Source organism: Mesorhizobium sp. M0830 (assembly GCF_040319965.1).
Lineage (GTDB): Bacteria > Pseudomonadota > Alphaproteobacteria > Rhizobiales > Rhizobiaceae > Mesorhizobium.
The window spans coordinates 1-42,293 of the sequence record NZ_JAMYOR010000061.1 but is presented as its reverse complement, the minus strand read 5'-3'; the positions used below and the strand labels follow the sequence as shown (position 1 = coordinate 42,293).

The following is a 42,293-nucleotide window of genomic DNA, read 5'->3' as shown; positions in this document are numbered from 1 at the left end:
AACCCAAAACCCGCCTACCCCCATGCCTCTCCGTGCCGTGGGCTGGGTTTTGTTTATATGACACCGGTGGCGTGCTAAGCCCGACGGAGTGGGGGTCGACCTTTTCATCGAAGCAATGCTTCCACTTGAGTTTTCTTGTTCGGGGTTGTGCTGTCGGCGCGCGTTTGGCGAATGGCTTCCCCCACTCCGTCTCGGCTTCGCCGAGCCACCTCTCCCCCCTCCGGAGGGAGAGGAAGGGAGAAGCGCCGGCGTATTTACTTGATCGTCTTCCCATCCGCGCCAAACCGATAGGTCTTGGCCGGATCCGGCGTCGCGTAGAGCGTCGCGCCTGGCTCTGCATCATAGACGCCGAAAATGCGCACGGTGATCAGCCCGGCCTTCTCGCAGTCGAGATAGAGATTGGTGTCGGCGCCGAGATGCTCGGCATGGACGACCGTTCCCTTCCATGCACCCACCTTCGGATCGACGGTCAGGTGTTCCGGCCGCACGCCAATGGTCTTGGCGGTTTCTCCGAGCCTCGCGCCGTCGACGAAGTTCATCTTCGGCGAACCTATGAAGCCGGCGACGAACTCATTCGCCGGCGAATTGTAGAGCTCCATCGGGCCGCCGATCTGCTCGATGCGACCCGCGTTGAGCACGACGATCTTGTCGGCCAGCGTCATCGCCTCGACCTGGTCGTGGGTGACGTAGATCATCGTCGCCTTCAACCGGCGGTGCAGCTGCGCGATCTCCAGCCGCGTGTTGACGCGCAGCGCGGCATCGAGGTTAGACAGAGGCTCGTCGAACAGGAACAGCTTCGGCTCGCGCACCACGGCGCGACCGATGGCGACGCGCTGGCGCTGACCACCGGAGAGTTCCGCCGGCCGCCTCTCGAGATAGGGCTCCAGCGACAGCATCGACGAGGCGATGCCGATACGCCGATCGATCTCGGCCGCCGGCGTCCCGGCCTGCTTGAGGCCGAGGCCCATATTGTTCTTCACCGTCAGATGCGGGTAGAGCGCATAGGTCTGGAACACCATGGCAATGCCGCGCTTGGCCGGCGGCGTGACGGAGACATCCGCGCCGTCGATGACCACGCGGCCGGAGGTCGAATCCTCCAGTCCGGCGATGACCCTGAGCAAGGTCGACTTGCCGCAGCCGGACGGGCCGACGAAGACGACGAATTCGCCGTCATTCACTTCAAGGTCGATGCCCTTCAGCACCTCGACCGGCCCGAAGGCCTTCTTCACGTTCTCGATGTTCAGCGAGCCCACGGCGATCCTCCGGATTGGAATGTGGGCGCGAATGCAACCCCTGACGGCAATTCTGCGGTCACAATCGCACCGCCTTTCCGCTGCGCACGCTCTCGTCGGCGGCAAGGCAGACGGCGAGCGACTTGACCGCGTCGTCCATATGTTTGGTCAGATCCAGGTCCTCGCGGATCGCCTTCAGCACGAAGGCCTGTTCAAGGTCGCAGAGGTCTTGGTGGCCGGGTTCGCCTGCCATCGACACCATTTCGTCCGGCCTGGCGAATTTGCCGTCCGGTCCGGTCGCGGCGCTGTGCAGGCGGATGGTCGATGTCTTGGTGTGGGTGTCGATATCATCCGACTTCACACCTTCCTTCATCACGATCGACACGCAGCCATTGGGAGAGATGACGTCCTTCACGAAGAAGGCCGTTTCCGAAATCATCGGACCCCAACCGGCCTCGTACCAGCCGACCGAGCCATCATCGAACAGCACCTGCAAATGGCCGTAATTGTACATGGAGGGCGCGACCTCCTCGGTCAGCCGCACGCCCATGCCGCGCACCTCGACAGGCTTCGCGTCGGTGATCTGCAGCATGACGTCCAGATAGTGGACGCCGCAGTCGACGATCGGCGAGGTCGTCTGCATCAACTGCTTGTGCGTCTCCCAGGTGGACCCCGAGGATTGCTGGTTGAGGTTCATGCGGAAGACGTAGGGGCCGCCGAGCTTCCGCGCCTCGGCGATCAGCCTGATCCAGGAGGGATGGTGACGTAGGATATAGCCGATCACCAATTTCTTGCCATTGGCCTTGGCCGCCGCGACGACGCGCTCGGCATCGGCCACGGTCGTCGCCAGCGGCTTTTCGACGAAGACATGGCAACCGGCCTCCAACGCCCTCACCGCATAGTCGGCATGGCTGTCGGAATAGGTGGCTATGCAGGCGACATCGGGCTTTTCGTCACGCAGGGCATCATCGAAGGAACGCCTGATGCCGTAGCCGGACAGCCCGTCCGGCAGCGGCACATCGGAGCGGTTGATGAGTGCTGCGATCTGAAAGCCCGGATTGGTGTGGTACGCCAGCGCATGGCTGCGGCCCATATTGCCGAGACCGGCGACAACAACGCGCAGGGTTTCAGCCATTGCAATCTGCCTTTTCTTGCATGCGGGCTTTGAGAGCCACCATCACATGTGGCTCGCATTCATCTGCGACCTGCAGAGAAGTCAGTTCGTTTTCGCAACGCGCCAATAGCCCAAAGCCGTAAGTCTCTATGCCGCCCTTGATAAGCGGCAGCCTATGATCGTCGGGCAGTGGGTACTCAAGATTGAGCGCCTGGGTGAACGCCTTCGACTGGTTGTCTTCCATCTGGGAATCAACGCGCCAACGGACGTGACAGTTGTATTCCTTCGGCCGGCGTTCCGGCCCGAGTCGCTTAAACCAGACAGCGGAATTGACATAGAATTGCGGCCCCCAGGACGACTTCTGAAGGTTCAGCAAGCAGATCGTCTCCGGCCACTCCCTGTAGAAATTCGTGGCGCGGACGCCCCGAAAGCCATAGCGGCTCGCTGTCTCGGCAAGGCTCTGGACGATAATGTCTCGACCCTCGCTCACTTGACGGCTCCAGACGTGATGCCGCGGATCAGCTGCCGCGAGAAGATGACGTAGAGGATCAGCACCGGCATGATCGCCAGCGACAGTGCGGCCAGGATGGCGTTCCAGTTGGTGACGAACTGGCCAAGGAACAATTGCGCGCCGAGCGTCACCGTCTTGGTCTCTTCGGACGGCGCCAGGATCAGCGGGAACCACAGGTCGTTCCAGATCGGGATCATGGTGAAGACGGCGACAGTCGCCATCGATGGCCTGACCAGCGGCAGCACCAGGCGGAAGAAGATGGTGTATTCGGACAGGCCGTCAATGCGGCCGGCATTCTTCAGATCGTCGGACACCTGCTTCATGAATTCCGACAGGATGAAGATGGCGAGCGGCAGGCCTTGAGCGGTGTAGACCAGGATCAGCGCCGTCAGCGTGTTGACCAGCCCGCTTGCCACCATCAATTGCAGGATGGCGACGGTGCCGAGGCGGATCGGGATCATGATGCCGAGAGCCAGATAGAGCCCCATCAGCGAATTGCCGCGAAAGCGGTATTCCGACAGCGCAAACGCCGCCATGGCGCCGAACAGCAGCACGAAAAACAACGACGCGACGGTGACGACGAGGCTGTTCTGGAAATAGTGGATGAAGTCGCCCTGGCCGATCACGGTCGTGTAGCCGATCAGGTCGAATGTCCCGGGCGTCGGCGGCGTCAGCGGCGCGCCGAAGATGCCAGCGCGAGATTTAAACGAATTCATGATGACGAGGATCACCGGAAACAGCGCGATCACCGTGTAGGTCAGCAGGATCGCGTGGGCTCCGATGGTGCGGGGCATGGAACGAGTGGCGGTGCTCATCTGAGCGTCTCCTGACGGGCTGCAATTTTTAAGAGCGGCGCCCAGGCACCCCCCTCTGCCCTGCCGGACATCTCCCCCGCAAGGGGGGAGATCAGATGTCGCCGCTGCTTTCGCCAATCGCCAACGGTGCAAGAAGAACGGCAAGGGCGATGCTGCCAATCTCCCCCCTTGCGGGGGAGATGGCCGGCAGGACAGAGGGGGGTGTTCAAGCTCGACATCTCGCCCCCTCAGAACTGGTAGCGACGCAGGCGCGTCTGCACGAGGAAGAGGTAGACGCAGACGCCGCCGAGGATGATCAGGAACATCATCGTGGCGATCGCAGCGCCCATGTTGGGGTCGCCGACCTGCAGCTGGAAGCCGAAGAAGGCGCGATAGAGGAAGGTGCCGAGAATGTCGGTCGAATAGTTCGGCCCGGCGAGCGCCCCTTGCGCGGTGTAGATCAGGTCGAAGGCGTTGAAATTGCCGACGAAGGTGAGGATCGAAATGATGCCGATCGACGGCAGGATCAGCGGCAGCTTGATCTTCCAGAATTGCGACAGGCCGGTGATGCCGTCGCATTCGGCGGCTTCGATCACCTCTTCGGGGATCGACAGCAGGGCGGCGTAGATCAGCATCATCGGGATGCCGACGAACTGCCAGACCGAGATCAGGCTGAGCGCGGTCAGCGCATAGTGCTCCTTGCCCAGCCATGGCGTGAACAGGCTTTTGAGGCCGACAAAGTCCATCAGATGTGGCGCCACGCCCCATAGCGGAGACAGGATCAGCTTCCAGGCGAAGCCGACGATAACGAAGGACAGAATGGTCGGCACGAAGATCGCCGTGCGGTAGAAGGCCGCGAATCTCAGTCTCGGGCTGGACAGCATGGCGGCCAGCATGACGCCGATCGGGTTCTGCACGAGCATGTGGATGATGAAGAACCAGGTATTGTTCCTGAGCGCGTTCCAGAAACCCACCGACCAGTTGGGATCGCCAAACAGGGTGCGGAAGTTCTGTAGCCAGACGAAAACCTGGTGCTGCTCGATGTTGCGGAACAGCGACAGCTGCAGCGTGCCGGCGAGCGGCAGGATCATGATCGCCGTGTAAACGAGCACCGCCGGCGCCAGGAAGATGCCGATGTGCCAGCGGAACGGTCGTTTCGGTCTGATGTCTGCGGCCATGAGTTCGGTCCCCGCCGATCAGGTTGGCAAATGCCGCCAAAGGCGCGGCGCCTCTCTCCCCCTCGAGGGGAGGGTGCCTCGCGAAGCGAGGCGGGTGGGGTCGGTCAAGGCAGTGCGCCATCGACATTTGACCGTGCTTTCAAGCAACGATCAAGTCGCGGCTGCCTCCACCGACCCCCTCTGTCGCCTTCGGCGACATCTCCCCCCTCGAGGGGGGAGATAAGCAGCGCTCAGCCTGAGCTCTTACTTGGCCGGCTTGTACCAGCTGTCGAGACCGGCCTGCAGCTTCTTGGCCGCAGCTTCCGGCGTATCGGTGCCGTTGATAACGTTGGCCGATTCAACCCAGGTCTCGTTTTCGAGGTTCGGCGTGCCGCGCGACAGGATCTGGTAGGTCGAGCGGATCGTCGACTTGCACTTGCCGCGCCAGGAGACGAATTCCTGCGCCAGCGGGTCTGCCATCTTCACCGGAGCGGAGTTCAGGCTGAAGAAGCCTGGCAGCGCGTTGGCGTAGATGGTGGCGAAGTCCGGCGAAGCGACCCAGGACAGGAATGTCTTGGCCGCATCGGCGTTCTTCGAAGCTGCGTTCAGGCCCATGCCGATGTCGGTATGGTCAGAGATGTAGCAGGTGTCGCCGGCCTTCTCGACCGGAGGCGGGAAGGCGCCCATCTTGAACTGGGCCTGCGTGTTGAACAGGCCGATTTCCCACGAGCCGGCCGGGTAGATGGCGGCGCGGCCGAGCGTGAAAAGGTTCTGGCTGTCCGGGTAGGTCTGCGCTTCAAACCCATCGCCGAGATAAGGCTTCCACTTGGCCAATTCCTCAAACGGCGCGACCCAGTCCTTGTCGGTCAACTTCTGATCGCCCTTGATCAGCGCTGCGCGGCCGTCCTCGCCCTTCCAGTAGTTGGGGCCGATGTTCTGGTAGCCCATGGTCGCGGCTTCCCAGAGATCCTTGGTGCCCATCGCCATCGGGATGTAGGTGCCGTCGGCCTTGATCTTGTCGAGCGCGGCGAAGAACTCGGCGCGGGTCTCCGGCACCTTGATGCCGAGCTTGTCGAAAGCATCCTTGTTGTAGATGAAGCCGTGGATGACCGAGGCCATCGGCACGCAGAAGCTCACCTTGCCGTCGTCTGTCTGCCAGGCGGATTTGGCCACAGGAGAGAAGTTTTCCATGCCCGGCAGCGCCGAGAGATCGGCAAGGTTGCCCTTCTTGAACAGTTCAAGCGACTTGTCGAACGGGCGGCAGGTGATCAGGTCGCCCGCCGAGCCGGCGGCGAGCTTGGCGCCGAGTGCGGCGTCATATTCGGTCGGCGCCGACGGTGCGAACACCACTTTGATGCCCGGGTTCTTGGCTTCGAAAGCCGGGATCAGCTTGTCCTTCCAGATGGCGAGGTCGTCGCCGCGCCAGCTTTCGATGTTGAGCGTTACGTCGCCGGCATAAGCGACCCCGGCCGAGCCGAGAATGCTGGTGCCCAGAAGCAGTGCCGTCAGTAGTTTCCTTGTCATGCTCAGTCTCCCTGTTGACCTTTTTCAGGTTCGGTTTTGATGAGAACAGAGGCTTTTGACCCCTTGCTCCCCTCTATAGCAGAAAGGGCCGGCCGCAGCTTCTGGCCAGCCTTTTCCAGTATCTTCAACGCCGCGTCGGCGCTGTCGGCGCCGGCGGCAAGCAGAATGGCGGTCTTGACCGCGCCGCCGCTCTTCTCGAGCAGACGGGCCGCTTCGTCCGTGCCGCGTCCGCTGACGGCGGCGACGATGCGTGCCGCGCGGTCGCGCAGCTTGATGTTGTCGGCCTTCAAATTGACCATGTAACCATCATGGACATGGCCGAGATGGACCGCTGTCAGCGTCGACAGCATGTTGAGCGCGATCTTCTGGGCCGTGCCGGCGCCCATGCGCGTCGAGCCGGCGATCAGCTCCGGCGGGGTTTCGAGCAGGATAGCGATTTCGGCCTGTCGCAGCAGGGCCGAGTCCCGGTTGTTGGCTATAGCGATTGTGGCCGCGCCCCGCAGCCGGGCGTCCTCGATGGCCCGCACTGCATAAGGTGTGGTGCCGCTGGCGGAGATGGCGATCAGGCAGTCGCCCTCGCCGATGCCGGCCTTGGCGACCGCTGCCGCAGCCTCCTCGGTGTCGTCTTCCGGTCCGCCGGCCAGCGTCCGAAAGGCCTCGTCACCGCCGGCGATCAGGATAGCGATGCGGTCGCGATGGATGCCGAAGGTGCCTGGCAACTCCAGCGCATCGGCCAGCGCCATCAGGCCCGAACTGCCGGCCGCCGCATAGGCAAGCTTGCCGCCGCCGTTCAGCCTGCCGGCAACGATTTCGGCCGCCCTGGCAATCGAAGGAATGGCATGGCGCACCACTTTCGCGGCTTCAATCTGCGCATTGGCCAAATAGGAAAGGATGGCGTCCGGAGCCTGGATATCCAGCCCCTCGGCATTTTTGTGAAGCGCTTCGGTGCGCGTTTCGGCCATCCCGGTTCCTCCAATACCAGAACAATACCAAAAAAATACCACTTGTCCACACGCATTAACGAACTCATGGGTCGGAAATCAGTGAAGTGACGGAATACCGTGGTTTTTCAATAAAATACGGCTTAATTTTTTTGACTCGGAAATTAACACTTGGCTATTGGTATTTTATTGGTATTATCCGCCGGGAGGAGAAATCGTGTGAATTTCGTGCTCGGAATCGATGGCGGCGGCACCAGCTGCCGGGCAGCCCTGGCGACAGCGGACGGTGCCGTCATTGGCCGCGCCAAAAGCGGCGCTGCCAACATCCGCACCGATCTGACCGGCGCCCGGTCGAACATCGTCGAAGCGGCGCGGCAGGCGTTCATCGACGCCGGGCAGGACCCGGACCTGATCCCGCAGACACCGGCAATTCTTGGCCTCGCCGGCGCCAATGTCGGCACCTACCGGCAGCAGCTCGAAGCGATCCTGCCGTTCAGCATCAGCCGCGTCGAGACCGACGCCGAGATCGCGCTCGAAGGCGCTGTCGGCTCCGGTGACGGCGCCATGGCGATCCTCGGCACCGGCACCGCCTATATGGCGCGCAAGAACGGCAAGTCGCGCGCCATCGGCGGCTGGGGTTTCCAGGTCGGCGACCAAGGCAGCGGCGCCCGCATCGGCCGGGACCTGCTCGAGCAGACGCTGCTTGCTTATGATGGCGTTCGCGAGGATTCGCCATTGACGCAGAGCATGCTGGCCGTTTTCCGCAACAATCCGGAGGACGTGGTCGAATTCACCACCAATGCCAAGCCCGGCGATTTCGGCGGCTTCGCACCCAAGGTGTTCGAGCATGCCGAGAAGGGCGACAGCATCGCCAACTGGATCCTCGACAGGGCAGTCGCCGATGTCGAGGCCTCGCTCGGCGCGCTTGACCTTTCGGACGACGCGCCGCTGTGCCTGCTTGGCGGGCTGGCTCCGCTCTACGCGCCGCGCCTGTCGGCCCGCTACCGCGCGCTGCTGAAGCCGCCGCTCGACGACGCGCTGGGCGGCGCGGTGCAGATGGCAGTTCGTATGTTCGCCAGGCCAGCGGAGGCGGCCCGATGAGCGAGGCCGCCGACCAGATATTCGCCATGCTGAAGCATCAGGCGCAGAGCGGCGCGCCGCTCTATCTGCAGCTTCGCAAGAGCATCGAGGATGCGGTCAATCGCGGCCTGATCGGGCCGGGCGACGCGCTGCCGTCCGAGCGCGACATCGCCACCAAGGCCGACATTTCGCGCGTCACCGTGCGCAAGGCGGTGCAGGACCTGGTCAAGGGCGGCATCCTGGTCCAGCGCCATGGTTCCGGCACGTTCGTGGCGCCGCGCATGGAGCGCGTCGAGCAGTCGCTGTCGCGGCTGACCTCGTTTACAGAGGACATGGCGCGGCGCGGCATGGCGGTGCGTTCGGCCTGGCTCGACCGCGGTCTTTACGCGCCCTCGCCCGACGAGATGATGGTGCTCGGCCTGTCGTCGAACGAACTGGTGGCGCGGGTGGCGCGCCTGCGCATTGCCAACGACACGCCGCTGGCGATCGAACGCGCCTCGCTGTCGGCCAGCGTGCTGCCGGATCCGGCTGATATTGGCTCCTCGCTCTATGCGGCGCTGGAGTTGACCGGCAACCGGCCGGTGCGGGCGGTGCAGCGCATCTCCGCCGCCAATCTCGGCGACAGCGACGCACGCCTGCTCGAAGTACCGCCAGGCATCGCCGGCCTGCACATCGAGCGCATTTCCTATCTGGCGAGCGGCAAGGTGATCGAATTCACCCGCTCTATCTATAGGGGCGACGCCTATGATTTCGTCGCCGAACTGCGGCTGACGGGGCCGAGTGAAGAGGGCCGATCATGAGTACAAAGCCAACCAAGTCGACGAAGCCGACCTATATGCGGCGCGAGATCGAGGAGATCCCGCAAGCCGTCGCCCGCCTGCTCGAGGGCTCCGGCGCGGTACTGACCGAGGCCGGGCGCGGCATCCGCGAACGCGACCCGCAGTTTGTCGTCACGGTGGCGCGCGGCTCGTCCGACCATGCCGCCACCTTCATGAAGTATGCCGTCGAGCTGACCGCGGGCCTCGCAGTGGCATCGGTCGGACCGTCCATCGCCTCGATCTATGGGCGCAAGCTCAGGCTTGCCGGCTCGGCCTGCCTGGCGATCTCGCAGTCGGGCAAGAGCCCCGACATCGTGGCCATGGCCGAAACCGCGCGGGCCGGCGGCGCACTGACCATCGCCATCACCAACACCGCCGATTCGCCGCTGGCGCGTGCTTCGGATTACGCCATCGATATCCTGGCCGGCCCCGAGCGCAGCGTGGCGGCCACCAAGACCTTCATCAATTCCGCTGTGGCCGGTCTCGCTTTGATGGCGCATGCCACCGGCGACGATGCGCTGCTGGCAGCGCTTGCCCGCTTGCCGGAGCACTTCCGCAAAGCCATCGCCTGCAACTGGATGAGCGTGCTCGCCGAAACCATCGAGAAGCAGAAATCGCTGTTCATCCTCGGCCGCGGACCATCGGCGGCGATGGCAAACGAGGCGGCACTGAAATTCAAGGAGACCTGCGGCATGCATGCCGAGGCCTATAGCGCCGCCGAAGTCATGCATGGCCCGCTGGCGCTGATCGGCCCCGATTTTCCGGTGCTGGCGCTGGCCGCGCGCGACGCGTCCGAACCGTCCGTCGCCGAGGCCGCCGACGGCTTGGCGGCCAAGGGTGCGCCGGTGTTCGTCACCTCTGCGCTTGCCCAGCGTGCCGTGCGCCTGCCGCATGTCGCCACCGGCAATCCCCTGACCGACCCGCTGACGCTGATCGTTTCCTTCTACATGTTCGTCGAGGCGCTTGCCCGCCATCGCGGCCTCGACCCGGACACGCCGCGCAATCTTCGCAAGGTGACGGAGACGGTATGAGCGATCGCTTTGCCCTGACCGGTGCCCGGATTTTCGACGGCGACGATTGGCATGACGGCCACGCGCTGCTCGTGCGCGACGGGTTGGTCGAGGCTATTTTGCCCACCGGGGCCATTGCCGCAGATGTCCGCGTCGTCGCGACCGGCGGTGGCGTGCTGGCGCCGGGTTTCGTCGATGTACAGGTCAATGGCGGCGGCGGCGTCATGCTCAACGACCATCCCGATGTCGCGTCGCTCGAAACCATCTGCAGGGCACATGCGCCGTTCGGCACGACGGCGCTGCTGCCTACGTTGATCACCGATACACCCGACATCACCGCCGCCGCGATTGCCGCCGGCGCGGCAGCGACGCTGCAGAAGGTTCCGGGTTTTCTCGGCCTGCATCTCGAAGGGCCGCATCTGTCGATCGCCCGCAAGGGTGCGCATGACCCGGCGCTGATCCGGCCGATGACGGACGACGACCAGGCAAGGCTGATCGCGGCGCGGCAAAAGCTGCCGGTGCTGCTCACCACCATAGCACCCGAATCCGTCGAGCCGGCGCGCGTCGCGGCACTCGCCAAGGCCGGAATCATCGTCAGCCTTGGCCATTCCGACACCGGCTACGCGGTGGCCAGCACCTTTGCCAAGGCCGGCGCCTCGATGGTCACCCATCTGTTCAACGCGATGAGCCAGATCGGCAACCGCGAGCCCGGGCTGGCAGGCGCGGCCATAGACATCGGCACATTGTCGGCCGGTCTCATCGCCGACGGCATCCATGTCGATCCCGCCACCATCAAGATCGCGCTGCGTGCGAAGCAAGGTCCCGGCAGGATCGTGCTGGTCAGCGACGCCATGGCGACAATCGGCACCGACATGACCTCGTTCACGCTCAACGGCCGCACCATCTACCGCAGGGATGGCAGCCTGCGGCTTGCCGACGGAACGCTGGCGGGTGCCGATCTCGACATGATCTCGGCCGTTCGCTACGTCCACCGGATCGTCGGGCTGGACCTGTCGGAAGCCTTGCGCATGGCCTCGCTCTATCCGGCGCAGGCGATCGGCCAGTCGCACCGGCTCGGCCGCTTCGCCAACGGCACGGCGGCGGATATCGTTTCGCTGTCGGACGAACTCGACATGAAGGGTGTCTGGATCGGTGGCGACAGGGTTTTTGGGGTTGGCGCCCCGGGCTGACCGACCGGCCGCGCAGCTCCAATTTCAGGCTGTGTAGAGATCCTTATATGTCTCGCGCAAAAGATTCTTCTGCACCTTGCCCATGGTGTTGCGCGGCAGTTCGTCGACGAAGATGACCCGCTTGGGGAGCTTGTATTTCGCCACGCGTTCGCCGATGGCGCCGAGAATTTCAGCTCCGGTGATCCGCGATGCCGGCGCCCGCACGACGACAGCGGTGACGCCCTCGCCGAAATCCGGATGGGCAACGCCGATGACGGCGCTTTCGCTGACCCCGTCAAGCGCGTCGATCTCGCTTTCGAGTTCCTTCGGATAAATGTTGTAGCCGCCGGAAATAACCAGGTCCTTGCCGCGGCCGACGATATGGACGTAGCCGTCGGCATCGATGAGGCCGAGATCGCCAGTGATGAAGAAGCCGTCGGCGCGGAATTCCGCTTTGGTCTTCTCCGGCATGCGCCAATAGCCGCCGAAGACATTCGGGCCCTTCACCTCGATCATGCCCACCTCGCCTTGCGCAAGTGCTGCGCCGCTGTCGGGATCGGTGATGCGAAGCGTAACGCCGGGCAAGGGGAAACCGACCGTGCCGGCGCGCCGTTCGCCCTGATAGGGGTTCGAGGTGTTCATGTTGGTCTCGGTCATGCCGTAGCGCTCGAGAATCGCGTGGCCGGTGCGCTCGCGCCAGGCCCTGTGCGTCTCCGCCAGCAGCGGCGCCGAACCGGAAATGAACACACGGATGTTTTTCGCCGCCTCGCGGTCCAGTCCATCCTGCTGCAGCAGGCGCACATAGAAGGTCGGCACGCCCATCAGGACCGTGGCGCGGGGCAGCAGCGAGACGATGCGGGCCGGATCGAACTTCTGCTCGAACAGCATCGAAGCGCCGGCCATCAGGATGACATTGGTGGCGACGAACAGGCCATGCGTATGGAAGATCGGCAACGCGTGGATCAGCACGTCCTCTCCGGTGAAGCGCCAGTGCTCGACCAGCACGCGCGCGTTGGAGGCGAGGTTCTCGTGGCTGAGCATGGCGCCTTTCGAGCGGCCGGTCGTTCCCGACGTGTAGAGGATCGCCGCGAGATCGTCCGGCCCGCGAGCCACGTCATGAAAATCCATCGGCAGCCGCGAGGCCTGATCGGTGAGCGTTCCCTGGCCATCGCGGCCGAGCGTGACTGTGGCAGCGCCTGTTTTTTCCGCCAACGCTGCGATGTCGGCTGCCCTCGCGGGATCGCAGACGACCAGCCGTGGCTCGGCATCGCTGAAGAAATACTCCAGCTCAGTCAACGTGTAGGCGGTATTGAGTGGCAGGAAGACGGCGCCGGCACGCAGGCAGGCGAGATAGAGCAGAACCGCTTCGGGGCTCTTCTCGACCTGAACGGCGACCCGGTCGCCCGGTTCGACATCCAACTGCAAGAGCGCATGCGCGAGCTGGGCCGAGCCCTCCAGCATATAGCCATAGCTGAGCGAGCGGCCGTCATCGGTTTCCATCAGCAGGCGCCCAGGCGCCGGCATCCGGGACCGGAACGCATCGAACAGATGATTGCTCATGAAGACTTCCCTGGGGCGGCGGAACGGCGGGCCTTGCACACGCGCTTGGAACGGCATGCCTTGGCGGCGAAGAGTTCGCGGTTCTTGGCTCCGCCGTCAAGACCGCGGACAGGGATTCGCGCCGGCCGTGCCATGCCGCTGGATGGCAACAATGATCGTAAGGACCCGCGGGGAAAACGACCGCTATCGCCGGTCGTGTCCGGCCTTGCCGGCGATCGCCTTTGCGGCTTCGTCCTGCTCGAAGCGTTTCATGCACAAGGCGGCGGTCAGTTGGTAGTGGTTGATCAGCGCCTCGACCGCGCCGTCGGCATTGCCATCCAGCGCATGTTCGGCGATCAGGCGATGCTCGCCGAAAAGGTCGCGCTGGACACCTTCGCCGTCATGAACCATTTGCCGATAGCGATAGGCGTGATCGGAAAGTTGATCGCAGAACCCCACCAGCCATTGCGACCGGCAGGCCGAGATCAGCACCCTATGGAAGATGCGGTGCAGCCGCTCCCAATCCGGATCGAGCGAGACGGGATTCTGCGGCGAAAAACGTGACGCGCGGCCCAGGCGATGCAGCGCCAGGACGAGCTGTTCTTCCCATTCGGCGGTTCTGTGGGCGATGGATTCGCGAAGCGCCCGCTCCTCGAGCCAGCAGCGGGTGCGCGTCAGCTCCTCGAGCTCCGACGCGCTAATCGGCATGATGAAGAAGCCGCGCTGGTCGTGGCGGCCGAGAAGCCCTTCCGAAGCAAGGCGATTGAGGGCTTCGCGGACAGGAGAGGCGCCAGCCCCATATTTGGAGACCACCCACTCGACCCGCAGCTTGCTCTCGGCTTCAAGAACACCCCCGAGAAGGTCGTCGCGCAATTGCTGGTAGACCGCGCTGGCAAGGGTGCTTTTGGGTCCTGCAGCGTCGTCGTTCAGATTGGCGGCTCCGTATGTCAAAGCGACTCCTTGTTCCCAATTTTGTTTTGGGCAATTCGAGTCCGAAAGCATTCCCCTTTCGTACATGTACCATACAGTACCTGCTGTTGTGCGCTCAAGCAGAAGGCCACGCTATTGTACTTAAGCACAAAGGAATATACGGCTTTCCAGAGCTCGATGCTGTAATTTCGCGCATCCCTACAACCTGCGGAAACTTGACATGTTTTCTATGCACGCAGGAGAATCTGTTCGTCCTGTTCTTTTGTATGTGCGTGGGACCAACTGTTCTGTTTGGCGGCGAACACCGAATCAGACCGCCTCCGCTTCCAGATCCGATGCCGCGGCACCATCGCTCACAAGCCGGCGCCCGGCACCGGGCCCTTGGCCGGCATATCGGATTGATCGGAGACGGATACGTCGCGAATTAGCCGGCTGCGTTGTCGGCTGCCGTCCTGATCGCCTGGATGTTCTGCCGGTAGGCTTCGACACTGCCGCCCTTGAAGATGGCGGCGCCCGCCACCAGAATGTCGGCGCCGGCGGCCGTGACCAGCGGCGCGGTTTCGGCCGAGACGCCGCCGTCGATCTCGATGCGGATCGGCCGGCTGCCGATCAGCGCCTTGATCCGCTTCACCTTGTCTACGATTGCCGGAATGAAGGCCTGGCCGCCGAAGCCCGGATTGACGGTCATGACCAGGATCAGATCGAGCCGGTCGAGCACGTATTCGACCGTGCTTTCCGGCGTCGCCGGATTGAGCGACACACCAGCCTTCTTGCCAAGGTTCCTGATGGTCTGCAGCGAGCGGTCGAGATGTGGTCCGGCCTCGGCATGCACCGTCAAGCCGTCGCAGCCTGCCTCGGCAAAAGCAGCCAGGTAGGGGTCGGCCGGGGCAATCATCAGATGGCAGTCGAAGAAGGCCTTGGTGCGGTCGCGGATCGCCTTGATCACCGGCGGGCCAAAGGTGATGTTGGGGACGAAATGCCCGTCCATCACATCGAGATGAATCCAGTCGGCGCCGGCCGCCACCACCGCTTCAACCTCATCACCGAGTTTGGAAAAATCCGACGCCAGCACCGAAGGTGCGATCAGGGTCTTTTTGCTCACAGGTGCCGCCTTTCCGAGCGCCCTTTTCGTCCGGCCACTCTATCGACTGCCTAATGCGCCACGGGTGACTTGTCGAGTGCGCAGGCGCGGTCGCTGCACGGGCTGGCGTGGCGTTGCGGCGTCTCCGATCGTGTTGCAGCCAATTTACGCTTGCCCCGAGCATTGACGAAAAACCCGCCGGATTGCTCCGGCGGGTTCTGGTCTGGCGTCGAGCAGCCGGTTATTGCTGCTGGAGTTTCAGCATTCTGTTTGGAGCCGGATCCTGCTGCTGTTCGGCCTGTGGCATGCGCCTTGGCAGTAGCTGCAGCAGCAGGCCCGGGTTGAGCTCCAGCGACGGTTGCCCGCGGACTGGGCGGCAGTTCGGATACCGCCCGATCGTGCCGTCCGGGCAGTGCCGCCTGATGATCGGCTGGCACTGGCCATCGATCATCTGCGAGCCCGGTGCGCATTCCACCTCCTGGTTAGGCTTGCGGCACGCACCGTTGATCACTTCGGTTCCACGCGGACAGACACACTCGCCGCGCTTGTTGTGGACCTGGCCGCGTATGTCGCACTGCTGCAGATCAGGCTGCTTGCGCCGGCAGGCATTGCCCTGCACTTCGGTACCCCTCGGGCAGACGCAATCGCCGTTGGCGTCGTGGACCTGGCCACGGATCGTGCACTGCTCAGGCTTCGGCCGGATGGGACGGCAGGCGTTGTCCCTGACTTCCGTACCCTTGGGGCAGACGCAATCGCCATCGGCATTGTGGACCTGGCCACGGATCGTGCACTGCTCGGGCTTCGGCCGGATCGGACGGCAGGCGTTGTCCCTGACTTCCGTACCCTTGGGGCAGACGCAATCGCCATCGGCATTGTGGACCTGGCCACGGATCGTGCACTGCTCGGGCTTCGGCCGGATCGGACGGCAGGCGTTGTCCCTGACTTCCGTACCCTTGGGGCAGACGCAATCGCCATCGGCATTGTGGACCTGGCCACGGATCACGCACTGCTCGGGCTTGTCGGTCCTGACGCATTTGCCGTTCTCAAGCCCGGTTCCGCGTGGACAGACGCAGCGTCCGTCCTCGGTGCGGATCTGGCCTTCGAGCAGCACGCAGCGCTTCGGCTCCGGCTTCGGCACGATACCGCCACCCGGCGAACACTGGCCGTTGCGGAACGTCGTACCGGGCGGGCAGACGCACCGGCCGGCGCCGTTCAGGACGAAGCCTGCCGAGCATTCCTTCTTCGTCTCGTGGCTGATGGAGAAGGGATGGCAGGCATAGGCTTTGCCGCGATCGCCCTGGATGTTGGTCTGATCGCCGGAAAGCACGTCGCCACCGCCCTGCACCCGTGTGTCGGGAGACAGGACGCCAACGCAGTTCTGGCCGCTGACGTTGCCCTGCAGATTGGCCAGGCGGCCGTCGTCGGGAATGACCACGGTGACATGGTGCATTTGGCTTTCGCCTGCGCCGAGCGTCAGGTTGGCAATGCAGGACAGCGGCAAGCTTGTCGGTTCCGGCGAGCAGCCGAAGGGCGGATCGATCGAAGTGATCTCAACCCCTTCCAGCCTGCCGAGACCCTCCACGCCGATCGCATCACCGATGCGGACCGGCCCGGAGAAGGGGCTTGTGCCGTCGTTCGTGATGGTGATCTCGAACGAGCAGGGTTGGCCGAGCTTGCATTCGCGGTCGCCGGTCTTTTCGACGCGGATGGTCGAAGAGCCGCCGCCCTTGGCGCAGGCCTGGCCGATCGGATAGACGATGTCGTCGCCCGGCGCCGGACCATACGAGCCGCGCGCGCAGTTCTCGAACGCGCCGTTCGCCGAAACCGTCACGTCGAAGTGGCGGCTGGTTCCAGGTGTCATCACGGCACCGGGGATCTGGCACGACAGCGCATTGGCCGGAACCGGTCCGCAGGCCCATTCCGCGCCGTCAGGAGTGACGGACTGGATCTGGACGGGCGCGGTGCCAGCCACCAGTGTGGCGGCATCGTTGACCCGCACCGGGCCGGTGGGGGCAGCGGTGCCAACGCTGATGACAGTGATGCGGCAAGAGACGACCGCGGCACCGGCGAGCGAGCCGTTGCACACCTTGGTGATGCGCAGGGCCGGCTTGCCGCCATTGGGATGACCGAAGCGTTCCTTGGCGCAAGCCTTGTTGTTGGTGAGGTCGACCTCACCGGGGATGGCCTTCACCACCGCGCAGTTCTCGACCGTGTCCGACTGGTAGCCGGCGGGCATGACCGCCTTGACGACAATCGGTGTCGAGGCGCCCGGAGGCAGCGAGATCCCCGCATTGTCACAGCGGAACTGGCCGGGGCCATTTGGTCCGCATGTCCAGGGTGGGCTCGGGCCGAAGGTCGAGGAGGACGGTGCACCGGCCGGATAGCTGTCGATCACCGTCAGCGGCCCGTTATAGGTCGATGTGCCGTTGTTGATGATGTCGATCACGAAGTAGCAGATGCCGTCGGCCGTGCAGACCGGGATGCGGGCGCGCTTCTTCAGGATCAGGTCGACCTTCTTTTCGACCGGCGGCCGGCAGTCGCGGTCACGATCGCCACGCCGGCAGATCGGGATCGAGGCACAGCCGCGATCGTTCGACTGGCTGCCGAAAAGCGGCTTGCCGCTGGCCCCATAATTATAGGTGGCGCAGTTGCGCAAGGCGCCGCCTTGCCAGCCCCCGGCCGGCTTGAAGCCGAGCTTGAGGTCGACCGAGGCTCCCGGATTGAGCGTGGTCACCGGATAGGTGCACGTCATCGGGGTGGTGCCGGGCACGCAGACCCAGGGCGGATTGGGGCCTGAATCGAGCGTCGAGCCGGCCGGCAGCGTCACTTCGTCGAGCACGATCTTGCCGTGGTAGGCACCGGTGCCGACATTGGTGACCCTGATGGTGAAGTCGCAGCCGCCGCCCATCGTGCAACGCGACACGTCGGCGCGTTTCTCGACCTTGAGATCCGGTTCCTTGTCCTTGGGCGGGCATCTCTGGTCACGCGGGATGACGATGTCGATCGTCTGCGTGCAGCACAGGCCCCAGCCTTCCTTCGGACCGGCATAGGTTTCGATGCCGGTGACGACGAGGTGGATGACGTCACCGGGCGATGCGCCGACGATCTTCCAGTTGAGCACACCGCCGCCCGCCGGCACCGGCTGCGTGTCGGGGATGATGGTGATGCCGGGCGTGGTCGTCGACACCTGCACCCATTTGCCGCCCATCTCCGGGCCGACCGGCATGTGGTAGATGAAGGCGCCGCCGCCGGGCACGCAGTCGACCGTGCCGCGCTCCACCTTGAAGCACTCCTTGCCGGGAGGCGGTGGTGGCGGATTGCACTTGCTGACATCGATCTTGATCGAGGTCTTTTCGCCGGTCTTGAAGTCGCCGTCGTCGGGCTTGCCCGGATCCTGCGACGGGATAATGGTCCCGGTGCCTGGTCCGGCGGTCAACTTGATCATGCCCTGGTTGTCGACGATCGTCGGCGCGGGAAATGCCGCATGATTGATCTTGGCCGTGATCTTGAAGTTGATGATGCGCTCATTGGGAGCCCCGATGCCATCGAGATCGGAAGTGGAGATACGGAAATCGGAAACAACAGCCGTATCGTTCGGATTTGCCGACGTGCTGATCGTCGCCCCCGGCAGCGGTCCGCCGGACGAATCCGTGCCGTCGCCGGACACATCGACGTTGACGATCTCAAGGCCGTGCGGAAGCTGGTCCTTGAAATCGACCCGGACCTTCTTCAGCCTGGCTTCCAGGCTCGGGTCGGCAAGGCCCTGCGGATCACCGCGCAGGCCGAAGCTCAGCGAATAGACGACATAGTCGCAGCCTCGTTGAGTGCCTTTCTTGGTGAAGAAGGGTACGACCCGGTCGGGCCTCGGATTGATGACGCGCGAACTGTCGAGATCGAGCTTCAGCTCCGGGGTGATCGGGGCGGCGTCTTCCGCAAAGCCTTGCACCGGGGTCAGCATGGCGACCGCGATACCGGCCGCCATCAGCCAGTGCGCGCCGCGCCTGGCGTATGACAGGGGTTTCATGATCGTCTCCATGACGGTTGTTTGAGTGCCGGTTAATTGGCTGCTCTGGGCGAACGGGGAGAGTGCGAGATTTTTCATCTTCCCCTCCTTAACGTTCGCAGCTGACGGCTGGGGTTCTGAGCGGCAAAGTCATCTTGCAGCAAGGGTAGTAGCCACCCTTGTCCTTATCGGACTTCCTGTAGAAGCAGAGCCCGACATCGACTGTGTCGCCCGGATAGTGGCCGGTGATGTCGATCGTGTAGGGCTTGCCGGGCGCATGCGACTGCCGGGTGGTTACCCCGACCCCTGGCGTCCTGGACTGGGCCTTGATCGAATCGCCGCCGAAGCCGGCATGATCATGGAGATAGAGATCGGCCTCGAGACCGGAGGGCGTGCAGTAGTACTGGACGTCGTCGACATCGAGACATGGAGGCAGATTGCCGGGCGGTGGGAAGTCCGGCGGATAGAAGGGCGGCAGATAACCGCCCGGGATTTCCTCATAATAGCCGGCACGGCCTTCGCAGGGATGCCAAACGGCGACGTCGCCGACATGGCCCTCGACCTCCGGGTCATCGAAATAGCTGTCGAAGTCGACGAACCAGGAGCCGAAGGGCGGCACGTTGGCCGGCTTGACCAGCTCCTTGGGCGTGATCTGCACGCCATGCACGGCGAACGGCCCGCCGGCGGCGAGCTGCTCGGCGAGAGCCGGATTGTCGCGCAATTTGTCGCCGGTGTTGACCAGCGTTTGCGTGCAGACCGAGGTGTCGAGATTGCCGTCGGCGTCATAGCCATATTGCAGGTCGAGACCGCCGGCCGACTGCCTGTTGCCCTGCGGGAAACCGACCGCGTATTCCTGCGGCGTTTCGACCCAGACCGATTCCGTTTCCGGATCATCCGGGTTCTCTCTGAAGTAGCGAATGACCTCGCCCTTGCCGGAATCGGCGAACTGGCTGTAGTCGTAGCGGTTCTCGACCGGGCCGCGCTGGGCCAGGTACATGAAGCCGCTGTTGTCGAAGGCGATGTCGGTGACGGCGTAGTCCTTGTCGGCCTTGACCGTCAGTTCCCAGCGCGGATCGCCAGCAAAAGTGCCGTCGCGGGCAATGCCCACCGACCAGATTTCCGACTTTTCGCCGACCGAATAGTAGAGCCGGCCGCCATGAGAGGAAACGGCCCAGATGCGGCGCTCGTCCTGCGTGTAGCCCCAGCTGTCGGGATCTTCGCTGTCAAAGGCCGCGCCCTGTATGTCCAATACCGAGCCATCGTCGGCGACCGGAGCCAGCCCATGCGTCGGACGCCCGGCAACGCCATGGTCAAAGCTGTCGATCAGCGTGCCGGCGGCATCGATGCGGTGGATCAATCCGGTATCGAGATCGGAAGCGAAGAACTGGCGATGGCTGGGATCGAAGGTAAGATTGCCGATGCCGGGACCGCTGTTGGTGTCGATGTCGGCAAACTTGGAGACCTGGCCGGTGATGCCGTCGATCTTCCAGATGGTGCCCGGCCCGCCGGCGTTTTCGGTGCCGAACTGGCCATCCATGAAGGTGGCGCCGGCCGCGCCGCGGCGCTGCCTCTCCGGCCTGCCATCATCGTCGGTATCGGGCGTGACGATGCGGATGCCGTGCAGCGAGGTGGCGGCGGCATAGAGGTTTGGAATGCCTGATGGAACGCCGTCGCGCACGCCGTCGTCATAGGTGACGCCGAACACCTGGCCGATCTGCTCTGCCGTCACCTCGAAAGGCGGCGGCGTGTTGACGAGCTGGCCGGCGGCTGGCCCGCCCAGATGCGAGACGTCGAACACGCGCAAGGTGGCGCGCGTGGCGTCGATGAAGGTTTCGTCGACCGGATCGACGCCGGGAGGCAGGCCCTCGTCGAGATTGGGAATGATGGTGCCGGAAAATCCGGTCACTGCCATGGAACCGGGATAGATGATCTGGGTTTCCTGCGCCTGGGCGGCGCCCAGCCACAGACCGGCGCTGAGCGCCAGCGTCAGCAATCCGCCGCTTGCGTGCGCGATACTGCGCAAATGTCCATCGAGAGACGACACGAGCGAGCCGCGGATGCGAGACATGACATTCCCCCCGTAGTCGACGGGAGAAATGTCCGGTTGGGCCGCGCAAATCAGGGCAAGGCGCGGCGGTCCGGCTCGTTTTTCCCTGATCGAATTGTCTGCTTTCCTCATTGTCACGATACGCCTGCTCTTACGCAGGGTCAACGGAACCAGCGGAGAACCCAGCGCATCGACCCCATCCCGAAGGCGGTGGTCGCGCCGAGCTCCTGTTGTTCCCGGAGACCGTGGTGCCTCTGGGTTATTGGTCATGGGGCTTCCTTTCCGGGCCGCACCATGCGGCACCTGGAGATCAGTCGCAGGCGGAAGTGGAAAGGTTCATGGAAGCGTTGCGCAGAATGCTTGCGCGCGCTGCAGCCTGTTCTTATATACGCGCCAAGCCGTTCGGTGCCGGAATGCCGGTTGCCGGAACGGAATTTCTTGTGAACAGGGGCTTTCGTCGGAATGCCTGTACGGGTCCTGAGAGCCTGCTTAGCGGAGAGACTAGAAAAATGGCAAAAGTAATCGGTATCGATCTTGGCACCACCAATTCCTGTATCGCCATCATGGATGGCAAAGAGCCTAAGGTAATCGAGAATGCGGAAGGGGCGCGCACGACGCCTTCCATCGTCGCCATCAGCGGCGACGACGAACGTCTCGTCGGCCAGCCGGCCAAGCGCCAGGCGGTCACCAATCCTGAAAACACCATCTTCGCGGTCAAGCGCCTGATCGGTCGCCGCTATGACGATCCGGTGACGGAAAAGGACAAGAAGCTTGTCCCTTACAAGATCATCAAGGGCGACAATGGCGATGCCTGGGTCGAGGCCGGCGGCAAGAAGCAGTCGCCCTCGCAGATTTCGGCCATGATCCTGCAGAAGATGAAGGAAACGGCGGAAGCCTATCTCGGCGAGAAGGTCGAGAAGGCGGTCATCACCGTTCCAGCCTATTTCAACGACGCCCAGCGCCAGGCAACCAAGGACGCCGGCAAGATCGCCGGCCTCGAAGTGCTGCGCATCATCAATGAGCCGACGGCTGCGGCACTTGCCTATGGCCTCGACAAGAAGGAAGGCAAGACCATTGCCGTCTATGACCTTGGCGGCGGCACGTTCGACATTTCGGTGCTCGAAATCGGTGACGGCGTGTTCGAGGTCAAGTCGACCAATGGCGACACCTTCCTGGGCGGCGAGGATTTCGACATGCGCCTGGTCGAGTACCTGGCGACTGAGTTCAAGAAGGAACAGGGCATCGACCTGAAAAACGACAAGCTCGCCCTGCAGCGCCTCAAGGAGGCGGCTGAAAAGGCCAAGATCGAGCTGTCGTCGACAACGCAGACCGAAATCAACCTGCCCTTCATCACCGCCGACGCGACCGGGCCGAAGCACCTGACGCTGAAGCTGACGCGCGCCAAGTTCGAGCAGCTGGTCGATGACCTGGTCCAGCGCACGATTGCCCCGTGCAAGGCAGCGCTCAAGGATGCCGGTCTGAAGGCCGGCGAGATCGACGAGGTCGTTCTGGTCGGCGGCATGACCCGCATGCCCAAGATCCAGGAGATCGTGAAGCAGTTCTTCGGCAAGGAGCCGCACAAGGGCGTCAACCCGGATGAGGTCGTCGCTCTGGGCGCCGCCATCCAGGCAGGCGTGCTGCAGGGCGACGTCAAGGACGTGCTTTTGCTTGACGTGACGCCGCTGTCGCTCGGCATCGAGACGCTGGGTGGCGTGTTCACCCGTCTGATCGAGCGCAACACGACGATCCCGACCAAGAAGAGCCAGGTGTTCTCGACGGCCGAGGACAGTCAATCGGCCGTGACCATCCGCGTCTTCCAGGGTGAGCGCGAAATGGCCGCCGACAACAAGGCGCTCGGCCAGTTCGACCTGGTCGGCATCCCGCCGGCGCCGCGCGGCGTGCCGCAGATCGAGGTCACTTTCGACATCGACGCCAACGGCATCGTCAACGTCTCGGCCAAGGACAAGGGCACCGGCAAGGAGCACCAGATCCGCATCCAGGCATCGGGTGGTCTTTCGGACGCAGACATCGAGAAGATGGTCAAGGACGCCGAGGCCAACGCCGAGACCGACAAGAAGCGGCGTGCTCTGGTCGAAGCCCGCAACCAGGCCGAAGCGCTGCTGCATTCGTCCGAGAAGTCGCTGAAGGAATATGGCGACAAGGTCTCGGAAGCCGACCGCACGGCGATCTCCGACGCCATCGCGGCGCTGAAGACCGCCACGGAGGGCGACGACGCGGCCGATATCGAAGCCAAGTCGCAGGCGCTTGCCGAGGCTTCGATGAAGCTTGGCCAGGCCATGTACGAGGCGTCGCAGAAGGAAGCGGCGGAAGCCGACGCCAAGGCGGACGCCGCCAAGGACAGTGACGTGGTCGATGCCGATTTCGAGGAAATCGACGAGGACGACGACAAGAAGAAGTCCGCCTGAGCCGTTTGACGGCAAAATAGAGCGAAAAGCCCGGCGCAAAGCCGGGCTTTTTTGCAACCTTTGCACAAAAACAGCGGGTCCCGCCGAAAAAAAGCGGCCAAACCCGCGTCGACACTGGCATCGCGGTTCCATCGCACCTAAATCGAAGCGTCAGTGCCGGCAAGAGACGCAACAATGCTTGAAGACGTTGAGCATCCGGACAGCGGGAAAAAATGAAAGCTGATTTCTACGAAACGCTGGGCGTCCAGAAAGGCGCCGACGAGAAGGAGCTCAAGAGCGCTTTCCGCAAGCTCGCCATGCAGTTCCATCCCGACCGCAACCCCGGCGATCATTCCTGCGAGCACAAGTTCAAGGAAATCAACGAAGCCTACGAGACGCTGAAGGACCCGCAGAAGCGGGCGGCCTATGACCGCTTCGGCCATGCGGCCTTCGAGCAGGGCGGCATGAATGGCGGCGCGCAAGGCTTCGGCGCCGGCGGCTTCGCCGACATTTTCGAGGATATTTTTGGCGACATGATGGGCGGGCGCCAGCGTCGCTCGTCGGGCGGGCGCGAGCGCGGCGCCGACCTGCGCTACAACATGGAAATCTCGCTGGAAGAGGCTTTCGCCGGCAAGACCGCCCAGATCCGCGTGCCGGCTTCGATCTCCTGCTCGGAATGCTCTGGCAGCGGCGCCAAGCCCGGCACCCAGCCCGTCACCTGCTCGATGTGCAACGGCCACGGCAAGGTGCGCGCCACGCAAGGCTTCTTTTCGATCGAGCGCACCTGCCCGCAATGCCAGGGGCGCGGCCAGACGATCAAGGACCCATGCCCGAAATGCGCCGGGCAGGGCCGGGTCACCGAGGAGCGTTCGCTATCGGTCAACATCCCGGCCGGCATCGAGGACGGCACCCGCATCCGGCTTGCCAATGAAGGCGAGGCAGGCCTGCGCGGCGGGCCGTCGGGCGACCTCTATATCTTCCTGGCGGTCAAGCCGCACGAGTTCTTCCAGCGCGACGGCGCCGATCTTTATTGCAAGGTGCCGATCTCGATGACGACGGCCGCCCTTGGCGGTTCGTTCGAGGTGACGACGCTGGATGGCACGCAGACCAAGGTGAAGGTGCCGGAAGGCACCCAGAACGGACGCCAGTTCCGCCTCAAGGGCAAGGGCATGCCGGTGCTGCGCCAGCCCAATGTCGGCGACCTCTACATCCAGACCGCGGTCGAGACGCCGCAGAACCTGACCCGCCGCCAGCGCGAGCTGCTGGAGGAGTTCGAGCAGCTCTCCTCGCAGGACAATTCGCCCCAATCGAGCGGCTTTTTCGCCCGTATGAAGGATTTCTTCGAATCCTTTGGCGAGCATTGATGCAAATCGCCCAGCGGCGGAAGCCGGTTTGGGCCGCGAAAATCCGTGACCCGCGCGTTGTTTTGAGACGCGACGAAAATTATCTTATCCACGACATGCGCCTGACCGCGCCTTGCCTTGCGCCGCTCAAGTGTTAAGTACCTTGAAGGGGAGCGCTGAGGAGAGCTTGCATGACACGTCCCGGACTGCGCAAGGCGCTTGCCGAAAAGTTCGACGACGAGCTCAAATTCTTCAAGGGCTGGATCGATAAGCCGAAGACGGTCGGCTCGATCGTGCCGACCAGTTCGATCACCGCCCGCAAGATGGCCTCGATCGTCAATCCGAAATCCGGCCTTCCGGTACTGGAAGTCGGTCCCGGCACCGGCGTCATCACCCGGGCTATCTTGGCCCAGGGCGTGCGGCCCGAAAATCTCTACGCGGTCGAATATTCCACCGATTTCGTGCGCCATTTGCGGCGGCTCTATCCCGGCGTCAACGTCATCGAGGGCGATGCCTTCAACCTCAACGCCACGCTTGGCGAGAAAAGCGGAATGATCTTTGATTCCGTCGTTTCCGGTGTGCCGTTGCTCAACTTTCCGGTCGCCCAGCGCATCGCCTATATCGAGAGCCTGCTCGACCGCATCCCGGCCGGACGGCCGATCGTGCAGCTGACCTATGGCCCGATGTCGCCGATCCCGCCCGGCCGTGGCGACTACAGCGTCGAGCATTTCCATTTCGTCATCCGCAACATCCCGCCGACGCAGCTGTGGATCTACCGGCGCGGAGCCCATTAGGGTTCAGTTCGTCCGCCGCTGAGAGAGAACAAGATGTGGGTGATCTGGAATGGCGCAACGGTGACATGGGAGTTGGAGTGGTTCGACAAGAAAGATGAAAAGCTGGCAGGCCGCATCTTCCTGAACGACTTCAGTGAAGAAGACATGCGTCCGGTTCTGCTTGTTGATGATCCGTCTCTTTGCGGAGGCTACTACCCGATAGATGAGGCCCGCTCCGCACGATTGCGCGAGCTGTCCGATGTCATGATTGATGTTGGCAGGTATGACTATTTTCTAGGAGCGGTCGACACCGGGTTGACCGAACCAGACCGGTCCATCAATCCGAACGATTTCCCACAGAGTGAAGTTTGGTATCCGGCTCCACGATCTCTCCCGGATGCGTTCAAGGGGGCAGAGGAAGTCGCCCCCAAACGCAAAGTCGAATGAAGGGCCGATTGACCCGCCAGTTTCGATTTTGGGGCCGATGCGTTGATTTGAGCCGTCCTTGGCTGTACCTGTCCGGGAACAAGGGTGGCCAATGGCAGTGATCCCGAAAATCCTCGTCTTCGCCGGCTCGGTGCGCAGCGGCGCTTATAGCGGCAGGACAGCCGACGTGGCGCAAAAGGAACTCGCCATGCAAGGCGCCGAGGTGACCCGCATCTCGCTCGCAGACTATCCCCTGCCGATCCTCGACGAGGATCTGGAAAAGGAAAAGGGCGTTCCCGAAAACGCTGGCAAACTCGGCCGTCTCATCTTTTCCCATGACGGTCTGCTGATCGCCACGCCGGAATACAACGGCTCAATCCCGCCGCTGCTCAAGAACACGATCGACTGGGTGAGCAGGGTGCGCAGGGACGGTGGCCGGCCGGTGAGGCCGCTGGCCGGCAAAGTTGCCGGCCTCTGCTCGTCCTCCAAAGGACACTTTGCCGGCATCCGCTGCATCAACCATCTGCGCGCCGTGCTGGTGCGTTGCCAGATGGAGGTGGTGACGCCGGAATGCTCGGTGCCCGAGGGCGGCAGCGCCTTCGACGAGGATGGCCATTTCCGTGACGAAAGACTGCATAAATCGATGGAGCATCTATGCCGCACGCTGATCGAAACCTCGCGCATGCTGTCCACCCGGATCGAGGCATGATCGCCACGACGATGCAGGACCGGCTGATCGTCGGTCTCGATGTCCCCACCGTGAAGGAAGCCGAGCAGGCGGTACGCGAACTCGACGGTGTCGTCTCGTTCTACAAGATCGGCTACCAGCTCGCCTTCGCCGGCGGGCTCGACTTCGCCAGGGAGCTGGCCAGCGGCGGAACCAGGGTCTTCCTCGATATGAAGCTGCTCGACATCGACCACACGGTGGCCAAGGGCGTCGAGAACATCGTTAAGATGGGCATGACCATGCTGACCATCCATGCCTATCCCAAGGCGATGGGGGCGGCGGTGGAAGCAGCGCGCGACAGCGACCTTTGCCTGCTTGCCGTCAGCGTGCTGACCTCGATGGACGAGCAGGACATGATCGACGCGGGCTATGAATACGACCCGCATACGCTGGTGCTGCGGCGCTCGGAACAGGCGCTGCATGCCGGCATGGGCGGCATCGTCTGCTCGGCGGCGGAGGCCGAGGCGGTGCGCCGCATCGTCGGGCCCGACATGGCGGTGGTGACGCCCGGCATCCGGCCCGCGGGCAGCGACCATGGCGACCAGAAGCGCGTGGTGACACCGGGACAGGCAATCCGCAACGGCGCCAGCCACCTCGTCGTCGGCCGGCCAATCGTCGCGGCAAGCGACCGGCGCGCAGCGGCCGAAGCTATCCTTGACGAAATGCGCTCGGCATAGTCCAAAAGAACGACTTCGGAGACAACAAATGCCCAAGGGATATTGGATCGCCCGCGTCGATGTGCGCGACGCCGAAGGCTACAAGGACTATGTCGCCGCCGCCAAGCCTGCCTTCGAGCGCTTCGGCGCGAAATTCCTGGCGCGGGGCGGCCAGCACGAAAAGGCCGAAGGGCCGGGCCGCGCGCGCAACGTCATCATCGAGTTCGAATCGCTCGCCGCCGCACATGATTGCTACCACTCGCCGGAATACCAGCGCGCCGTCGCCATCCGCCAAAAGGTCGCCGACGGCGAAATCGTGCTGGTCGAGGGCGCCTAAAATCCGCCTGGAGCAGTTTTGACGAATCGCGGGTGTGACGGACTGCATACCTTGGCGACTGGCGCAAACGCTCAACGCCTTGGTCATCCACGGGCGAAGCAAGGAGCGTAGCGACGCAGCGCAGACCCGAGGATGACGAAGTTGGGAGGCTTCGGCCAATCTCGAATGCTTATGATGGTCCACCAACGAACGATGAAATCTCGGCCGTCGATAGGCATCCTGTCAAATCCCCGCTGCAGCGCTAATAGCAGGACTTCTGCAGGTTCACGTCCGCAGTTTGGCGCCGCTAAGCAGGGCTCCGACATCAGTACATGGCCGGTGCGGCCCATCGCGCAATCAACGTCCGAGTCCGAATAGCCGCATCCAATCTTGCGAGCCCGGATAATTGCCAGTTGACATGCAGGTATTCACCTGCATATTGCTGTCTCACCACAGAGTGAGGTCGATGGACGCCGACAAGGTTTTCAAAGCGCTGGGCGACCCGACCCGCAGGAGGCTGCTTGACCTTCTGTGCGAGCAGAATGGGCAGACGCTCGGTCAGCTTTGCGAACACCTGGACATGGCACGGCAATCCGCCACCCAGCACCTCGACCTGCTGGAGGCGGCCAATCTGGTGAGCACGGTCAAGCGCGGCCGCGAAAAGCTGCATTTCATCAACCCGGTGCCGCTGCACGAAGTCTATGAGCGCTGGGTGCGGAAATTCGAACGGCAGCGGCTCAGCCTGCTGCACGACCTGAAACAAGAACTCGAAGGAGACGACCAATGACGAGAGAGACGACCAGCTTTGTCTATGTGACCTACATCCGTTCGACACCGCAGAAGGTGTTCGACGCCATAATCAAGCCCGAGATCGCAAGGCGCTACTGGGGCCACGAGAATGTCTCCGACTGGAAGGCCGGTTCAAAATGGGAACATATCCGCGCCAATGACGAACGGACCCTCGAACTCGTCGGCAAGGTCGTCGAAATCTCGCCGCCGACCCGTCTCGTCATCACCTGGGCGAACGCATCGCAGGCCGACGATCCGTCGAATTACAGCCGGGTGACGTTCGGTATCGAGGAATACGACACCATGGTGCGGCTGACCGTCACCCATGACGAACTCGAAGCCGGCAGCGGCATGGCGAAAGGCATCAGCCAAGGGTGGCCGGCTGTGCTGTCCAGCCTGAAATCCTTCCTCGAAACCGGCAGCGGCATCGACATTTCCGCCAAGCCGAAATCGGCCTGATGCCGTTCGATATTACGCAGAACCAAAGCCAGTGGAGAAAGACAATGGCCAAGCGCTATACCGGCGGCTGTGCATGCGGCGCGATCCGCTATGAAACCAGCGGCGAGCCGATCTTCCAGAATCACTGCCAGTGCATCGATTGCCAGAAGCGCAGCGGCACCGGCCACGGCTCCTATCTGACCTTCGGCCGGCGCGCCGATATGGCAATCACCGGCGAAGCGAGCACTTGGCGGGTGGCGGCCGCCAGCGGCAATGAAAAGATCCACGCCTTCTGCCCAACCTGCGGGACGCCGGTCTACCTGACATTCGTCGCCATGCCGGAGCTTATAGCGATCAGCGCCACCAGCCTTGACGACCCTGGCCAGTTCGATCCGCAGGTGGTCACCTACACGATCCGCGGCCATGACTGGGACAGGATGGATCCGTCTTTGCAAACGTTCGAGCGAATGCCGTAGGGGTTCAGGCTGAGTATCCGAACGACCGAATTCCAAGATTCGACCCGAACTAGGCGATCAGCCGGCTTGCCGCGGTTTCGGCCATGGCGTCGACGAGTTCGAGGTCCCATTGCTGGCGGCAATAGGCGCGGAAATCGAAGCAAGGCAGGCCGGGGCAGACCTCGAACTCGATGACGTGGACGGTGTCGTCGGCCTCGACCCTGAGATCGATGGAAAACACGTCGCGCAGGCCGACCCCGCTTATCAACCGCTCGGCGATCGCGCGGATCCTGGCGTCGGCGACCGGCTGGGTGTCGGCAACCGCAATGAGTTCCGGTTCGGCATAATGTCCCGCCGCTTTCGCCGCCTCGCCGGTGTCGCCGTAAAGCGCCAGACTGTCGGCCATCGTCTGGAAATCGGCGCCCGAATCGACAAAGGCGACGCCAAGCGCTTCGACGCCGGCGCCCGCCACCAGGCCGAGGAAACTGGCGCGCACATTGCGGCCGGCGACATAGGGCTGGACCACGACGTCATCGCGATAGGCGGCGAACACACGCCGGCTGAGCTCCAGTGCGTGGCCGAGGTCGCTGCAGCGCGAATCCGGCCAGATGCCGATCTTGGCGCCGAGCCGGTTGGGCTTGACGAACCAGCCGGCGGCAGACGCCGGCGGCTCGACCAGCCATCTGCCGTTCCGTGCAAGCCCGGCCTGCGGCGCCGGCAGGCCGAGCGCGCCAAGCACGGCGCCGGAGCGGAACTTGTCCTGGCAAAGTGCGAACAGCGCGTCGTCAGCGCCGATCGTCTTGAACCCGCCAAGTCTCGCCAGAGCGGGTGCGGCGCCGCCCCGGAAATAGGCGATGCCATCGGTCAGCGTCCAGACCAGCGTCGTGCCAGGATCCTCGCCGGCGAGCACGCCTGCGGCCTCATCGAGCGCCACCGGCGCGAACGACAGGCCGCGTGCCTGGCAGGCGCGGCCGAGTGCTTCGAATTCAGGGGCGAGATCGGTCGACTGCGCCAGATAGGACGCGATTTCGGTGGCACGCTCCGGTGCGTGACCGTCGGCGACCAGACGATCGAAGCAGGCCTTTTCCGACTCATGGACGAGGATCAGTCTTGGCTTGCGGCTCGGCATGAGATCAACGCTTCCCGGCGGTGCGATCGCCTACCATCGCACGGTGAAGGCAATCGGCTCTCGCGAAACCGACACGGCGCGGGCGCCTGCACGACAGCACACGGGCCGACCGCAGAATGCCAGTTCAGGCGATCACCACGCGCGGCTCGAAGCGGCCGTTGACGGGGATGTCGAGCAGGAAGGTCATGCCTGCCTGCGGATCGAGCTGGCGCTGCTTATCGTCCTTACCCTTCCAGGCGGAAGTCACCGCCAGCCGGTCGGCGTTCTTGCCGACGAAGGCCGGGCAGGATGGCTGCGTCACCGGCATCGGGATTTCGCGCAGCAGCGCGCCTTCAGGCGAATAGGCCTTGACCACCTTGCCGCCCCAGACGGCGTTCCAAAGCACGCCGTCGCGGTCGACCACCGAGCCGTCGACATAACCCTTGGAGGAGCGATGATCGACGAAGATTTTCGGCTCGCCGGCGGGCAGGCCGGTGGTTGGGTCGCAGGCGACGCGCATCAGCAGGCCGGTCGCGGTGTCGGTGTAGTAGGCAAGCGCGCCATCTTCGGAAAAGCAGATCGAATTGGAGACGGTGATGTCGGAAAACAGCTTGCGCAGCTCACCCTTGAAAAACCAGTAGATCGAGCCAGCGCCCTTGCTCTCGTCCTTGGCCATCGTGCCGACCCAGAAGGCGCCGCAGGGATGGACACGCGAATCGTTGGAGCGCGTGAGCGGATTGTCGGCCTCGACCGCTGTGTGCAGCGTCAGCGCGCCTGTCCCCACGTCGCGAACAAAAAGGCCGGTCTCGGTGGCGATCAGCTGGCGCTTGTCATCAATGACGGCGATTGCGCTCGCCATCTGGCCAAGCTCGTGGATCTTGAGCGCGCCGGAGGCGACGCCTTGCTCCAGCAAAAGGCCGTTGACGATGTCGAACCAGAACAGCGCATCGGTGGCGGGATCATAGCTCGGCCCTTCGCCGAGCTGGCAGATATGATTGGACAAAACCGAAACCTCGGCCATCACGCGTCTCCGCCGAATGCTGCATCCCAGGCCGTCACCGCCGCCTGAGCCCGCGCGGCCACGTCGTCGACACTCATGCCCGGCTTGTACAGGCTGGAGCCCAACCCGAAGGCCGTCACGCCCGCCGCCTTGTAGCCGGCAAAATCTTTCTCAGAGACGCCGCCAACTGCGCCGACCACCGTTTGCGCAGGCAACACCGCGCGCATCGCCGAAATACCGGCAGCACCCAGCACGCTCGCGGGGAAGAACTTCAGCGCCGAAGCACCGAGCCGGATCGCCTGGAAGGCTTCGGTCGGCGTGAACACGCCGGGCATGGTGACCATGCCGTAGCTCATGGCGCGCGCCATCACCTCGGCATCGATGTTGGGGCTGACTAGCAGCCTCCCACCAGCCTTGTGCAAGCTGTCGACATCGGCTGGCGTCAGCACCGTGCCGGCGCCGACCAGGGCCGTTTTCGGAAGCGCTTCGACGATCCCGGCGATCGAGGAAAACGGCTCCGGTGAATTGAGCGGTACTTCGATCGCCTCGATGCCGGCGTCGAACAATGCCTGGCCGATGGCGATCGCCTCAGTCGGTTTCAGCCCACGCAGGATGGCGACCAAGCCGCGCTTGAGCTTGGGAAAAGGTGCGGTCTGGCTCATGAGGCTGCTCCAATTCTGGCGATCATGCCGTTTTCGCGCGCCGCCTCGACGAGACCGGTACGCACCGCTTCGTCGGCATCGACGACCCGGACTGCAAGCCCGGCGAGGCCGAGCGCCTCACTGTAAAGCGCGGCAAGCGCGCCGGATGCCACCAGCACGACGGGCTCCGCGCCGGCACCGTGACGACGGCTGGCCGAGGCGATCTCGCCACCGATCAACAGCCCGGACAGGCAGGCTGCGGCATCGTCGGCTTTCAGGTCCTGAAGCAGGCCGGCGGCGCGGATGGAAAACAGCCTCGAGGTGACATCGCCGCCTTCGGCCAATGCGGTTTCGCACCAGCGGCGGAAGAACGGATTGTCTGCCGTGACGGGCTTCGGATGTTCGCCAAGCGAATGGCGCAGGATCGAGTGCGCGGCAAGCACGGAAAACAGTTCGCCGGTCGGCCAGGTGCCAAAACCGGTGACAGCGCCGTCCTCGACCAGCACCCATTTCGAATGGGTTCCGGGCATACAGACCAGTTGGCGCCCCTTGGCCGGCAGGCCGGCACCGGCAAGCTGCGTTTCCTCGCCGCGCATGACGTCGGGTGCATCGGCCAGACGCTGGGCAAGGCCCGGAACGATGCGGATGTCGCGGCTTTGGTCAGGTACGCTGGCGGCACCTGCAAGGATGGCATCGAGCGGCGCCGGCACCGTCACATACGATGCTTCCAGCCAGCCCTGGCGGGAGCCGGCCATCCCGCAGATGATCACGGGCAGGGGTTCCGATGCTCCCATCGCCGCCAGATGCCCTTCAAGGATGGTCGAAAAGCCCTTTTGCTGGGCGGTGATCAGGCCATCGTCGCCGCGGCGTTCGGCAAGCACCTTGCCTTGCCCGTCGATCAGCCAGACCCGCATGCGGGTCGTGCCCCAGTCGACGGCAGCTACCGCCGGTGCGTTGCTGGCTGGGCTCACAGGAAACCTCCATCGACGATCAGCATCTGCGCGGTCAGCATGCGCGACGCGTCCGAGGCCAGGAACAGCACCGTGCCGACGATGTCGTCCGGCTGCATCACCTGCTTGATGCACTGCTTGGCGACATGGGCGGCGAGCGCCTGTTCGGTTACCCAGAGCTCCTTCTGCCGCTCGGTGATCACCCAGCCCGGCGCAATGGCGTTGACGCGGATGCCGTCGACGCCGAGCTTGCCGGCCAAGCCCTTGGTGAGGCCGAGAATGCCGGCCTTGGCGGCCGTGTAGGACGGCATGTCGGGATGGTTGATCAGATAGGATGTCGAGGTGAAGTTGATGATCGAGCCGCCGCCGGCACGCTTCATGCCCGGCGCCACCGCTTGCGCGGTGAAGAAATGCGGCCGCAGATTGATCGCCTGGTTGTTGTCCCAGAAATCGACCGTCACGTCCTCGACGGCGTGGCGTTCGTCCCATGCGGCATTGTTGACCAGTACGGTGACGTCGCCATGCGCCTCTGCCGCCCTGGTAGCCGACGCCCGCAGGGCCTCGACGTCGCGCAGATCGGTCTTGAGATACAGCGGCCGCCGGCCGGACTCTTTCTCGATGCGGTCGGCAAGGAGCGTGCTTGGACCATCGGCGATATCGATGAAGGCGACATTGGCGCCCTGGCGTACAAACCCCTCGGTCAGTGCCGCGCCAATTCCCGAGCCGCCGCCGGTGATCAGCACCGAAGCGCCTTCCAGGTCGGCAAAATTCGCCGATGGCATCATATCTTTTCTCTCCGAGCGCATGACCCCGAAAATCAGATCGATTTTCGGAAAGGGATCATGCGCAAATACAAAATGCTACGCGTCCTGAAGGACGCGCGGCGCTGAAGCCAGACCGGCGCGCATCCTAGCCACGCAAGTTGCGCGGGCAAGGGCGAACGGTCGGATTTTTGGGCTAATGTCAGACAAAACGACAATGCGCCGCACCGGATTGCGGATGGCTTGGAGATTGCCGGTCAGATCGCCTTGGCGCGCAGAGCGCCGCGGAAGGAATCGCGGAGATAGCCGAGCGTGGCGTCGGCATCGACCGGCTTGCCGAAAAGATAGCCCTGGCCGCCGGCGCAGCCGAACTGGACCAGGCGATCGGCCTGCGCTTCCTGCTCGATGCCTTCGGCGACGACGTCCATGCCGAGCCCCTCGCACATGGCGAGGATGGCGCGGATGATGTGTTCGGACGGGCGATCGTCGAGAATGGACGAGACGAAGGCGCGGTCGATCTTGAGCTTGTCGAAATGGAATTCGCGCAAGCGGCCGAGCGAGGACTGGCCGGTGCCGAAATCGTCGAGCGAGACGCGGATACCGACGCGGCGCAGGTCCTCGACGATCTGCGCGGCCGAGGCAGGATCGTTCATCAGGCCGGTCTCGGTGATCTCGATTTCCAGCCGGCGCGGATCGAAGCCGGTTCTCTCGAGGATCGCCAATATATGCAGGCCGGTGTTCTGGTCGACGAGCTGCGAGGGCGACAGGTTGAACGACAGGAACAGGTCCTTCGGCCAGCTCCGGGCCGCCTCGGTCGCCTTGCGCAGCACCAGCTGCGACAGCGGGCCGATGATGCCGCGCTCCTCGGCGATGGGGATGAAGACGGTTGGCGGCACGGAGCCCAGGTCGCGATCGGTCCAGCGCGCCAGCGTCTCGAAGCCGATGGTGCGGCGCGTGTTGAGATCGACGATGGGCTGGAAATGCGGTTCCACCTCGCCGGCCGAGACAGCGCGGCGCAGCGCCTGTTCGATACGGGTGACGCGCTTGGCCGCTTCTTCCATCTCGCGGGTGTAGACGACGACGCGGCCGCGTCCGGATCGCTTGGCGTGGTAGAGCGCCGTCTCCGCCTTGTTGATGAGGATCTCGGTGGTCTCGTCGCCCGAAGAAAACAGCGAGCAGCCGACCGAGGCCGAGAGCCTGGCGGTGCGCTCGCCGACATCGTAGGGCGCCGACAGTATCTCGATCAGCATGCGCGACTTTTCAGCCGCCGCCTCCTCGCTGAACACCATCGGATAGAGAAAGGCGAATTCGTCGGCGCCGATGCGGCAGACCGTGGAGTAGCCGTCCATCGAGGCGCGCAGCCGCATCGCGACCTGGATCAGGATGTCGTCACCGGCCTTGTGGCCGAACAGGTCGTTGATCGGCTTGAAGCCGTCGAGATCGAGAATGCCGACGGTAAAGGGCGCGGGATCGTCGGCACGGTCGCTTATCAGGCGATCGACCTTGTCGAAGAAGCGGCGATGGTTGCCAAGCCCGGTCAACGGATCTGTGAACGCCAGATCCGTGCTCTCCCTGTTTGCCTGACCGGTGCCAAACGAAGTTTGCATCGGTGTCCCTGTTTTGTGTCGTCGGAATTTATTGCGAGACTGGCAGCAAACCCTTTAGGAAACGTATCGCCAAATGGATTTTTCACGGGTAAAGCGCATCACCTTCGGGAAGGCCGACGTGGGGCGTGTCAAGCCGTTGTTTTCACGCGCACATCTCCCGTCGTTTGCCGCCACCGGATGACCCGGCGCCTCGCCTTGTCTGCACATGGCCGGCAAGATCAATGCCGGCCTGGCTTTGCGACTTGCTTATGCCAATCCTGGAATGTCGCGATTGGCAGACGGACAGTGAGCCTGTACAGGCAAGACAGTCGTCCCATCCGAGTCCACCGGAGACCGCCATGAAGCTGAAAATCGCAGTCCAGATGGACCACATCTCCACCGTGTCGATCGCCGGCGACACCTCGTTCGCGCTGTCGCTGGAAGCGCAGCGGCGCGGCCACCAGCTGTTCCACTACACGCCCGACCGGCTGTCGCTGCGCGACGGCAAGGTGTTTGCCCGCATCGAGGAAATGCAGGTGCGCGACGAGAAGGGCAGCCACTACTCGCTGGGCGAGAGGGTGCGCACCGATTTGTCGGAGATGGACGTGGTCCTGCTCAGGCAGGATCCGCCCTTCGACATGAACTACATCACCACCACGCATATCCTCGAGCGAATCCATCCGAAGACGTTGGTGGTCAACGACCCGGCCTGGGTGCGCAACAGCCCGGAAAAGATCTTCGTCACCGAATTTCCCGACCTGATGCCGGACACGCTGATCACCAAGGACCCGCTGGAGGTGGCCGCCTTCCGCAAGGAGTTCGGCGACATCATCATCAAGCCGCTCTACGGCAATGGCGGCGCCGGCATCTTCCATCTGCACGAGGCCGACCGCAACCTTGCCTCGCTGCTCGAAATGTTCGGCCAGATGTTCCGCGAGCCCTATATCGTGCAGCGCTACCTGAAGGACGTGCGCAAGGGCGACAAGCGCATCATCCTGGTCGACGGCGAACCGGTCGGTGCCATCAACCGGGTGCCGGCCGAACACGATTCCCGCTCCAACATGCATGTCGGCGGCCGCGCCGAAAAGACCGAGCTGACGGAACGCGAGCGCGAGATCTGCGCCCGCATCGGGCCATCGCTGAAAGAGCGCGGCTTCATCCTCGTCGGCATCGATGTCATCGGCGACTACATGACCGAGATCAACGTGACCTCGCCGACCGGCGTGCGCGAAGTGCAGCGCTTCGGCGGCGCCGACATCGCCAGCCTGTTCTGGGACGCGATCGAGGACAAGCGGAAGTAACCGTCTTCATTTCGTCTTAACTTGGTATTGCAACCGAGCTCTGTCCGGCTGCAACCTACGCGCTCATGCGTTCCTGTAATGTTCTTGATTTGGCCGGGGAATTGTGATTGTCTCGCCAAAGGGGCTCCAACGCCCTAATGGCGCGGGCTCGGGCAAGCCCACATTCGGGGTGGGCAAATGGTGGCGCGGGTTCGCACGGTCGCTTTCCAGGGCATCGAGGCCGTGCCGGTCGACGTGCAGGTGATGATCGCGCCTGGCAAGGTCAACATGCATATCGTCGGCCTTGGCGACAAGGCGGTGGCCGAAAGTCGAGAGCGGGTGCAGGCGGCGCTTCATGCCTCGGGCCTGTCGATGCCGTCGAAGAAAGTCACGGTCAATCTGGCACCCGCCGACCTGCCGAAGGAAGGCAGCCATTACGATCTGCCGATCGCGCTTGGCCTGATGGCGGCATTGGGCGCCATTCCGGGCGACATGCTGGCCGGCTATGTCGTGCTTGGCGAATTGTCGCTTGATGGCACGATTGCCGCAGTCGCCGGTGCCTTGCCAGCGGCCATCGCCGCCAATGCAGAGGGCAAGGGCCTCATCTGCCCGTTTGCCTGCGGGCCGGAAGCGGCCTGGGCGGGCAAGGAAATCGACATTCTGGCGCCGCGCAGCCTGATCGCCATCGCCAATCATTTTCGCGGCACGCAGGTGCTGTCGCGGCCGGAAGCCGGCATGCATGCCGCGGCGCGCGACCTGCCCGACCTTGCCGACATCAAGGGCCAGGAGACCGCCAAGCGGGCGCTGGAAGTGGCGGCCGCCGGTGGTCATAACCTTTTGATGATCGGCCCGCCCGGGTCGGGAAAATCGATGCTGGCGCAGCGGCTGCCGTCGATCCTGCCGCCGCTGGCGCCGAAGGAATTGCTTGAGGTCTCGATGATCGCCTCGGTGGCGGGCGAACTCGGTGAAGGCAAATTAACCGACCGGCGGCCATTCCGCGCCCCGCACCATTCGGCTTCGATGGCGGCGATGGTTGGCGGTGGCGTACGTGCACGGCCGGGCGAAGTGTCGCTTGCCCATCACGGTGTGCTGTTTCTCGACGAGTTTCCCGAATTCACGCCGCAGACGCTCGATGCGTTGCGCCAGCCGCTCGAGACCGGCGACTGCATGATCGCGCGCGCCAATCATCGCGTGACTTATCCAGCGCGCATCCAACTGGTCGCGGCGATGAACCCTTGCCGCTGCGGCATGGCCGGCGAGCCGGGCTATCGCTGCCTGCGCGGCGAGCGTTGCCGCACCGACTACCAGGCGCGCATCTCGGGCCCGCTGCTCGACCGCATCGATCTCAGGATCGAGGTGCCGGCAGTGTCGGCCAGCGATCTGATCCGGCCCGACCGGGCGGAGAAAAGCGCCGAGGTGGCGCTGCGCGTGGCGCGCGCCCGCACCATCCAGCGCGAGCGCTTCGAACGGCTCGGCGCCACCCGCGCCACCACCAACGCGCATTGCTCGCCCTCGGTCATCGAGGAGATCGCCATGCCTGACGCCGCCGGCCTTTCTCTGCTCAAGGACGCCAGCGAGAAGCTCGCCTTTTCCGCCCGCGCCTATCACCGGGTGCTGAAGGTGGCGCGCACGCTGGCCGATCTCGACGCCAGCGAAACCGTCGGCCGCATCCACCTGGCGGAGGCAATTTCCTACCGCATGAGTTCGGAGCGCATGGCGCAGGCGGCTTGACGGGCAGGTGAGGCACCGCTTTCCCAGAGAACGTGGCAGATCCTATAGGGACCATCTTGCGCGCTGTGAGCGCGCCGGAACCCAGCCATGAGCACTCGCATCGAAGATATGAGAAACCTTGGACCAGCTACAGCGCGGATGCTGGCGGAAATCGATGTTCTCTGTGAGGAGGATTTGCGCGGTCTGGGCGCGATTGAGGCTTATCACCGTCTGAAATTCCGGTTCGGACAGCATATAACGATCAACGCGCTCTATGCGATGGAGGCGGCGATCCGCGGTTGTGACTGGCGGGCGCTCGACAGTGGAACCAAGGAGCATCTGCGTCGGCAGGCTCGCTATGCGATCGCGCGGCAAGCCGACCCTGCCGAATGAGCATTCACATCAACGGTGACGTTGGGTCTGCCGGCGTCGCACGGGCGTCGGACACTTCCGGTGCTCGCCTGAATATCAAGTGAACCAGCAGGCCGACGTATCCCACCTGAAGTATGACCATTGCTAGAATGGCCCAACCGAACGCCACCCAGACCGATCCGGCTTCAATGTAGGCCCAGATCGCCACCATGATCGTGGTGGCGGACATGCCCACCAGGAACTGCGGAAAATACATCGTTTTGCCACCCGCTCGACCAGCCGCTAGTTAAGTTTTCACTAATTTAGCGAAATTGCAAGCTTACAGGACCAAGGTGCGCGCCTCGTCACGATGGCCGATGCCTCGCCGGCTTCCGCGATCACGCCATAACGGGCCCCTTACAAATCGGCCATGTCTGCAGTGCGGCGGACCTGATTGTCCGCTTGGCCGGCGTCCGCATCACCCAACGGCCCCCACCGGACGGGCGTCGGCCATTTTTCTCGCCGCTTCACCGGAAGGATGGCCGTTATCGGCGCCCGACTAAGGTCTGGGCTGTTGCATTGGATGTTCCTTAGCTTAGACAATGCGAATATGATTGGGGTTGGGGGTGTCCGCAATGTTCATCGACTACTACGAAATCCTGGAAGTTAGCCCGAACGCCAATTCGGAAACGCTGGAGCGAATATTTCGCTATTTTGCGATGCGGTATCATCCAGACAATCAACAGACTGGCGATGAAACCCGCTTCAGCGAAATCGTAGAGGCGCACAATACGCTCAAGGATCCGGTAAAGCGCGCTCAATACGACATCGCGTACAGGGATAATGCCAGCCTTCGCCGTGAATTGACCGAGGAAGCAAGCAGCACCAAAGGCATTGAGCGGGATGTCGTGATCCAGGCCAAACTGCTCTCGCTGCTTTACGCGAAGCGCCGGCACGACGTCACCAATCCTGGGATCGGAGATGTAGAACTCGAACGCCTGTCAGGCTGCCCGCGAGAACACCTGGAATTTCATCTCTGGTACCTGAAAGCAAAAGGCTGGATAGCAAGAGTGGAAAATGGAACGATCGCGATTACGGTAGAAGGCGTTGATCGCGCCAACTCCGAACACCGTCGCGATCCCGTCGTTCGGCTCCTGGACCACAGAGCCTCCTGAGGCCTTATCGCTGGCCGGAAACCCAGGTCGAAGATCAACCGCCCGATTCAGGGCAGCGGCCTGCCGCTTGTGCCTGTTCAGCCCTGCTTCGCCTTCAGCTCCAGCCGGCGCGCGTGCAGAACCGGTTCGGTGTAGCCATTGGGCTGGACGCGGCCTTTGAAGACCAGATCGCAGGCGGCCTGGAAGGCGATCGAGGTGTCGAAGTCGGCGGCCATCGGATGGTAGAGCGGGTCGCCTTCGTTCTGGCGATCGACGATCGCAGCCATGCGCTTCATCGTCGCCATCACCTGGTCCTGTGTGCACACACGGTGATGCAGCCAGTTGGCAATGTGCTGTGACGAAATACGCAGCGTGGCACGGTCTTCCATCAGGCCGACATCGTTGATGTCAGGCACTTTCGAACAGCCGACGCCCTGGTCGATCCAGCGCACGACGTAGCCGAGAATGCCTTGCGCGTTGTTGTCGAGCTCCTTCTGGATGTCTTCGGAAGACCAGTTCGGCCGCACCGCGACCGGCACCGACAGGATATCGTCGAGCTTGGCCTTGGGCCGGGTCTTGAGTGCTGCCTGCACGGCATGGACATCGACCTTGTGGTAGTGCGTGGCATGCAGCGTCGCCGCCGTCGGCGACGGCACCCAGGCGGTGTTGGCGCCGGCCTTGGGGTGGGCGATCTTCTCGGCCAGCATAGCAGCCATCAAATCAGGCATCGCCCACATGCCCTTGCCGATCTGTGCATGGCCGGCCAACCCGCATTCGAGGCCGGTGTCGACATTCCAGGCCTCGTAGGCGGAAATCCACGCGGCCTGCTTCATGTCGCCCTTGCGGATCATCGGACCGGCTTCCATCGAGGTGTGGATCTCGTCGCCGGTGCGGTCGAGGAAGCCGGTGTTGATGAATACCACACGCTCTTTCGCGGCACGGATCGCTTCCTTGAGGTTGACGGTCGTGCGCCGCTCCTCGTCCATGATGCCCATCTTGATGGTGTTCTTGGTCATGCCGAGCAGGGCTTCGACACGGTCGAATATCTCGACGGCGAAGGCGATTTCCTCCGGCCCGTGCATCTTGGGCTTCACCACATACATAGAGCCGGCGCGGGAATTGGCGCGGCGGCCATTGGGTCCGACATCGTGCAGCGCGATCAGCGCCGTCAGCGCCGCATCCATGATGCCTTCCGGCACCTCGTTGCCGTCGCGGTCCGTTATCGCCCGATTGGTCATCAGGTGGCCGACATTCCTGACCAGCATCAGCGAGCGGCCGGGCACTGTCAGCGTGCCGCCGGTGGGCGCGGTGTAGGAGCGGTCGGGATTGAGCCTGCGGACAAAACTCTTGCCGCCCTTGGTGATCTCTTCCGCCAGATCGCCCTTCATCAGTCCGAGCCAGTTGCGGTAGACGACGACCTTGTCCTGCGCATCCACCGCCGCGACCGAATCCTCGCAATCCTGGATGGTGGTCAGCGCCGATTCCAGGATGACATCGGCGATCCCCGCCGGATCGGTGCGGCCGATCTGGTTGTTGCGGTCGATCACGATCTCGATGTGCAGGCCGTTCCTGACCAGCAGCACGGCATCTGGATTGGCGGCATCGCCGCGATAGCCGACGAATTGTTTCGGGTTGGCCAGCGTGGTCGAGCCGGCACCGGCGCCGAGCTTCAGCGCGCCATTGGCCACCGACAGGCCATTCACGCCTGCCCACTTGCCCGAGGTGAGCGGGGCAGCCTCGTCGAGAAAGCTCTTTGTCCAGGCGACGACCTTGGCGCCGCGCGCCGGGTTGAATTTGCCGCCCTTCTCGGCGCCGCTCGTCTCTGGGATCGCGTCGGTGCCATAGAGCGCGTCGTAGAGCGATCCCCAGCGCGCATTGGCGGCGTTCAGCGCATAACGCGCATTCATCACCGGCACCACCAGCTGCGGGCCGGCAACGACGGCGATTTCCGGGTCGACATTGCCAGTCGACACGCTGAAGGCTGGACCTTCGGGGAGGAGATAGCCGACCTCCCTGAGGAAGGTTTTGTAGGCCTCCATGTCGACGGGCGCGCCGTTGTCGCGATACCAGCCGTCGAGCTTTTCCTGCATGGCGTCACGTTTTTCGAGCAGCGCCCGGTTCTTCGGCGCCAGATCGTGGACGATGGCTGAAAACCCGTTCCAGAACGCCTCCGCTTCGATACCGGTGCCGGGCAGCGCTTCCCTGGCTACGAACTCATGAAGCTCGCGGGCGATCCGCAATCCGGCGATCTCGATGCGATCGGTCATCAGGCTACTCCAGATGAAAGGCTTTGCGGGCCTTTGGCATGCCAGGTTTACCGGGTCAATTCAGCTTAGGGTGAAGGTGGCGTATTTAGCGGCCGGTGACGCTGCCAATCTCCCCCCACGAGGCAGGACTGTCCGGGGAAAGTTATTCATATATGAAGGCCATCTGATTGAGGGAGGATCGGTCTCTTGGTCGGCTCGGATTGACCG

Annotated in this window: 38 protein-coding genes; 18 read left to right on the top strand and 20 right to left on the bottom strand. The window is 63.4% G+C overall.

All coding sequences use genetic code 11. From position 1 onward, the window contains the following. Positions 1-254: 254 nt before the first annotated feature. The 7 genes from NKI20_RS27330 to NKI20_RS27300 form a co-directional block, all read right to left on the bottom strand. Positions 255-1,253 carry an ABC transporter ATP-binding protein gene (locus NKI20_RS27330; protein WP_352836260.1) on the bottom strand — a complete coding sequence of 333 codons (999 nt, stop codon included), beginning with the start codon at positions 1,251-1,253 and terminating at the stop codon, positions 255-257. Between the two features lie 58 nt (positions 1,254-1,311). Beyond that, complete coding sequence (locus NKI20_RS27325; RefSeq protein WP_352836257.1) at positions 1,312-2,367, bottom strand: Gfo/Idh/MocA family protein; 1,056 nt, start codon at positions 2,365-2,367, stop codon at positions 1,312-1,314. Continuing rightward, complete coding sequence (locus NKI20_RS27320) at positions 2,360-2,836, bottom strand: DUF4304 domain-containing protein (protein ID WP_352836254.1); 477 nt, start codon at positions 2,834-2,836, stop codon at positions 2,360-2,362. The genes NKI20_RS27325 and NKI20_RS27320 overlap by 8 nt, the downstream gene beginning before the upstream one ends. Further along, the gene (locus NKI20_RS27315) at positions 2,833-3,672 is read right to left on the bottom strand and encodes a carbohydrate ABC transporter permease (protein ID WP_023761319.1); all 840 of its coding nucleotides are present in this window, start codon (positions 3,670-3,672) and stop codon (positions 2,833-2,835) included. Before NKI20_RS27315 ends, NKI20_RS27320 begins: the two co-directional genes overlap by 4 nt. A gap of 227 nt (positions 3,673-3,899) precedes the next feature. Next, complete coding sequence (locus NKI20_RS27310) at positions 3,900-4,829, bottom strand: carbohydrate ABC transporter permease (RefSeq protein ID WP_352836250.1); 930 nt, start codon at positions 4,827-4,829, stop codon at positions 3,900-3,902. A gap of 243 nt (positions 4,830-5,072) precedes the next feature. Continuing rightward, positions 5,073-6,332, bottom strand: coding sequence for an ABC transporter substrate-binding protein (locus tag NKI20_RS27305; RefSeq protein ID WP_023762459.1), 1,260 nt, complete (start codon positions 6,330-6,332; stop codon positions 5,073-5,075). A gap of 2 nt (positions 6,333-6,334) precedes the next feature. Then, complete coding sequence (locus NKI20_RS27300) at positions 6,335-7,294, bottom strand: N-acetylmuramic acid 6-phosphate etherase (RefSeq protein WP_352836246.1); 960 nt, start codon at positions 7,292-7,294, stop codon at positions 6,335-6,337. 198 nt (positions 7,295-7,492) lie between these two features. Here NKI20_RS27300 and NKI20_RS27295 point away from each other — a divergent pair, with 198 nt between their 5' ends. Genes NKI20_RS27295 through nagA form a run of 4 tightly spaced genes read left to right on the top strand, consistent with a single transcriptional unit; the run spans position 7,493 to position 11,371 of the window. Further along, complete coding sequence (locus NKI20_RS27295) at positions 7,493-8,374, top strand: glucosamine kinase nucleotide-binding domain-containing protein (RefSeq protein WP_352836243.1); 882 nt, start codon at positions 7,493-7,495, stop codon at positions 8,372-8,374. Next, positions 8,371-9,153: a GntR family transcriptional regulator gene (locus tag NKI20_RS27290; RefSeq protein WP_023762462.1), complete on the top strand. Its 783-nt coding sequence runs from the start codon at positions 8,371-8,373 to the stop codon at positions 9,151-9,153. Before NKI20_RS27295 ends, NKI20_RS27290 begins: the two co-directional genes overlap by 4 nt. Next, positions 9,150-10,202, top strand: coding sequence for an SIS domain-containing protein (locus NKI20_RS27285; RefSeq protein WP_352836240.1), 1,053 nt, complete (start codon positions 9,150-9,152; stop codon positions 10,200-10,202). Before NKI20_RS27290 ends, NKI20_RS27285 begins: the two co-directional genes overlap by 4 nt. Then, a complete protein-coding gene (gene nagA, locus NKI20_RS27280) occupies positions 10,199-11,371 on the top strand; it encodes an N-acetylglucosamine-6-phosphate deacetylase (RefSeq protein ID WP_352734956.1) in 1,173 nt (390 codons plus the stop codon). Before NKI20_RS27285 ends, nagA begins: the two co-directional genes overlap by 4 nt. A 24-nt stretch (positions 11,372-11,395) precedes the next feature. Here nagA and NKI20_RS27275 read toward each other — a convergent pair whose 3' ends face one another. The 5 genes from NKI20_RS27275 to NKI20_RS27255 form a co-directional block, all read right to left on the bottom strand. After that, the gene (locus NKI20_RS27275; RefSeq protein ID WP_352836237.1) at positions 11,396-12,910 is read right to left on the bottom strand and encodes a malonate--CoA ligase; all 1,515 of its coding nucleotides are present in this window, start codon (positions 12,908-12,910) and stop codon (positions 11,396-11,398) included. Positions 12,911-13,093: 183 nt separating this feature from the next. Next, positions 13,094-13,840: a GntR family transcriptional regulator gene (locus NKI20_RS27270; RefSeq protein WP_352836235.1), complete on the bottom strand. Its 747-nt coding sequence runs from the start codon at positions 13,838-13,840 to the stop codon at positions 13,094-13,096. A gap of 403 nt (positions 13,841-14,243) precedes the next feature. Continuing rightward, positions 14,244-14,921 (bottom strand): ribulose-phosphate 3-epimerase, encoded by a 678-nt coding sequence (gene rpe / locus NKI20_RS27265; protein WP_352608892.1) that lies wholly within the window; start codon positions 14,919-14,921, stop codon positions 14,244-14,246. Between the two features lie 220 nt (positions 14,922-15,141). Next, positions 15,142-19,002 carry a DUF7929 domain-containing protein gene (locus NKI20_RS27260; RefSeq protein ID WP_352836232.1) on the bottom strand — a complete coding sequence of 1,287 codons (3,861 nt, stop codon included), beginning with the start codon at positions 19,000-19,002 and terminating at the stop codon, positions 15,142-15,144. A 10-nt stretch (positions 19,003-19,012) separates the two neighbouring features. Continuing rightward, a complete protein-coding gene (locus NKI20_RS27255; protein ID WP_352836229.1) occupies positions 19,013-20,971 on the bottom strand; it encodes an NHL repeat-containing protein in 1,959 nt (652 codons plus the stop codon). A gap of 488 nt (positions 20,972-21,459) precedes the next feature. Between NKI20_RS27255 and dnaK the strand changes: the two genes are divergently transcribed. The 10 genes from dnaK to NKI20_RS27205 all read left to right on the top strand — a co-directional run bounded on the left by dnaK (position 21,460) and on the right by NKI20_RS27205 (position 29,299). Then, positions 21,460-23,376, top strand: coding sequence for a molecular chaperone DnaK (dnaK, locus tag NKI20_RS27250; protein ID WP_352836227.1), 1,917 nt, complete (start codon positions 21,460-21,462; stop codon positions 23,374-23,376). 212 nt (positions 23,377-23,588) lie between these two features. Beyond that, positions 23,589-24,719 (top strand): molecular chaperone DnaJ, encoded by a 1,131-nt coding sequence (dnaJ, locus tag NKI20_RS27245; protein WP_352486114.1) that lies wholly within the window; start codon positions 23,589-23,591, stop codon positions 24,717-24,719. Positions 24,720-24,889: 170 nt separating this feature from the next. Then, positions 24,890-25,492: a phospholipid N-methyltransferase PmtA gene (gene pmtA / locus NKI20_RS27240; RefSeq protein ID WP_352608667.1), complete on the top strand. Its 603-nt coding sequence runs from the start codon at positions 24,890-24,892 to the stop codon at positions 25,490-25,492. Between the two features lie 33 nt (positions 25,493-25,525). Continuing rightward, a complete protein-coding gene (locus NKI20_RS27235) occupies positions 25,526-25,918 on the top strand; it encodes a DUF7683 domain-containing protein (RefSeq protein ID WP_352836223.1) in 393 nt (130 codons plus the stop codon). 91 nt (positions 25,919-26,009) lie between these two features. Then, positions 26,010-26,606 (top strand): NADPH-dependent FMN reductase, encoded by a 597-nt coding sequence (locus tag NKI20_RS27230; protein WP_352836220.1) that lies wholly within the window; start codon positions 26,010-26,012, stop codon positions 26,604-26,606. Continuing rightward, positions 26,603-27,301 (top strand): orotidine-5'-phosphate decarboxylase, encoded by a 699-nt coding sequence (pyrF, locus tag NKI20_RS27225; protein WP_352608665.1) that lies wholly within the window; start codon positions 26,603-26,605, stop codon positions 27,299-27,301. Before NKI20_RS27230 ends, pyrF begins: the two co-directional genes overlap by 4 nt. 28 nt (positions 27,302-27,329) lie before the next feature. Further along, complete coding sequence (locus NKI20_RS27220; protein WP_352608664.1) at positions 27,330-27,617, top strand: DUF1330 domain-containing protein; 288 nt, start codon at positions 27,330-27,332, stop codon at positions 27,615-27,617. A gap of 445 nt (positions 27,618-28,062) precedes the next feature. Continuing rightward, a complete protein-coding gene (locus NKI20_RS27215; protein ID WP_352608663.1) occupies positions 28,063-28,383 on the top strand; it encodes an ArsR/SmtB family transcription factor in 321 nt (106 codons plus the stop codon). Further along, complete coding sequence (locus tag NKI20_RS27210) at positions 28,380-28,844, top strand: SRPBCC family protein (protein WP_352836215.1); 465 nt, start codon at positions 28,380-28,382, stop codon at positions 28,842-28,844. The genes NKI20_RS27215 and NKI20_RS27210 overlap by 4 nt, the downstream gene beginning before the upstream one ends. Before the next feature lie 44 nt (positions 28,845-28,888). Next, a complete protein-coding gene (locus NKI20_RS27205; protein ID WP_352836213.1) occupies positions 28,889-29,299 on the top strand; it encodes a GFA family protein in 411 nt (136 codons plus the stop codon). 49 nt (positions 29,300-29,348) lie between these two features. Here the strand turns inward: NKI20_RS27205 and NKI20_RS27200 are convergent, their stop codons facing one another. The 6 genes from NKI20_RS27200 to NKI20_RS27175 all read right to left on the bottom strand — a co-directional run bounded on the left by NKI20_RS27200 (position 29,349) and on the right by NKI20_RS27175 (position 35,345). Continuing rightward, a complete protein-coding gene (locus NKI20_RS27200; RefSeq protein ID WP_352836210.1) occupies positions 29,349-30,407 on the bottom strand; it encodes a D-alanine--D-alanine ligase family protein in 1,059 nt (352 codons plus the stop codon). A 124-nt stretch (positions 30,408-30,531) separates the two neighbouring features. Further along, on the bottom strand, positions 30,532-31,407 hold the full coding sequence (locus NKI20_RS27195) for an SMP-30/gluconolactonase/LRE family protein (RefSeq protein WP_352836207.1): 876 nt from the start codon (positions 31,405-31,407) through the stop codon (positions 30,532-30,534). Then, a complete protein-coding gene (locus NKI20_RS27190) occupies positions 31,407-32,048 on the bottom strand; it encodes a 2-dehydro-3-deoxy-6-phosphogalactonate aldolase (RefSeq protein WP_352836204.1) in 642 nt (213 codons plus the stop codon). Before NKI20_RS27190 ends, NKI20_RS27195 begins: the two co-directional genes overlap by 1 nt. Then, entirely contained in the window at positions 32,045-32,998 is a 954-nt protein-coding gene (locus tag NKI20_RS27185) for a 2-dehydro-3-deoxygalactonokinase (RefSeq protein ID WP_352836201.1), read from the bottom strand. The genes NKI20_RS27190 and NKI20_RS27185 overlap by 4 nt, the downstream gene beginning before the upstream one ends. Beyond that, positions 32,995-33,762 carry an SDR family NAD(P)-dependent oxidoreductase gene (locus tag NKI20_RS27180; RefSeq protein ID WP_352836198.1) on the bottom strand — a complete coding sequence of 256 codons (768 nt, stop codon included), beginning with the start codon at positions 33,760-33,762 and terminating at the stop codon, positions 32,995-32,997. The genes NKI20_RS27185 and NKI20_RS27180 overlap by 4 nt, the downstream gene beginning before the upstream one ends. A gap of 233 nt (positions 33,763-33,995) precedes the next feature. After that, a complete protein-coding gene (locus tag NKI20_RS27175) occupies positions 33,996-35,345 on the bottom strand; it encodes a putative bifunctional diguanylate cyclase/phosphodiesterase (protein WP_352608655.1) in 1,350 nt (449 codons plus the stop codon). Positions 35,346-35,683: 338 nt separating this feature from the next. Here NKI20_RS27175 and gshB point away from each other — a divergent pair, with 338 nt between their 5' ends. The 3 genes from gshB to NKI20_RS27160 all read left to right on the top strand — a co-directional run bounded on the left by gshB (position 35,684) and on the right by NKI20_RS27160 (position 38,707). Then, positions 35,684-36,625 (top strand): glutathione synthase, encoded by a 942-nt coding sequence (gene gshB / locus NKI20_RS27170; protein ID WP_352730226.1) that lies wholly within the window; start codon positions 35,684-35,686, stop codon positions 36,623-36,625. A gap of 177 nt (positions 36,626-36,802) precedes the next feature. Continuing rightward, a complete protein-coding gene (locus NKI20_RS27165; protein WP_352608653.1) occupies positions 36,803-38,335 on the top strand; it encodes a YifB family Mg chelatase-like AAA ATPase in 1,533 nt (510 codons plus the stop codon). Positions 38,336-38,422: 87 nt separating this feature from the next. Further along, positions 38,423-38,707: a TfoX/Sxy family DNA transformation protein gene (locus NKI20_RS27160; RefSeq protein WP_352836193.1), complete on the top strand. Its 285-nt coding sequence runs from the start codon at positions 38,423-38,425 to the stop codon at positions 38,705-38,707. 4 nt (positions 38,708-38,711) lie between these two features. On the opposite strand, the gene NKI20_RS27155 is transcribed toward NKI20_RS27160, so the two are convergent. Then, a complete protein-coding gene (locus NKI20_RS27155) occupies positions 38,712-38,942 on the bottom strand; it encodes an exopolysaccharide production repressor protein (RefSeq protein ID WP_352836190.1) in 231 nt (76 codons plus the stop codon). A gap of 358 nt (positions 38,943-39,300) precedes the next feature. Between NKI20_RS27155 and NKI20_RS27150 the strand changes: the two genes are divergently transcribed. Further along, a complete protein-coding gene (locus NKI20_RS27150) occupies positions 39,301-39,840 on the top strand; it encodes a J domain-containing protein (protein ID WP_023762635.1) in 540 nt (179 codons plus the stop codon). Between the two features lie 77 nt (positions 39,841-39,917). On the opposite strand, the gene NKI20_RS27145 is transcribed toward NKI20_RS27150, so the two are convergent. Beyond that, positions 39,918-42,086 (bottom strand): malate synthase G, encoded by a 2,169-nt coding sequence (locus NKI20_RS27145; protein ID WP_352836187.1) that lies wholly within the window; start codon positions 42,084-42,086, stop codon positions 39,918-39,920. Positions 42,087-42,293: the final 207 nt, after the last annotated feature.

What these genes read in the sequence shown, in the direction of transcription:
- NKI20_RS27220 (WP_352608664.1), top strand. Translation starts at nt 27,330, where the DNA reads ATGCCCAAGGGATATTGGATCGCCCGCGTCGATGTGCGCGACGCCGAA.
- NKI20_RS27285 (WP_352836240.1), top strand. Translation starts at nt 9,150, where the DNA reads ATGAGTACAAAGCCAACCAAGTCGACGAAGCCGACCTATATGCGGCGC.
- NKI20_RS27145 (WP_352836187.1), bottom strand. Translation starts at nt 42,086, where the DNA reads ATGACCGATCGCATCGAGATCGCCGGATTGCGGATCGCCCGCGAGCTT.
- dnaJ (WP_352486114.1), top strand. Translation starts at nt 23,589, where the DNA reads ATGAAAGCTGATTTCTACGAAACGCTGGGCGTCCAGAAAGGCGCCGAC.
- pmtA (WP_352608667.1), top strand. Translation starts at nt 24,890, where the DNA reads ATGACACGTCCCGGACTGCGCAAGGCGCTTGCCGAAAAGTTCGACGAC.
- pyrF (WP_352608665.1), top strand. Translation starts at nt 26,603, where the DNA reads ATGATCGCCACGACGATGCAGGACCGGCTGATCGTCGGTCTCGATGTC.
- nagA (WP_352734956.1), top strand. Translation starts at nt 10,199, where the DNA reads ATGAGCGATCGCTTTGCCCTGACCGGTGCCCGGATTTTCGACGGCGAC.
- NKI20_RS27275 (WP_352836237.1), bottom strand. Translation starts at nt 12,910, where the DNA reads ATGAGCAATCATCTGTTCGATGCGTTCCGGTCCCGGATGCCGGCGCCT.
- NKI20_RS27260 (WP_352836232.1), bottom strand. Translation starts at nt 19,002, where the DNA reads ATGAAAAATCTCGCACTCTCCCCGTTCGCCCAGAGCAGCCAATTAACC.
- NKI20_RS27195 (WP_352836207.1), bottom strand. Translation starts at nt 31,407, where the DNA reads ATGGCCGAGGTTTCGGTTTTGTCCAATCATATCTGCCAGCTCGGCGAA.
- NKI20_RS27165 (WP_352608653.1), top strand. Translation starts at nt 36,803, where the DNA reads ATGGTGGCGCGGGTTCGCACGGTCGCTTTCCAGGGCATCGAGGCCGTG.
- NKI20_RS27305 (WP_023762459.1), bottom strand. Translation starts at nt 6,332, where the DNA reads ATGACAAGGAAACTACTGACGGCACTGCTTCTGGGCACCAGCATTCTC.
- NKI20_RS27310 (WP_352836250.1), bottom strand. Translation starts at nt 4,829, where the DNA reads ATGGCCGCAGACATCAGACCGAAACGACCGTTCCGCTGGCACATCGGC.
- NKI20_RS27235 (WP_352836223.1), top strand. Translation starts at nt 25,526, where the DNA reads ATGTGGGTGATCTGGAATGGCGCAACGGTGACATGGGAGTTGGAGTGG.
- NKI20_RS27210 (WP_352836215.1), top strand. Translation starts at nt 28,380, where the DNA reads ATGACGAGAGAGACGACCAGCTTTGTCTATGTGACCTACATCCGTTCG.
- NKI20_RS27230 (WP_352836220.1), top strand. Translation starts at nt 26,010, where the DNA reads ATGGCAGTGATCCCGAAAATCCTCGTCTTCGCCGGCTCGGTGCGCAGC.
- dnaK (WP_352836227.1), top strand. Translation starts at nt 21,460, where the DNA reads ATGGCAAAAGTAATCGGTATCGATCTTGGCACCACCAATTCCTGTATC.
- gshB (WP_352730226.1), top strand. Translation starts at nt 35,684, where the DNA reads ATGAAGCTGAAAATCGCAGTCCAGATGGACCACATCTCCACCGTGTCG.
- NKI20_RS27215 (WP_352608663.1), top strand. Translation starts at nt 28,063, where the DNA reads ATGGACGCCGACAAGGTTTTCAAAGCGCTGGGCGACCCGACCCGCAGG.
- NKI20_RS27155 (WP_352836190.1), bottom strand. Translation starts at nt 38,942, where the DNA reads ATGTATTTTCCGCAGTTCCTGGTGGGCATGTCCGCCACCACGATCATG.
- NKI20_RS27180 (WP_352836198.1), bottom strand. Translation starts at nt 33,762, where the DNA reads ATGATGCCATCGGCGAATTTTGCCGACCTGGAAGGCGCTTCGGTGCTG.
- NKI20_RS27150 (WP_023762635.1), top strand. Translation starts at nt 39,301, where the DNA reads ATGTTCATCGACTACTACGAAATCCTGGAAGTTAGCCCGAACGCCAAT.
- NKI20_RS27200 (WP_352836210.1), bottom strand. Translation starts at nt 30,407, where the DNA reads ATGCCGAGCCGCAAGCCAAGACTGATCCTCGTCCATGAGTCGGAAAAG.
- NKI20_RS27300 (WP_352836246.1), bottom strand. Translation starts at nt 7,294, where the DNA reads ATGGCCGAAACGCGCACCGAAGCGCTTCACAAAAATGCCGAGGGGCTG.
- NKI20_RS27315 (WP_023761319.1), bottom strand. Translation starts at nt 3,672, where the DNA reads ATGAGCACCGCCACTCGTTCCATGCCCCGCACCATCGGAGCCCACGCG.
- NKI20_RS27290 (WP_023762462.1), top strand. Translation starts at nt 8,371, where the DNA reads ATGAGCGAGGCCGCCGACCAGATATTCGCCATGCTGAAGCATCAGGCG.
- NKI20_RS27175 (WP_352608655.1), bottom strand. Translation starts at nt 35,345, where the DNA reads ATGCAAACTTCGTTTGGCACCGGTCAGGCAAACAGGGAGAGCACGGAT.
- NKI20_RS27190 (WP_352836204.1), bottom strand. Translation starts at nt 32,048, where the DNA reads ATGAGCCAGACCGCACCTTTTCCCAAGCTCAAGCGCGGCTTGGTCGCC.
- NKI20_RS27160 (WP_352836193.1), top strand. Translation starts at nt 38,423, where the DNA reads ATGAGCACTCGCATCGAAGATATGAGAAACCTTGGACCAGCTACAGCG.
- NKI20_RS27255 (WP_352836229.1), bottom strand. Translation starts at nt 20,971, where the DNA reads ATGTCTCGCATCCGCGGCTCGCTCGTGTCGTCTCTCGATGGACATTTG.
- NKI20_RS27205 (WP_352836213.1), top strand. Translation starts at nt 28,889, where the DNA reads ATGGCCAAGCGCTATACCGGCGGCTGTGCATGCGGCGCGATCCGCTAT.
- NKI20_RS27325 (WP_352836257.1), bottom strand. Translation starts at nt 2,367, where the DNA reads ATGGCTGAAACCCTGCGCGTTGTTGTCGCCGGTCTCGGCAATATGGGC.